The organism is Rhizobium sp. S163, from assembly GCF_030380805.1.
GTDB lineage: Bacteria > Pseudomonadota > Alphaproteobacteria > Rhizobiales > Rhizobiaceae > Rhizobium.
Window position 1 is genome coordinate 57,672 of record NZ_JAUDSA010000012.1, and the last position, 57,671, is coordinate 115,342.

The 57,671-nt window shown below is 62.1% G+C and carries 48 protein-coding genes (1 of these 48 only partly in view); 36 read left to right on the forward strand and 12 right to left on the reverse strand.

From position 1 onward, the window contains the following. The first annotated feature begins 438 nt into the window (after window positions 1-438). The 3 genes from QTL96_RS10255 to QTL96_RS10265 all read left to right on the forward strand — a co-directional run bounded on the left by QTL96_RS10255 (window position 439) and on the right by QTL96_RS10265 (window position 2,530). Window positions 439-777, forward strand: a complete 339-nt coding sequence (locus QTL96_RS10255) for a metalloregulator ArsR/SmtB family transcription factor (RefSeq protein ID WP_113012295.1) — start codon at window positions 439-441, stop codon at window positions 775-777. A gap of 219 nt (window positions 778-996) precedes the next feature. Continuing rightward, complete coding sequence (locus tag QTL96_RS10260; RefSeq protein WP_113168128.1) at window positions 997-1,827, forward strand: inositol monophosphatase family protein; 831 nt, start codon at window positions 997-999, stop codon at window positions 1,825-1,827. 82 nt (window positions 1,828-1,909) lie between these two features. Next, a complete protein-coding gene (locus QTL96_RS10265) occupies window positions 1,910-2,530 on the forward strand; it encodes a TetR/AcrR family transcriptional regulator (RefSeq protein ID WP_162735401.1) in 621 nt (206 codons plus the stop codon). Between the two features lie 4 nt (window positions 2,531-2,534). On the opposite strand, the gene QTL96_RS10270 is transcribed toward QTL96_RS10265, so the two are convergent. Further along, a complete protein-coding gene (locus tag QTL96_RS10270; protein WP_113168130.1) occupies window positions 2,535-3,860 on the reverse strand; it encodes a CapA family protein in 1,326 nt (441 codons plus the stop codon). A gap of 224 nt (window positions 3,861-4,084) precedes the next feature. Between QTL96_RS10270 and QTL96_RS10275 the strand changes: the two genes are divergently transcribed. The 16 genes from QTL96_RS10275 (at window position 4,085) to QTL96_RS10350 (ending at window position 23,567) form a co-directional block, all read left to right on the forward strand. Next, on the forward strand, window positions 4,085-5,059 hold the full coding sequence (locus tag QTL96_RS10275) for an NAD(P)-dependent oxidoreductase (RefSeq protein ID WP_289727681.1): 975 nt from the start codon (window positions 4,085-4,087) through the stop codon (window positions 5,057-5,059). A gap of 18 nt (window positions 5,060-5,077) precedes the next feature. Further along, window positions 5,078-5,578 carry a tripartite tricarboxylate transporter TctB family protein gene (locus QTL96_RS10280; protein WP_113168132.1) on the forward strand — a complete coding sequence of 167 codons (501 nt, stop codon included), beginning with the start codon at window positions 5,078-5,080 and terminating at the stop codon, window positions 5,576-5,578. Then, window positions 5,575-7,092, forward strand: a complete 1,518-nt coding sequence (locus QTL96_RS10285; protein WP_289727682.1) for a tripartite tricarboxylate transporter permease — start codon at window positions 5,575-5,577, stop codon at window positions 7,090-7,092. Before QTL96_RS10280 ends, QTL96_RS10285 begins: the two co-directional genes overlap by 4 nt. 20 nt (window positions 7,093-7,112) lie before the next feature. Further along, a complete protein-coding gene (locus QTL96_RS10290) occupies window positions 7,113-8,096 on the forward strand; it encodes a tripartite tricarboxylate transporter substrate binding protein (protein ID WP_289727683.1) in 984 nt (327 codons plus the stop codon). Window positions 8,097-8,136: 40 nt separating this feature from the next. Continuing rightward, complete coding sequence (locus QTL96_RS10295) at window positions 8,137-8,739, forward strand: DsbA family protein (protein ID WP_113168135.1); 603 nt, start codon at window positions 8,137-8,139, stop codon at window positions 8,737-8,739. Window positions 8,740-8,810: 71 nt separating this feature from the next. After that, window positions 8,811-10,190: an FAD-linked oxidase C-terminal domain-containing protein gene (locus QTL96_RS10300; RefSeq protein WP_113168136.1), complete on the forward strand. Its 1,380-nt coding sequence runs from the start codon at window positions 8,811-8,813 to the stop codon at window positions 10,188-10,190. 46 nt (window positions 10,191-10,236) lie between these two features. After that, window positions 10,237-12,582 carry a molybdopterin-dependent oxidoreductase gene (locus tag QTL96_RS10305; protein ID WP_113168137.1) on the forward strand — a complete coding sequence of 782 codons (2,346 nt, stop codon included), beginning with the start codon at window positions 10,237-10,239 and terminating at the stop codon, window positions 12,580-12,582. Window positions 12,583-12,944: 362 nt separating this feature from the next. Then, complete coding sequence (locus tag QTL96_RS10310) at window positions 12,945-14,594, forward strand: ABC transporter substrate-binding protein (protein WP_113168138.1); 1,650 nt, start codon at window positions 12,945-12,947, stop codon at window positions 14,592-14,594. 34 nt (window positions 14,595-14,628) lie between these two features. Beyond that, window positions 14,629-15,639, forward strand: a complete 1,011-nt coding sequence (locus QTL96_RS10315) for an ABC transporter permease (protein ID WP_289727684.1) — start codon at window positions 14,629-14,631, stop codon at window positions 15,637-15,639. Next, window positions 15,636-16,481, forward strand: a complete 846-nt coding sequence (locus QTL96_RS10320; RefSeq protein ID WP_113012308.1) for an ABC transporter permease — start codon at window positions 15,636-15,638, stop codon at window positions 16,479-16,481. The genes QTL96_RS10315 and QTL96_RS10320 overlap by 4 nt, the downstream gene beginning before the upstream one ends. Continuing rightward, window positions 16,460-18,184 (forward strand): ABC transporter ATP-binding protein, encoded by a 1,725-nt coding sequence (locus QTL96_RS10325; RefSeq protein ID WP_289727685.1) that lies wholly within the window; start codon window positions 16,460-16,462, stop codon window positions 18,182-18,184. The genes QTL96_RS10320 and QTL96_RS10325 overlap by 22 nt, the downstream gene beginning before the upstream one ends. Next, complete coding sequence (locus tag QTL96_RS10330) at window positions 18,181-19,263, forward strand: LLM class flavin-dependent oxidoreductase (RefSeq protein ID WP_289727686.1); 1,083 nt, start codon at window positions 18,181-18,183, stop codon at window positions 19,261-19,263. Before QTL96_RS10325 ends, QTL96_RS10330 begins: the two co-directional genes overlap by 4 nt. Window positions 19,264-19,420: 157 nt before the next feature. After that, a complete protein-coding gene (locus QTL96_RS10335) occupies window positions 19,421-20,521 on the forward strand; it encodes an LLM class flavin-dependent oxidoreductase (RefSeq protein WP_289727687.1) in 1,101 nt (366 codons plus the stop codon). Between the two features lie 109 nt (window positions 20,522-20,630). Further along, on the forward strand, window positions 20,631-21,812 hold the full coding sequence (locus QTL96_RS10340; RefSeq protein ID WP_289727688.1) for an acyl-CoA dehydrogenase family protein: 1,182 nt from the start codon (window positions 20,631-20,633) through the stop codon (window positions 21,810-21,812). 120 nt (window positions 21,813-21,932) lie between these two features. Then, complete coding sequence (msuE, locus tag QTL96_RS10345; protein WP_289727689.1) at window positions 21,933-22,493, forward strand: FMN reductase; 561 nt, start codon at window positions 21,933-21,935, stop codon at window positions 22,491-22,493. A gap of 69 nt (window positions 22,494-22,562) precedes the next feature. Further along, window positions 22,563-23,567 (forward strand): C-terminal binding protein, encoded by a 1,005-nt coding sequence (locus QTL96_RS10350; RefSeq protein ID WP_113168145.1) that lies wholly within the window; start codon window positions 22,563-22,565, stop codon window positions 23,565-23,567. A 28-nt stretch (window positions 23,568-23,595) separates the two neighbouring features. On the opposite strand, the gene QTL96_RS10355 is transcribed toward QTL96_RS10350, so the two are convergent. Then, the gene (locus QTL96_RS10355) at window positions 23,596-24,984 is read right to left on the reverse strand and encodes an FAD/NAD(P)-binding protein (protein ID WP_289727690.1); all 1,389 of its coding nucleotides are present in this window, start codon (window positions 24,982-24,984) and stop codon (window positions 23,596-23,598) included. Window positions 24,985-25,288: 304 nt separating this feature from the next. Here QTL96_RS10355 and QTL96_RS10360 point away from each other — a divergent pair, with 304 nt between their 5' ends. Then, entirely contained in the window at window positions 25,289-26,470 is a 1,182-nt protein-coding gene (locus QTL96_RS10360; protein ID WP_289727691.1) for an acyl-CoA dehydrogenase family protein, read from the forward strand. 132 nt (window positions 26,471-26,602) lie between these two features. On the opposite strand, the gene QTL96_RS10365 is transcribed toward QTL96_RS10360, so the two are convergent. Both QTL96_RS10365 and QTL96_RS10370 read right to left on the reverse strand, forming a co-directional pair. Continuing rightward, the gene (locus QTL96_RS10365) at window positions 26,603-26,905 is read right to left on the reverse strand and encodes a putative quinol monooxygenase (RefSeq protein WP_289727692.1); all 303 of its coding nucleotides are present in this window, start codon (window positions 26,903-26,905) and stop codon (window positions 26,603-26,605) included. A 9-nt stretch (window positions 26,906-26,914) separates the two neighbouring features. After that, the gene (locus QTL96_RS10370) at window positions 26,915-27,706 is read right to left on the reverse strand and encodes an SDR family oxidoreductase (protein WP_289727693.1); all 792 of its coding nucleotides are present in this window, start codon (window positions 27,704-27,706) and stop codon (window positions 26,915-26,917) included. 101 nt (window positions 27,707-27,807) lie between these two features. Between QTL96_RS10370 and QTL96_RS10375 the strand changes: the two genes are divergently transcribed. Then, window positions 27,808-28,734 carry a LysR substrate-binding domain-containing protein gene (locus tag QTL96_RS10375; protein ID WP_289727694.1) on the forward strand — a complete coding sequence of 309 codons (927 nt, stop codon included), beginning with the start codon at window positions 27,808-27,810 and terminating at the stop codon, window positions 28,732-28,734. A 121-nt stretch (window positions 28,735-28,855) separates the two neighbouring features. Here QTL96_RS10375 and QTL96_RS10380 read toward each other — a convergent pair whose 3' ends face one another. The 4 genes from QTL96_RS10380 to QTL96_RS10395 all read right to left on the reverse strand — a co-directional run bounded on the left by QTL96_RS10380 (window position 28,856) and on the right by QTL96_RS10395 (window position 32,652). Continuing rightward, entirely contained in the window at window positions 28,856-29,272 is a 417-nt protein-coding gene (locus QTL96_RS10380; protein WP_112819775.1) for an organic hydroperoxide resistance protein, read from the reverse strand. Between the two features lie 188 nt (window positions 29,273-29,460). Next, the gene (locus tag QTL96_RS10385) at window positions 29,461-30,777 is read right to left on the reverse strand and encodes an ATP-binding protein (RefSeq protein WP_112819777.1); all 1,317 of its coding nucleotides are present in this window, start codon (window positions 30,775-30,777) and stop codon (window positions 29,461-29,463) included. Next, on the reverse strand, window positions 30,774-31,514 hold the full coding sequence (locus tag QTL96_RS10390) for a response regulator (protein ID WP_112943234.1): 741 nt from the start codon (window positions 31,512-31,514) through the stop codon (window positions 30,774-30,776). The genes QTL96_RS10385 and QTL96_RS10390 overlap by 4 nt, the downstream gene beginning before the upstream one ends. A 97-nt stretch (window positions 31,515-31,611) precedes the next feature. Then, window positions 31,612-32,652 carry an alpha/beta hydrolase gene (locus QTL96_RS10395; protein WP_113012319.1) on the reverse strand — a complete coding sequence of 347 codons (1,041 nt, stop codon included), beginning with the start codon at window positions 32,650-32,652 and terminating at the stop codon, window positions 31,612-31,614. Between the two features lie 309 nt (window positions 32,653-32,961). Between QTL96_RS10395 and QTL96_RS10400 the strand changes: the two genes are divergently transcribed. From QTL96_RS10400 to QTL96_RS10410, 3 genes are all read left to right on the forward strand, one after another. Further along, window positions 32,962-34,734 (forward strand): cytochrome c biogenesis protein DipZ, encoded by a 1,773-nt coding sequence (locus QTL96_RS10400; protein WP_289727695.1) that lies wholly within the window; start codon window positions 32,962-32,964, stop codon window positions 34,732-34,734. A gap of 47 nt (window positions 34,735-34,781) precedes the next feature. Further along, a complete protein-coding gene (locus tag QTL96_RS10405; protein ID WP_289727696.1) occupies window positions 34,782-35,543 on the forward strand; it encodes an alpha/beta hydrolase in 762 nt (253 codons plus the stop codon). A gap of 216 nt (window positions 35,544-35,759) precedes the next feature. Then, window positions 35,760-37,226: an MFS transporter gene (locus QTL96_RS10410; RefSeq protein WP_289727697.1), complete on the forward strand. Its 1,467-nt coding sequence runs from the start codon at window positions 35,760-35,762 to the stop codon at window positions 37,224-37,226. A gap of 138 nt (window positions 37,227-37,364) precedes the next feature. Here QTL96_RS10410 and QTL96_RS10415 read toward each other — a convergent pair whose 3' ends face one another. Continuing rightward, entirely contained in the window at window positions 37,365-39,311 is a 1,947-nt protein-coding gene (locus QTL96_RS10415; protein ID WP_162735113.1) for a HAMP domain-containing methyl-accepting chemotaxis protein, read from the reverse strand. A 424-nt stretch (window positions 39,312-39,735) separates the two neighbouring features. Between QTL96_RS10415 and QTL96_RS10420 the strand changes: the two genes are divergently transcribed. From QTL96_RS10420 to QTL96_RS10475, 12 genes are all read left to right on the forward strand, one after another. After that, window positions 39,736-40,338 (forward strand): ANTAR domain-containing response regulator, encoded by a 603-nt coding sequence (locus QTL96_RS10420; protein WP_112943240.1) that lies wholly within the window; start codon window positions 39,736-39,738, stop codon window positions 40,336-40,338. Between the two features lie 55 nt (window positions 40,339-40,393). Continuing rightward, window positions 40,394-41,665 carry a CmpA/NrtA family ABC transporter substrate-binding protein gene (locus QTL96_RS10425; RefSeq protein WP_289727886.1) on the forward strand — a complete coding sequence of 424 codons (1,272 nt, stop codon included), beginning with the start codon at window positions 40,394-40,396 and terminating at the stop codon, window positions 41,663-41,665. Between the two features lie 360 nt (window positions 41,666-42,025). Then, window positions 42,026-43,324, forward strand: coding sequence for a CmpA/NrtA family ABC transporter substrate-binding protein (locus tag QTL96_RS10430; protein WP_289727698.1), 1,299 nt, complete (start codon window positions 42,026-42,028; stop codon window positions 43,322-43,324). A gap of 55 nt (window positions 43,325-43,379) precedes the next feature. After that, entirely contained in the window at window positions 43,380-44,273 is an 894-nt protein-coding gene (gene ntrB / locus QTL96_RS10435) for a nitrate ABC transporter permease (protein WP_112819797.1), read from the forward strand. Between the two features lie 11 nt (window positions 44,274-44,284). Next, window positions 44,285-45,082 carry an ABC transporter ATP-binding protein gene (locus tag QTL96_RS10440; protein WP_113168152.1) on the forward strand — a complete coding sequence of 266 codons (798 nt, stop codon included), beginning with the start codon at window positions 44,285-44,287 and terminating at the stop codon, window positions 45,080-45,082. A gap of 4 nt (window positions 45,083-45,086) precedes the next feature. Further along, window positions 45,087-47,549, forward strand: coding sequence for a nitrite reductase large subunit NirB (gene nirB / locus QTL96_RS10445; RefSeq protein ID WP_289727699.1), 2,463 nt, complete (start codon window positions 45,087-45,089; stop codon window positions 47,547-47,549). Between the two features lie 4 nt (window positions 47,550-47,553). After that, window positions 47,554-47,889: a nitrite reductase small subunit NirD gene (gene nirD, locus QTL96_RS10450; RefSeq protein ID WP_112943244.1), complete on the forward strand. Its 336-nt coding sequence runs from the start codon at window positions 47,554-47,556 to the stop codon at window positions 47,887-47,889. A gap of 52 nt (window positions 47,890-47,941) precedes the next feature. Then, entirely contained in the window at window positions 47,942-50,605 is a 2,664-nt protein-coding gene (locus QTL96_RS10455; RefSeq protein WP_289727700.1) for a nitrate reductase, read from the forward strand. Next, window positions 50,577-52,070 (forward strand): siroheme synthase CysG, encoded by a 1,494-nt coding sequence (gene cysG, locus QTL96_RS10460; RefSeq protein WP_289727701.1) that lies wholly within the window; start codon window positions 50,577-50,579, stop codon window positions 52,068-52,070. The genes QTL96_RS10455 and cysG overlap by 29 nt, the downstream gene beginning before the upstream one ends. A gap of 133 nt (window positions 52,071-52,203) precedes the next feature. Further along, entirely contained in the window at window positions 52,204-53,334 is a 1,131-nt protein-coding gene (locus QTL96_RS10465) for an ABC transporter substrate-binding protein (RefSeq protein ID WP_113168156.1), read from the forward strand. A 2-nt stretch (window positions 53,335-53,336) separates the two neighbouring features. Continuing rightward, window positions 53,337-54,401 carry an iron ABC transporter permease gene (locus QTL96_RS10470; RefSeq protein ID WP_162725051.1) on the forward strand — a complete coding sequence of 355 codons (1,065 nt, stop codon included), beginning with the start codon at window positions 53,337-53,339 and terminating at the stop codon, window positions 54,399-54,401. Beyond that, the gene (locus QTL96_RS10475) at window positions 54,395-55,147 is read left to right on the forward strand and encodes an ABC transporter ATP-binding protein (RefSeq protein ID WP_112943248.1); all 753 of its coding nucleotides are present in this window, start codon (window positions 54,395-54,397) and stop codon (window positions 55,145-55,147) included. The genes QTL96_RS10470 and QTL96_RS10475 overlap by 7 nt, the downstream gene beginning before the upstream one ends. A 14-nt stretch (window positions 55,148-55,161) precedes the next feature. On the opposite strand, the gene QTL96_RS10480 is transcribed toward QTL96_RS10475, so the two are convergent. The 3 genes in view from QTL96_RS10480 to cysT are tightly spaced (each overlapping or abutting the next) and all read right to left on the reverse strand, a layout consistent with a single transcriptional unit that may run on beyond the window. Beyond that, the gene (locus QTL96_RS10480) at window positions 55,162-56,196 is read right to left on the reverse strand and encodes a sulfate/molybdate ABC transporter ATP-binding protein (protein ID WP_289727702.1); all 1,035 of its coding nucleotides are present in this window, start codon (window positions 56,194-56,196) and stop codon (window positions 55,162-55,164) included. Continuing rightward, window positions 56,193-57,101: a sulfate ABC transporter permease subunit CysW gene (gene cysW / locus QTL96_RS10485; RefSeq protein WP_289727887.1), complete on the reverse strand. Its 909-nt coding sequence runs from the start codon at window positions 57,099-57,101 to the stop codon at window positions 56,193-56,195. The genes QTL96_RS10480 and cysW overlap by 4 nt, the downstream gene beginning before the upstream one ends. Then, window positions 57,101-57,671, reverse strand: partial view of a sulfate ABC transporter permease subunit CysT gene (cysT, locus tag QTL96_RS10490; protein WP_112943251.1) — the 3' portion only. 251 nt of this gene lie beyond the right edge of the window; 571 of the gene's 822 nt are visible here — the last part of the coding sequence; its start codon lies beyond the right edge, outside the window; the stop codon is at window positions 57,101-57,103. The genes cysW and cysT overlap by 1 nt, the downstream gene beginning before the upstream one ends.

Sequence of the window (57,671 nt, forward strand, 5' to 3'; positions counted from 1 at the left end):
TACTTTCGGTAGACGAACACGCGATTTTGACGGCGCACCAGCAACTCTCCAAACCATGCTTCGCAAGGACATCGACTGACGATGTGCACGCGATCGACATCCGTATTTCCAATTTTTCAGAGGGTTGGAGCGCAGTCGTTAACCGTCTTTTCAACACTGTGAACGATTGTGGCAGCGTAACTTCAACCGGGTGAACATGATGTCCACTACTCCATCACAGCATGGCCAGCCGCCCCATATGGCGGAAAATGCGCTGTTGCCGCCACGGCTTCGTTCCGCCGGCTTCCACATTGGCTTCCAATCCATTCATCCGTCGACCTTCGCGCGACTGCCGGCGGTATCGGGCTAGTCGTTCCATTTCGTGCTTAAACTTCCGGGAACGACGGAACGCGCGATATCGCGGACGACGGTTCCCGCCTATTTCATTGGGAAAATCATATGCAGGAAGACAATCGGAACCCGCAGGGCATTGCTGCTCTGGCGGAGCAGCTTGCGGTTCTCGGAAACGCCAACCGGCTCGCGATCCTGACCAATCTCGCCGAAGGCGAGATTCAGGTCAACGTGCTCGCCAAGAAACTCGGCCTCGGCCAATCGGCGCTCTCGCAACACCTCGCCATCCTGCGGGCCTGCGAATTTGTCTCGACGCGGCGCGCCTCGCAATCGGTGTTCTACTCGATACAGCCACGTTCGATCGCCGCAGCATTGGCGAGCGCCCGGGACTTGCTCATTGGCGCCGGTGGTGGTGAAGGGGAACGCGCGGTCCGACAGCGCCCGTAGGAGTGAGGTGCAGAGAGCGCGCTCCAGGCAACCTTCGGTGCGCGCAGGGCCACACGGCATTTGCCCCATCGCCTCCGGAGCAATTCGCACGCAATCCGGTTGGAGGTCTGGCCTCCGGCATCAACATCATGCCTGCAAAGCGCGGCGCACGTCACGAAATCGTCACGCGGCTCTGCCATGCGTTCCGGCTGTATTGTAGTTTCATTACCCGGGTTCCTAATGACATCCTCTCCCATAGCCGCGCGCCTTTCGCCAAACGCCTCCCCTCGCCTGATCACTCTCGCATCGACGGTGGTAAAGGCCGGCGAAACGGCCAGACGGTCGCTGCAGCGCCGGCGTATTAGCGATGTGGTGTCAAAGGGGCCGCGTGATTACCAGACGGAGATCGACGTTGCCGTCGAGCGGATCATCGTGGCGGACATGATCGCGGCATTCCCCACCTACTCGATCAAGGGCGAAGAGGATGTCGGCAACCGGGTGGTCGGAACGGATGCGCCGATCATCTACATCGACCCGATCGACGGGACGACCAACTTCGCCTGGGGTATCCCGCATTTCGGCATGACGATTGCGATCGCCGAAAGCGGACAGATCGTTGCTGGCGTGGTCTATGATCCGATGCTTGACGAGCTCTTCAGTGCCGAACTTGGTGGTGGCGCCTATCTCAACGGCGAGCGCATTTCCTGCATCGACAACTCCGATATCGAAAACGTCGTCGTGGGCGCCGGCCTGCCCGTTCCCGGTCAGGTCAAGGCGGTTTCAACGGACGTCTATTTCGACGCGCTGAAAAGATTGATGGGCAGCACAGCCGGCGTACGGCGAGCGGGCTCGGCGGCACTGTCGATCGCATATGTTGCAAGCGGCCGTCTGGACGGTTTCTTTGAAGATGGCTTGTCGCCACATGACTATGGGGCAGCTGCACTGTTGGTGAGCGAGGCCGGTGGCACAATCTCGGCCTTCAAGGGCGGCCCGGTGACGGCGAATGGGGATATCCTCGCTGCCAACACTGCGCTGCACCCTTGGCTCGTCAAAGGGTTTGAAGGCACGTGAGCCCGCTGCTGCTCTTCCGCCCCCGTTTTGCTATTGTACATTAGCCTCAACGCAACAGTAACAGGCCGCAATCGTCACGACCTTGGGTATTGACCACGCCAAGCGACAACTTCAAGAGTGCCTCCCTGAGATTCAATTCAAGCTGCGGGCTGCTCAAATGTCTTCCGAGGTCAAATCCAATCGCGATGATCTTCTTGCGCGCGTGGGTGACATTTTCTATGCCAACGGCACCTACCTTGTCGGCATGGCGGAACTGATCAAGCATCTCCGAACGACGAGAGTGACCTTCTATCGGCATTTCTCCAGCAAGGAAGACATGATCGTCGCCTATTTGCAGCAGCGCGATGCGGCGGTGCGCGACCAGCTTGCGCAGGTTGTGGGGGACCGAAAAGGAGCACAGGCGGCGCTCGATATCTTTTCGAACCTCGAGCAGAAGACCAGCGCAGAGAATTTCCGCGGCTGCGCTTTCTTCCTGGCAGCGATCGAAAACCCGCAATCCGCCAAAATCCAGAACGCGGCGCGCAGCCATAAGGATTTTCTGAAGAGCTTTTTCCTCAGCCTGATGCGGCAGCCCGACGAGGCCCTAGCCGAGCAGCTACTGCTCCTCTACGAGGGCGCGCTGGCAAGCTCGGCCCTCCGGCGTGGGGCCGGTGCGGCCGCGACCGCCAGGTCGATCGCGGCCCACCTCATGGCGGACGCCTGAAAGGTCAGACCGATAGCACGTCGATGAGGCCATCATCCTCATTGTAGCGGATCGTCGTGCCGTAGGCCTTGCTCATCTCCGCCATGTCGGCGGCGATTTCTCGCGCGAGCTCCACGGATGCGCAGGCCGGCAGGCCCCGTTCCGACGGCCGCCTTCTGTTGAGGTCGAGATCGAGGGCCACAAGGCGCACGCTCACATCGCCATCGACAATATCGAGCAGTGCGATGCAGGATTTCGAGAAGCGCGCATCGCCATAAAAGCCGATCGGCTCGCCAGCGGCATTGCGCGCACGTGACATGTGAAGATGCGACGGCAGCGCGTCCTTCGGGAAGCCGTAAGCCTCATACATCTCCGGTGTCATCTTCTGCATGCCGGCCTCGAACTCCATCAGCAAGCTGCCGAGTGAATAGAAGATCGGTTTGCCCTTGTAGAATTCAATGCCTCGCAGCATGTGCGGGCCATGGCCGATGACAGCCGTCGCACCGGCATCGATGGCGCGGCGGGCAAAATCCTCCAGGAACGGCGCCGGGCGCGGTGAATACCAGTTCTCTTCCGTCCCTTCATGCGCATGCAGGCTTAGCAGCACGATTTCCGCCCGGTTGGCAGCATCGCGGACGTTTTCGAGGATAGCGCTGGCATCCTTCTCGTTGGCGTAATAGCGGATATGCGCATTCGAGCCGCGCTCGAACTGCAGCGATCCTTCGAACACGGAGCCGAAAGGCAGGCGATCCGGCCCCGGGTCCGCCATCACCTCGACATTCATCACTTCCTTGCGGCCGCCGGCAATCCCGAGCATTTCATCGATGCGCCGCAGTTGTTGGAACTCGGTTTCCGGAAGCACATAGGCGCGGCCCCAGCGCAAAGGATTGAGTCCGGCGCGCGCCGGTATCCCGGTGCCCGCCGTGCTGGCGGCAAACTCGGTCGAGCGGGTGGTTCCCGTCGAGATCAGGGCGATGCGGCCATGGCTCGTGTCGAGGAAATGCGGCAGCCGCGCCTCTTCGAGGCTCCGGCCGATACCGCTGTGGATGATGCCGCGCTCCTCGCAGGCCTCGATCGTATCGATGACGCCCTGCGGGCCGAAATCGCCAGTGTGGTTATTGGCGAAGGAGAGCAGGTTGATGCCGATCGATGTCAGCTCGTCCACGGCCTCGATGCCGACGGCGGTCATGAAGCGGCGGGGCGCCGGCGCCGTGGTGCGGGCGGGGCAGATGAACTCCGCATTGACGAAGGCGGCATCGCATTCGCCGAGATATTCGAGCAGTTTTTCATCGAGGCGACCGGCGAGATTTCCGCCGGAAAACAGTGCGTCACCACCAGCAACAACACGCATGCAACATTCTCCTGATCCGCCGGACGTGCGCCGGCCCGACAAAAAACAACTTGACTACTGCAACCTGAGGCGAAGCCGTCCAGAAAATATTCCAAATTGCGGCCTGCAAATGGAAAACTGTTCCTTCGGCAAGAACCGATTCATGGCATAAGTAGCGTCGATAGAACGATCGTTCTACCATCTGGTTAGAACGATCAGTCGAATTGCGCAATGGGGCTTACATCATGTCATCAAAGACCGGCTGGACCGAAGACCGGCCGCCCGTTATCGCCTGCAACCTGGACGCCGACCAGGCCGAAAAGCTGAGCGCTCACATAAGCCGGCCGAAGGTGCTTACCTATTGCGATACGGCACAAGCATGGGATGTGCCGAAGGATGCAGACTTCCTCTTCACTTTCTTTCGCGGCTGGGCTGCAGCACCTCTCCAAAGGCCCGATGGCTGGCCGTTCAATCTGAAATGGGTGCAGATCGCCTCGGCAGGTATCGATGCATTTCCCGACTGGGTTTTCGAGGCTCCGCTGGTCACCACCGGCCGCGGCATCTCGGCCGAGGCGATCGCCGAATATGTCGTCGCAACTATCTTCGGCCATGAAAAGCAGATGTTCGACGGACTGCTTGCGCGCTCCGCCGACGAATGGACGAAGCGCACGCTCGGCCTCGTCTCAGGAAAATCGGTGGGCATCTATGGTTACGGCGCGATCGGCCGCCGGGCTGCTGAAAAGCTGAACGCGCTCGGCATGACGGTTTCCGCCGTCAAGCGCGAGGCGCCGCAGGAAGCCGGTAACGTCACCTTCTTCGCATCGCTCAACGAGATGGTCGGCTCGGTGGATCACCTCGTTTTGGCGGTGCCGCTAACGCAGGCCACCCGGCGTTCCGTCAACGCAGAGATTTTTGCCGCCGCCAAGCCCGGGTTGCATGTCATCAATATCTGCCGTGGCGAAGTGCTCGATGACGAGGCCCTTCTTGCGGCACTCGATAGCGGCCAGGTGTCGGCCGCAACGCTCGATGTGACCGCGCCCGAGCCGCTGCCTGCAGGTCACGTCTTCTACACCAATCCGAAAATTCGACTGACGCCGCATATCTCCTGGTCGTCGGAAGACAATATAGAGCGCATCGCCGCTAAGCTGCATGGCAATCTCGACCGCTATCTAGCTGGAGAGACGCTTACCGATGTCGTCATTGCCGGGCGCGGATACTGACGTCGCAGGCGGGGAGGAATGAGTTTGCAAATTGACACGACCAATGGCCGGCGCGACAACACGCATATCCCGCTCGGTATCTTCCTGATCGCGATCGGGCTCGGCGCCTTGTGGGTCGCGCGCGACTATGACACTGGCACCTTCACCAGCATGGGACCGGGCTTCTTCCCGAAGGGCATTTCGGGCTGCATGATCCTCATGGGCATTCTCGTCGTCCTGCTTCGCGGCAAGGATCTGCCTGAGGTGGAAGAGGACGGGCAAGAGGCGCCGACGGCAGTCGCTCGGTTGCGCATCATCGGCTTGGTCACCGCCTCCATCCTGGTGTTTGCCGCGACGCTGTCGCCGCTCGGCCTGCCGGTCGCGACCTTCTTTATGGTGACGATCGCCGGCTTCAGCCATCGCGGCTCGCAGCCGCTGACGATCCTTGCAACGGCAATCGTTCTCGCCGCATTCGCCACCGGGCTTTTTGCCTGGCTGCTCGGCCTGCAGATACCAGTGCTGCCGGAGGCCTTGCGATGATCGGCGGCGTGGATGTTTTCGGCGGTATCGCCCTTGGTCTCAGCGTCGCGCTGACGCCGACCAACATGTTCTTCTGCCTCGCCGGCTGCCTGATCGGCACGCTGGTGGGCGTTCTTCCGGGTCTCGGCCCAACGGCGACGATCGCCATACTCCTGCCGCTTACCTTCGGCCTGCCGCCGGAAACCGGCCTCATCACACTCGCGGGCATCTACTACGGCGCCCAGTATGGCGGCTCGACCACATCGATCCTGCTGCGCCTGCCGGGTGAAGCTTCATCGGTCGTGACGGCGCTCGACGGCCACGCGATGACACGCAACGGGCGCGGAGGCGCGGCGCTCACCGTTGCGGCTGTCGCCTCGTTTTTCGCCGGCACCATCGCCACCTTCTTCATGGCTGCCTTCGCCCCCATCCTTTCGGCCGCCGTGCTGAAATTCGGCGCACCTGAGTATTTCATGCTGATGTTCCTTGGGCTGATCACCTCCGTGGTGCTTGCGCAAGGATCGGTGCTACGCGCCATCGCCATGATCTTTCTCGGACTGCTGCTCGGCCTTGCCGGCACCGACATCAATTCGGGCCAGTATCGCTATGACTTCGGCTTTATGGAACTTTTGAACGGCGTTCCCTTCGTGCCGCTCGTTGTCGGTCTTTTCGGCGTCGCAGATATTCTGGTGACGCTGGAAAACGCGGTGCGGGACGAGAAGCCGCCGACGCTCAACCCGATCAGCAGCCTGTGGCCAACCCGCGAGGAAACCAAGCGTGCGACGCCCGCCACCATTCGCGGCACGCTGATCGGCCTGTTTCTCGGACTGCTTCCCGGCGGCGGCGCCCTGCTCTCGTCCTTTATGGCCTATACGGCGGAAAAGCGTGTTTCCAAGACACCGCAGAAGTTCGGCACCGGCATGGTCGAAGGCGTTGCGGCACCCGAGGCCGCCAACAATTCCGGCGCACAGACCGCCTTCCTGCCATTGTTGACGCTGGGCATTCCCTCCAACGCCATCATGGCGCTGATGGTCGGCGCGATGATGGTTCATGGAATCGTTCCGGGCCCTCGCATCATGACCAGCCAGCCGGAGTTGTTCTGGGGCCTGATCGCCAGCATGTGGGTCGGGAATCTGATGCTGCTGGTCATCAACCTGCCGCTCGTCGGCATCTGGGTGCAGCTCCTGAAGATCCGCTACCAGTTCCTGTTTCCGACCATTCTCACCGTCAGTATCGTCGGTATCTACGGCGTCGAGTTCACGACCTTCGACGTCTACCTGACCGCCATCTTCGGCGTGCTCGGATACTTCCTCAACAAGTGGCGCTGCGAACCCGCGCCGCTCATTCTCGCCTTCGTGCTCGGGCCGATGATGGAGGAATATTTCCGCCGTTCAATGCTGGTGGCGCGCGGCGACCTGATGATCTTCGTCAACCACCCGATCAGCCTCGCAATGCTTGTGGCCACGGCTTTGCTCCTGCTCAGCATCTGCTTCCCCTTTATCCAGAAATTCCGGCAAAAGGCGTTTGCCGAGTGACGCGCAAAGGATATCACGACATGACCTTCAACCCGACCCGCCGCGGCTTCCTCTCCGCTGCATCACTCCTCTCGGCAAGCGCGCTTTTCGGCCTTCCGGCCCTCGCCGAAGAGTTCCCGACGAAGAAGATCGATTACATCGTGCCCTATAATGCCGGCGGCATGAGCGACAACATCTCCCGCCTGCTCGGCGAGAAGCTGACGGCGCTGACCGGACAGCAGGTGATCAACGATTACAAGCCGGGCGCCGGCGGCGCGATCGGCGCGAGTTACTTCATGACCACGCCGGCCGACGGCTACACGCTGCTGCAATCCACCAACAGCTTCTACGGCATCATTCCGCTGGTGACCAAGGTTCAGTACAAGCCGCTCGACGATCTGGTTCCGCTGGTGCTGGTTGGCGATGCGCCGATGGTGATTGCGGTCAATCCCGCCGTTGCCGCCAACACGCTCGGTGAGCTCATCGCCTACGCAAAGGCCAATCCCGGCGCGCTGGCCTACGGCACGTCGGGCAAGGGTACCGTCGGCCATCTGAGCGGTGTCTGGCTTTCCAACAAGGGCGGTATCGAGCTGCTGCACATCCCCTATAACGGCGCGCCGGCGGCACTCCAGGCCGTACTCGCCAACGAAGCACAGATCTTCATCGGCCCGGAAGCCGCCGAGCATATCGCCTCCGGCACACTGAAGGGCATCGCGGTTCTCGGCGACACCCGCTGGCAGCAACTGCCTGACCTTCCCACCACGGCTGAAGCCGGTATTAGCGGCTGGGCGCCGCGCAGCTGGCACACAGTCTCTATCCAGGCGAAGGCTCCCGACGCGGTCAAGACCCGCCTCAACAGCCTGATCAACAGCATTCTTGAGCAGCCTGACGTGCGCCAGCGCGTGACGAGCTTCGGCCTCATCCCCGGTATCGAGACCCTCGAACAGGTTCGCCAGCGCGCAAAGGACGACAACGAGCAATTCGGCATCCTGATCCGCGACGCCGGTCTAGCACTCGCGCAGTAAATATCCGCCAACGGCGACAACACCATCCAGAGGACATCAAATGACAAAGACCATCGATTACTTCTTCGGCGTCGGCTCGCCCTGGGCCTTCATCGGCCTTGCTCCCTTTGCGGAACTCGCTGCGAAGCAGAATGCCGTGATCAAGCCCTATGTCATTCCCTTGATCGAGGACAATGGCGCGATCTACTCGCGCAATCGGCCGCAAGCCCGCCGCGCCTATTGGATGAAGGACCTGAAGCGTTGGGCGGCCCTGCGCGGCAAGGTTTTGAACTTCGAAAATCGCGGAGCACTCTCCGACCCGACGTCGGCCGGCTTCATGCTGATCGCCGCGATCGAGAACGGCCAAGACTGGCTGAAGCTCGCGAGCGCGCTACAGGAAGCCTTCTGGACCGGCGGCGAGGATATTGGCAACGCCGCCGTTCGGCGCGCGATCGCCGACGCGGCGGGCTTCGACGGCGCGGCATTGGATGAACAGGGTGCGAGCGAGGCCGTCCAATCGGTCTGGAAGGCCAATTACGAAACCGCCAAGGCAGGCGGTGTCTTCGGCCTGCCGACCTACCGCTACGAGGACGAGCTCTACTGGGGACAAGACAGCCTTCCCTTCCTCGAGCGTCACCTCAAGGGCGAAAAGCTGGTCGCCTGACCTGATACCAGGCCGGGCTTCGTAACGGGGCCCGGCTTGTTTGTTTCGAGACTATTTCCGCGGAGTTGATCATGTCCCCCACCCTTCCGCCGTCGCTCGGCGAAACACTGCTGCAGCTTTTCGGCGACCGCTTCTCGACGGCGCAGGCGCTTCGCGAACAGCACGGACGGGGCGAATCCCACCACACGCCGGCGATCCCGGATGCCGTGGTGTTTGCTGAGAGCACGGAAGAAGTGGCGCAAACCGTTCGGCTTTGCGCAGCAGAGGGCGTGCCAGTCATCGCGTTCGGGGCCGGAACGTCGCTTGAGGGTCATCTAACGGCAGTGCGCGGCGGCGTTTCGATCGATCTCTCGCGCATGGCCAATATCTCCCGCGTCAGCGCGGATGATCTCGATTGCGCGGTCGAGGCCGGCGTCACCCGCGAACAACTGAACACCCATCTGCGCGACATTGGACTTTTCTTCCCAATCGATCCCGGCGCCAATGCCTCGATCGGCGGCATGGCCGCGACACGCGCGTCCGGCACCAATGCGGTGCGCTACGGCACGATGCGCGAGAACGTGCTGTCGCTGACCGTCGTGCTTCCCAACGGCCAGATCATCCGCACCGGCGGCCGGGCCCGCAAATCGTCTGCGGGCTATGACCTGACGCGGCTCTTCGTCGGCTCCGAGGGCACGCTCGGCATCATCACAGAAGTGACGCTGCGGCTCTACGGCATTCCCGAAACCATCTCGGCCGCACTCTGCTCATTCGAGACCGTCGAGCAGGCGGTCGCCGCCGCGATCGCGGTGGTGCAGCTCGGCATACCCGTCGCCCGCATGGAACTCATGGACCGTGGACTGATCCAGGCGGTGAACGCCTATTCCAGCCTCTCGCTCAAGATCAAGGACACGCTGGCCTTCGAGTTTCACGGCTCGCCCGCCAGCGTTCAAGAACAGGTCGAGATGGTCGCGGCCATCGTCAAGGACAGTGGCGGCCGGGATTTCGAGTGGGCCAACGCGCCCGAGGATCGCAACCGCCTCTGGAAGGCGCGCCACAACGCGTTTTACGCCGTCGTGTCGCAGCGCCCGAACGCCAAAGGCTGGTCGTCCGATGTCTGCGTGCCGGTGTCGGAACTCAGCGGCTGCATCGTCAAGACGCGCGAACTGCTCAAGAGCTGCAGCGTGCCCGCCGCCATTCTCGGCCATGTGGGAGATGGCAACTATCACGTCGTCTTCGCGGTCGATCCGGACAACCGCTCCGAACTCGAGGAGGTCGCGACAATCAACAAAAAAATGGTCCGATACGCAATTTCCGTTGGCGGAACGTCGACCGGTGAACACGGTGTCGGCTCAGGCAAGATCGCTTATATGCGCGAGGAACACGGCGATGCCGTCGACCTGATGGCCGTCATCAAGAGCGCCATCGATCCCCAGAACATCATGAACCCCGGAAAGATCCTTCCGCAGTAAGTTAAGCATTTTCCTCAACCGGCCGCGATGGCGAGGGCGTTTCAACATGAATGCGTTTAAACCTCACAGCTCTCACTGGGGCGCGTTTTCCGGCCGAATGGCCGATGGCCGGCTAGAGATAAAGCCTCATCCTGATGATCCGCATCCGTCGCCGCTGCTGGGCAATCTGGCAGCGATTGCCGATAGTCCGGTGCGCATCAGGCGGCCGGCAGTCCGCCGGGGCTGGCTTGAGGGCAGGCCCGGCCACGCGCAAAGGCGTGGTGCCGACGATTATGTCGAAGTCAGCTGGTCGGAGGCGGCGGATCTCGTCGCAGCGGAATTGACGCGGGTTTACGAAAGCTTTGGCCCAAGCGCCGTCTTCGGCGGTTCCTACGGGTGGGCGAGCGCCGGCCGTTTCCATCATGCCCAGAGCCAGATCCATCGCTTCCTCAACGTGCTCGGCGGCTACGTGCGTTCCGTGAACACCTACAGTTCCGGTGCGGCGATGGTGATCATCCCGCACGTGCTCGGCCCCTATGACAGCTTCGATCGCAAGAGCGTCACCTGGGATGCGATCGAGCGTAGCAGCGAGCTGGTCGTCGCCTTCGGCGGCATGGCGATCAAGAACGCCGATGTGCACGGCGGCGGCATCAGTAACCATGTCGTGCTGCCGAAACTGAAAGGAGCAAGCGCCCGCGGTGCGCGTTTCGTGCTGGTCAGCCCCTTGGCCGATGACTTTCCAGCCGAGGTGAATGCCGAGTGGATGCCTGTCGTTCCCGGCACCGACGTGGCCTTGATGCTGGGCCTCGCCCATGTGCTTGCCAGCGAAAGCCTGCACGATTCCCAGTTTCTCGACCGCTATACCGTCGGATACGACCGCTTCGAAGACTATCTCCTCGGCCGCGCGGACGGCACGCCGAAGACAGCGGAATGGGCTGCGTCGATCTGTGGCCTTGGCGCTAGCGCAATCCAAGACCTCGCGCGCGCCATGGCGCGGTCCAGGACATTGATCACCGTCAGCCATTCGCTGCAACGCGCCGACTTCGGCGAGCAACCGGTGTGGATGGGGATCGTGCTTGCGGCCATGCTCGGGCAGATCGGGCTGGATGGTTGCGGCTATTCCTATTCGCTCGGCGCCCTCGGCAATATCGGCAAGAAGCTTCTCGCCGTGCCGCTGCCGACGCTCAACCAGTTCAAGAACCCGGTGCCAGATTTCATTCCCTGCGCGCGGATCGCGGACATGCTGCTCGGCCCCGGCGAAGCGTTTCACTATAACGGCCAGGCTCTTCGCTATCCCGATATCCGCCTTGTCTACTGGGCGGGCGGCAATCCGTTTCATCATCATCAGGATATCAACCGGCTGCGCGCAGCGTTCCGGCGGCCGGAGACGATCATCGTGCATGAATCGGCCTGGACCTCGACGGCCCGACATGCCGACATCGTGCTGCCGGCAACCACGACGCTCGAGCGCGACGACATCGGCGCTGCGGATCGCGACCAGCTGATGATCGCGATGAAGCGCCTGATCGAGCCGGTCGACGAAGCCAGGGACGACTACGAGATTTTTGCCGAGATCGCCCAGCGGCTCGGCAAGTTCGAGCTTTTCACAGAAAACCGCACGAGCCGCGAATGGCTTGCATTTCTGTTCGAGACGACGCGCCACGCGCTCGCCGCCGGCGGCCACGAGGCGCCGGATTTCGAGACATTCTGGGAGCGGGGCGAGTTGCGCCTCCCAATCAAGCCGGATGATGGCGGCCCGGCGAACGGGTTCCGGCATGATCCGGACGCCTCTCCGCTGCAGACGCCGTCGGGAAAGATCGAGATCTTCTCCGAGAGGGTCGCGCGCTTCGGCTACGACGATTGCGGCGGCCATCCGCAATGGTATCCGCCAGATTCAAGAGGAGAGGCCGGGGACGAAACCCGCTACCCCCTGCACCTGATCTGCAATCAGCCCTACCAGCGCCTGCACAGCCAGCTGGATTACGGCGCCTTCAGCCGCTCGACGAAGATCGACGGTCGCGAACCGATCCGGATCAATCCCGCCGATGCGGCCGCGCGCGGGATTTCGGACGGCGATATCGTCAGGCTGTTCAACGAGCGCGGCAGTTGCCTTGCCGCCGCCATCCTCAGCGACGACGTGCGGCCGGGCGTGATGCAGCTGGCAACGGGCGCATGGTTCGAGCCCGCCGATCCTGAAGCGGAAACCACCATGTGCATTCACGGAAACCCCAATATCCTGACGCGCGACATCGGTACGTCGGAGCTCGCGCAGGGCTCGACCGGGCAGATCACGCGGGTTGAACTTGAGCGCTTCACCGGCCCGTTACCGCCGGTGCGGATCTTCGAGCCGATGCGCTTCGTGGCGCGCGAAGACGATGCCTCAATCAGGGCCGCGCTCAACAATCGGGCGTGAGGTCCGCTCTTGGAAAACGCCCTGAAACACCAATCCATACAGCATCCGAAATACCGGCAAATTAATCTACTAAGTCCATAGAAAAAGAATAACTAGTCTTTCTCCAGCGGGATGCGCTGCTAGGCTGTCCGTCATGAACTTAGAGCCGAAACGAGGGAGCTTTTAATGACCGACACAAAGACCAGAACGCACGGTCCGCGCGCGATGTGCTCCACCATGCCGGCCCGATAACACCGGGCTTTCCGCCCGCGCCTATCGCCCACGCACCCTTACAAGTCGCGGCACTCAGCCGAGGCCTCGCGCCCGCGCGTCTCCGCGACCCGACGCATCACCAAGATATCACTCCATCATCTGGATCACCCATGACCGAACGTTCCTCCTTGCTTTCCCTCTCCCGACGCCGTCTGTTGATCACCACATCCGTGGCCGCAGGTGCGGCACTCGTTGCCTCGGCAACTCGTTTCGCGCAGGCCGCCGACGCTCCGCGCGAGGGTGGCGACATCACCTTTCTGATCGATTCCCTCGGCGACACCTGGATCCCGAACAACAGCGCGATCTCCAGCTTTCAGGGCCATATCTGGGGCCACGTCACCGACAAGCTGCTCTACGTCGACCAGGAGGGCAAGGTCAGCCCTTGGCTGGTGGAGCGCTGGGAGCAGAATGACAAGGCCACCGAATTCACGCTTCATCTGAAGAGCGGCGTGACCTTCTCGGACGGAGCGCCGCTCGATGCGGCAGGCGTCGTCGCCAACCTCGATATCTGGTATGCGGGCCGCAAGAACGAAGGCATCAATCCGATCGGCCTCTTCCCCAAGACCTACGATCATGCCGAGGCCGTCGATACCAGCACGGTGAAGGTCTTCTTCAAAAAGCCGACGCTCGGCTTCATACCGACGCTCGGCTATCACGGATCGATCCTGATCTCTCCCAAGAGCATCGCGCTGCCGGCAGCTGAGCAGGCCGACCTCAGCAAGACGGCCGGCAGCGGCCCGTTTGTGGTGGAAAGCTGGAAAGAGGGCGACCACGTCACGCTGGTCAAGCGCAAGGACTACAACTGGGGACCGGAAGCCGTCGGCCACACCGGCCCCGCTTTCCTCGATTCCATCACCTACAAGCTGGTGTCGGAGCCATCCCTCAGGGTCGCCTCTGTCCAATCCGGCCAGGCCGATATCGCCTACAACGCCTCTCCCCAAGAGCTGAAGTCGCTGAAGGACGAAGGTTTCACCATCGCCACGCCGCGCTATCTCGGCTTCGTCAATGGCTGGGCGGTCAACACCAAGCTGGCACCCTATGACGACGTCAAGGTTCGCCAGGCCCTGCAGGCCGGCATCAACCGCCAGGAAATCATCGACACCGTCTATACGCCGGACTGGAAGCTGGCAACGTCCTTCATCCAGAGCAACGTGCCCGGCGCAACCGACCACAGCGATCAGTTGAGCTACGACCCTGAGAAGGCCGAAAAGCTGCTCGACGAAGCCGGTTGGGCAAAAGGCGCCGACGGCATTCGCAGCAAGGACGGCAAGCCGCTGGTGCTGACCATCCACTCCAACCCCTACCTCGCCACCTCCAAGTCGGTCGACGAGCTGATCGCCCAGCAACTCGGCAAGATCGGCTGGAAGGTTGCGATCCGGGCCTATGACGTCGTGACCTTCGGCGAAAAGGTGAAGTTCGGCGGCGCAGCCGTCCCGACCTACGAGGTGACGCGCAGCTTCATCGACGCCGGCACGGTGGCCAGTATCCTGACGAACGCGAACAACGGCGAGAACTGGTTCGCGCTCGACGACCGTGACGCGAAGCTCAACGACCTGCGCGACAAGATCGCCGGCGCCGGTTCCATCGACGAGCGCAAGCCGCTCCTCGACGACCTGCAGCAATATGTTCTTGACCAGGGCTATTTCATCCCGCGCACGCAGATCGTCCAGCGCATCTACGTGCAGTCGCCCAAGCTGAAGGGCGAGGTCTACAACGGCGTCGCCTATGCCAGCTACTACACGGCCTCGCTCGTCGGCTGACGAGCGATACACCTGAAACATGTGAGGCATCGGCATGAACAATGTCTACCTAACCTACGCCGCAAAACGGCTCGGCCAGGCTGCCGTCGTCATCCTGCTGGCCTATGTGTTCACCTTCGTAGTCGTCAGCATCCTGCCTGGCGACCCGATCACCAGCGTCTTGCGCAACCCGCAAAACGGCTTCAGCGAAGAAGAAATCGCCGAGATCATCGCCGCGCAGGGCCTGGACAAACCTGTCATCGTGCAGCTGTGGAACGCGCTTTCCGGCTTCCTGACTGGCGATCTCGGTATATCGATGCGCTCCAACAGGCCGGTCGTCACCCTGATCAGCGAGGTGCTGCCCTCGACGCTCATCCTGGCAGCCGCCGGCCTTGCGGTCGCATTGGTGATCGCCACGGCGGTCGCCTACGGCACCCGCTTCGTGCCCAAGCGGCTCGGACAGGGGCTGTTGCGCGGCTTTCCGTCGCTCTTTCTATCCGTACCAAATTTCGTCATCGGTCTGGTGCTGATCCACGTCTTCGGTTTCCAGCTCGGCCTCTTCAGGGTGATCAACCCCGACAGCGCGTGGGCGACCTTCTTTGCCGCCGTCGCACTTGGCATTCCCGTCTCCGCGCAGATCGCCGAAGTTCTGATCGCCAATCTCGACAAGGAAGCCGAGCAGGAATACGCAGCCGTTGCCCGCAGCCGGGGCATCGGTCAGATGCGCCTATTCGTCCGGCATCTCCTCAAGCCCGCCTCGCTGCCCGTCGTCACGGTCGTCGCGCTGACCATCGGCGAGTTGCTTGGCGGCTCGCTGATCACCGAGACCGTGTTCGGACGCACCGGCGTCGGCAGCCTTGTGCAGCGATCGGTGAGCACGCAGGACTTGCCGGTTCTGCAGGCGATCGTCTCGCTCGGCGCCGTCGTCTTCGTGCTCGTCAATCTGATTGCCGATCTCCTCTACCCGCTGCTCGATCCTCGCGTGAAACTCCTCGGGACCGCGAAGCGTCGCCCGACAACGGCCGATGACAGCGCGCTCGACACGACAACGGCGGTGCATCCATGAGCCTCGTATCCAACCTCTCCCTCTCGAACGCAGGCTCCGGCCGGCTCGCCGCTCTGCGCCTCCCTGCCACCGTCCTGCTGTCATTGGCGATCATCGCGATCGTTGTCGGATGGTCGATCGTGCCGCAGCTATTCACCAGCCATAGCCCTGTTGTCGGCGTTCCCGCCGACAAACTGCTGGGCCCGAGCTTCGCGCATTGGTTCGGCACGGATCATCTCGGCCGCGATGTCTATGCCCGCGTCGTCTTCGGCACCGCATCGTCGGTCTCCAGCGCGCTCGTCGCCGTCGTCATCGGCGTAGTGGCCGGCGGGTTAATCGGGCTGGTCGCCGGCTTTCTCGGCGGATGGGTCGATATCGTTTTCGCACGTCTGGTCGACGTACTGCTCTCCATTCCCAAGTTTCTGCTGGCGGTCATCGTGGTGACGGCCATCGGCTTCGAGACGATCAACGCCGCCATCGCGACCGGCGTCTCGGCTGTCGCCTTCTTCGCGCGCGTCACGCGCTCGGAGGTCATCAAGACCCGGCAGTCGACCTTCGTCGAGGCCTCGTTCCTGTCGGGCGGTTCGCGCTGGTACATCCTCTTGCGCCATGTGCTCCCGAACGCCTCGCGCTCGGTATTGCCGCTCGCCGTGCTGCAATTCGGTGAGTCGATCCTCGTCATCGCCAGCCTTGCCTTCCTTGGCTACGGCGACCCGCCGCCAGCCTCCGATTGGGGCCTGCTGATCTCGATCGGCAAGGATTATCTCAAATGGCCCTGGCTCGTTTATGCACCCGCTTTCGTCACGATCGCGACCGTCCTCTCTGTGAACAGGATCAGCCGATGGCTTCGCAAAACAGACTGAACACCGCGTTCATCACCCACCAGGATGCCGTTGTCGCGACCAGCGCGGCACCGCTCCTGTCCGTCGAAAATCTCTCGGTGTCCTATGGACGCCAGGAGGTGGTTCATGGCGTCGATTTCGAACTCGGACAAGGCAAGAGCCTCGCGCTAATTGGCGAATCCGGATCGGGCAAATCGACGATCGCGCGCGCCGTGTTGCGGCTGCTGCCGAGTGGCGGCGCGGCAAACGGGAAGATCATGTTCGGCGGCAAGGACATACTGGCGCAATCCGAGCGTCAGTTCCGGCCGCTTCGCGGACGCAAGATCGGCTTTGTGCCGCAGGATCCGGGCAACGCGCTCAATCCCGTTCGCACCATCGGCGCGCAGGCAATGGAGGCGGCGGCGCTCACCGACGAGCCCAATGCGGCGATCCGCAAGGCGCTCATCCTTGAAACCTTCGCGCAGGTCGGGCTCGACAATCCTGCGCGCGTCTACGAATCCTACCCGCACCAGCTTTCCGGCGGCATGCTGCAGCGAGTGCTGATCGGCCTCGCCGTGCTGCCCCGCCCCACGCTTCTCGTCGCCGACGAGCCGACCTCGGCGCTCGACGTCACCATCCAGAAACGGATCCTCGACCTGCTGTCGCACCTGCAGCACGAGCTCGACATCAGCCTTCTCCTCATCACCCACGACCTGGCGATAGCCGCCGAGCGCGCGGATGCGCTGGTCGTGCTGAAGAACGGCACCGTGCAGGAAGTCGGCCGGACACCGACGGTCTTCGCCGCGCCGGCATCCGACTATGCCCGCAAGCTGCATGCCGATGTTCCGGCGCTCAACCCGAACCGCTACGCCAGACTTCGCGATCCTGGCCTCGCTCTTCTCAAGGACCGTAGCCGGGCGCCGAAGATCACCGTCGGCGGCGTGACGAAGCGGTTCACGGTCGACGGCAAGACGCTGACGGCGGTGGACGACATCTCCTTTGAGGTCCCCGCTGGAACCACTCATGCGCTGGTCGGCGAATCCGGTTCCGGCAAGACAACCACCATCCGCCTGCTGCTTGGACTGGAAGAACCCGACAGCGGCGCGATCACCGTCGCCGGCGAAACGGTGACCGGCCAAAGCCGAACCGCGTTGCGCTCCGTGTGGCGCCACCTGCAGCTCGTCTACCAGAACCCGTTCACGTCGCTCGACCCGAGCTGGAAGGTCGAACACCTCGTTCGCGAGCCGCTCGACAGGTTCAAGATCGGCACGCCTCGGGAGCGCGACCTTCGCGTTCGCGAGGCCATGGCCGATGTCGGGCTCGGCGAGCATCTGCTGGGTCGCAAGCCGGGCGCGCTGTCCGGCGGCCAGCGCCAGCGCGTGGCAATTGCCAGGTCGTTGGTGCTCAGACCCGATGTCATCGTGCTCGACGAACCTACCTCCGCACTCGATGTCAGCGTCCAGGCCGATATCGTCGAGGTGCTGCTGTTGCTGCAGGCAAAACTCGGCCTGACCTATGTGTTCGTCTCGCACGATCTGGCCCTGGTCCGCCAGCTCGCGCACTCCGTCTCGGTCATGCGCCAGGGCCGCATCGTCGAGCATGGAACGGTCGCTGAGATCTTCGGGGCGCCGAAGGATCCCTACACCGCGTCCCTGCTGGAATCGATCCCCGCGGGGATCGCCGAAGCCGCCCCCGCGCCGAGCGGCAAGCTCCGGCCAGTCAAGCGTCAGGAGCAAATCGCATGACCATCGCCGCATCCGTCGACACCGTGCCGGTGGGCTTCCGGCCGAAGCAACGACTGGGTTTCAATACCCGCGTGTCGTTCAGTGACGACACCGGCCCGGCGCAAGGCCTGAGGGATGGTATCGAACTATTCAGGCAGGCCGAGGCGCTCGGCTACCAATCGGGCTGGGCCTATCAGCGGCACTTCGACCACTATCTGTCCTCGCCACTTCCCTTCTTCGCCGCCGCCGGCCAGCACACCAGCCGCATCACGCTGGGATCAGCGGTGATCCCGCTGCGCTATCAGGACCCGATCCTCCTTGCCGAAGCCGCCGGCACCACCGATCTCCTGATCGGCGGACGGCTGGAGCTCGCGATATCGACCGGCGCGACTGCGGCCTTCGACGCCGTGTTCGGGACCACCGACACCGATGCGCGCACGGAAGCCAAGCGCCGCCAGGCCCGGTTTCTCGCGGCGATCTCAGGTGAGGTCCTTCATACCGTGACCGAGCCCGGCCAGGGTGCCCCTGAAGGCGCCGAACTGCGGGTGACGCCGCACAGCCCGACGTTGCGCGCGCGTATCCGCCAGGGCTCGGCGAGCCTGAGCTCGGCCACACAGGCGGCGGAGCTCGGCATCGGCCTGATCTCGGGAACCGTGCTGCACGACCTCGACGAGGGCGAGACCTTCGGCCAGTACCAGGCCCGGATCATCGAAGCCTACCGGTCGACCTGGCGCAGGCTCTGGAAAGCCGAACCGCCTCCGGTCGCCGTCGCAGCCTCGATCCTTGTCGGCACGAGCGCCGCCCTCCGCGAGAAATACGCCGCCTACGATCTCGAACGGCGAACCAAAGGCATTGCCGCATCGCGCCCCAACGGCGCGCTCGCGCCGCCCACGCAATCCGCCGATCTCAGGATCTCACCGGTGTTTCAAGGCTCGCCCGACGAGGTGATCGACGCAGTATTCAACGACCCGGGCCTTGCGGCCGCCGACGAAGTGGTGCTGTTCCTGCCGCCCGCCTTCGACCTCAGCGACAACGTCAGGCTGTTGAGCGACCTTTCCCGCACGGTTGCGCCAGCGCTTGGCTGGACGCCCGGTTTCTAGCCTCAGGCAGAGCAGACATCGCGACCATGGCCTTCACTCAAAGCCGCACGGCAGCAAAATATTCTATGTTTTCTATAGAAATAGAAATGCCTCTCTTCATTATCAATTCGCCACTGCGTAACGTCCAAGCACTCGCCGCCACCATCAAGGAGCTCTCATGACCGCGGAATTCATCAGCGTAAGCTTTCCAAACGCGTCGAACGACCTGAACCCGCTGCCGGATGCTCCCGTCGACCCGCTTTTTTTGGAACGCTACGCACGCGCCCTTGACGACTACGGCTTCAACTACACGCTCATTCCCTACTCCTCGTCCTCCTTCGATCCCTTCACGCTCGGCGCCACGGTGCTGGCGCATACCAAGAACATCAAGATCATCGTCGCGCTGAGGCCGAACACGGTCTACCCGACCGTGGCGGCAAAATCGCTCGCGACGCTCGACCAGCTGAGCGGCGGCCGCGTGGTCGTCCACTTCATTGCCGGCGGCAGCGACGACGAACAGGCCCGCGAAGGCGACTTCCTCAACAAGGAGGAGCGCTATGAGCGCCAGGAAGAATATATCCGCATCCTGCGCCTCGCCTGGACATCGAAGGAGCCCTTCGACTTTGACGGGAAATACTATCAGTTCAAGCAATTCCGCAGCGCCGTTCGCCCCACCAATGGTCTCATCCCGATCTCGCTCGGCGGCTCGTCGGACGCGGCCTATCGCATCGGCGGCTCGCTCTGCGATATCTTCGGGCTCTGGGGCGAGCCGCTCAAGGAAACGAAGCAACAGATCGAGCGGATCTACGCGGAAGCCGCGAAGGCCGGCCGCACGGATCGTCCGCGCATCTGGGTCACCTTCCGCCCGATCGTCGCCGAGACCGACGAACTCGCCTGGGAGAAAGCTCACAAGGTTCTCGATCAGTTGACCGCCAACCGCCAGAAAGGCCTGGCGCGCGCGCCGATCAACGCCGCACCGCCAGCCAACGTGGGCTCGCAGCGCCTGCTCGATATCGCAGCTCGCGGCGACGTGCATGACCGCGCGCTCTGGTATCCGACGGTGACCGCCACCAACGCAAGCGGCGCGACCACCGCGCTCGTGGGTTCGCCGCGCACCATCGCGGATTCGATCCTAGACTATATCGACCTCGGCGCCGACCTGATCTCCATCCGAGGCTATGACAATTTCAACGACGCGGTCGACTACGGGCGCTACATCCTGCCGCTGGTGCGCGAGGGCATCCGCGAACGGGATAACGCCAAGAAGAACGCCGCATGATGCATGCAGTCCGGCCGCAGCGCCGGACCGTAGCTCTCTCTCAGCGTCCGCCTGAAAAGCATCCTCACGAGATATTGAGGATGCTCCCCGACAGCCAGAAGGCCTCAGCATGCCCTATAGCCAGATCGCCCTTGATGACACTGTTCGGCTCCTTGCGGAAGCCGCACCCGAAGCCGATCAGACAGGCCAGTTTCCCTGGGCCGGCATCCGCGTTGTCCACCAAGCAGGCTTACTCGAGAGTACGGTTTCCAACCGCTACGGCGGCAAGGGCGGTACGCTGAGCGATGCTGCCCATATCCTCGCGGCCCTCGGCCGGGGCGATCCATCGGTGGCGCTGATCAGCGCCATGACAATCTTCAACCATCTCGGCCAGGCGACCAAGAGCCACTGGCCTGACGATCTCTATCGGCGCCTGCTGGCCGAGGCGAAGGAGCGTCCGCTGCTCCTCAATGCCGCGCGCGTCGAGCCGGAACTGGGCTCACCCGCCCGTGGCGGTCTTCCCGCCACCGTGGCGCGCCGCACGCCAAACGGCTGGTCGATCACCGGCCGCAAGCGTTTTGTGACGGGCGCGCATGGCCTCAGCCATTTCCTCGTCTGGGCGCATACGGACGAACTTTCTGCCCGCGTCGGGACATTCGTCGTGCCGAACGGCCTGCCGGGGATCCGCGTCATCGAGAACTGGAAGAGCCTCGGCATGCGCGCGACGGGCTCGCATGACGTCGAATATGTCGATGTCGAGGTCCCCGCGGAAAACGCGCTGGAATTGGTTGACCCCTCGGTCGCCCAGCAGGACAATCGCGCGCACGCCGCGATGAACCTTGCGCTGACCGCGATCTACCTCGGCGCCGCGGAAGCCGCGCAATCGGCATTCACCCGCTTCGCCCATGAACGCATTCCCTCCAACCTCGGCCACCCGATCGCGCGGACGGAGAGGTTCGTCACGCTTTCGGGCGAAATCGACCTTCTCGTTTCCGGCGCCCGCGAGATCATCTTCAGCGCGCTCGCATCGACGGATGGTGCTGCCGAAAGACTGATCCGGGCCCGCCTGATCGCCGGCCGCCAGTTGCGTGAGGCGGTGCAGCTCGCTGTGCGCGGCCTTGGAAACCCCGGCCTCAATGCCGATCTCGGCATCGAGCGGCATTTCAGGGACGTTCAGTCGGTGCTGGTGCATGCGCCGCAGGAGGACACGTCGATCTTGATGCTGGGCCGCGCCGCCTATCAGAAATGGAACGCCGAGGAGGCCGCTCGCATCGAGCGCTCCCCGGTCATACCGGTGCTCAAGACGGCATAGCGAGAAGGCCGCACGGCATCTCGATATCCTCTTGCACCTGAAACATCTGTATGTGCGAACCGGCCTTTCAGACCAGTCGCACCCCTCGAATAAGCGGGAAGGCCCGTGAAAGGAACTTTGATGAGCAACGATCTTATTGTCGGCTTCTCGGGCAATATCACCCGCCCCTCCAGCACCAAGCGCTTCGTTGAAAGCGTGACGGCGTCGCTCGCCGAGCGTGCGGGTCTCGATCATGTAGTGTTCGATGTCGAGGATTTCGGCCCGGCGCTGGCGACTGCACGCTCGATCGCCGACCTCGATACGAAAGCCCAGACGGTGATCCGCACGATCATCGAGGCAGACGCCCTCGTGATCGGCTCACCGACCTACAAGGGAAGCTATACCGGCCTGTTCAAGCATGTGATCGACCTGCTCGATCCGGCCGATCTGCGCGGCAAGCCGATCATTCTGACCGCAACCGGCGGCGGCGACCGGCACGCGTTGATGGTCGAGCATCAGCTCCGCCCGCTATTCGCCTTCTTCGAGGCGTTTGTCGTTCCGACCGCCGTCTATGCGTCGAGCCGGGATTTCACCGACGGCGCCCCCTCGCCCGCGATCACTGGCCGCGTTGAACAGGCGCTGATCCAAGCCACCGCGCTGGTGCGCAGCCGCTCCGCCCCCTCGGCAATCGCCGCGGAATAGTCGAGCGTTACCGCATCTGGCGATGCGCTTCTTCGAGATATCAAGGCAGAGCCAGAGGCGGGACTAGGCATGGCGGGACATAGGAAATACGTGGTCGGCATCACCGACCACATGTTCGGCACGCCTGACCTCGAAGCGAAACTGTTCGGCGACGCGGTCGAGATCGACTACTTCGCGACCACCGATGAAACGGCGTTTTCGCCGGAGCGCCTTGCCCGCCTGGACGCGCTGATGGTCTGGGGCGCGCGGCTCGGGGCCGGGAGCATCGCCCATCTGGCGCGCTGCAAGGGCGTGGTGCGCTATGGCGTCGGCTATGAGAAGATCGATCTTCCGGCGCTTTCGGCAGCCGGCATCCCGTTTGCGAACAATCCCGATTACGGCACCGAGGAAGTAGCCGACCACGCCGTCGCGATGATGCTCTCGCTGCACCGTCGGCTCTGGGAACACGATGCCCGCGCTCGCGGCTACACGTCCGGCTGGCAAGTTCACAGCCTGAAACCGCTACCGCGCTCCAACCGTGCGACAGTCGGCGTCATCGGCGTCGGGCGGATCGGCACGGCGGTCGTCAATCGCCTCAAGCCGTTCGGCTTCCGCATCCTGGGCTACGATCCCGGCCAGCCGCGCGGCCATGAAAAGGCGATCGGCTACGAGCGCTTCGACCGGATGGACGAACTCCTTGCCGAGGCCGATATCGTGACAATTCACTGCCCTGTTAACGCCGAGACGCGCGGTTTTCTGGACGCGGAGACGCTGTCGCGGCTGAAGCCTGGGGCGATCCTCGTCAACACTGCGCGCGGCGAGCTGCTCGATGATCTCGACGCGCTTGAGACCGCGCTGCGAACCCGCCATCTGGCGGCAGCTGCGATCGATACGCTGGCCGAGGAGCCGCCACAAAACCATTCGCTTCTTTCGGCCTGGCGCAACAGGGAAGATTGGCTCGCGGGGCGTCTGGTGATCACCCCGCACAACGCCTTCTACTCCGATCACGCCGCAATCGAGATGCGCCACAACGCGGCGGTGACGGTGAAGATCCTGCTGGAGCAAGGGCATCTTAGAAATCGGGTAGAGGCTTGACGCTTCTTGGTTGGGAAGAGCGCGGGCTCTATTCATCCGCCCTTCTTTGATCGGCAAGCGAGATCTCATCGATCCAGTTGTCGAGCGCGGCAGCGGCGGCATGCCCTTGGGTAACGATCTCGGGCACCAGGTCGATATCCGGCAGACTGCCCAGGCCGAGCGGGCCCATGGCAAACAACCCATGAAAGCGCTGCGGTCCCGAGGCCGCGCGGCCGCAGCGATCGACGAGAATACCAAGATCGACCTCGTCACGTTTTGCAAGGCCGGCGCGCAACACAGAGCGATAGAGCGGAGAATCAAGATCCGTTGGCCGCGACCGGCAATCGACAGCCCTGCTGGCATAAAGCACCTCAGGGCCAGCCGGTCCTGAAAAAAGCACCCCATTCGTCGCGATGCGTTCGACCTTGCCCTTGCGCAGAGTGATAGCACCATCTGCGATGGCCTGATGAAGTCGCTCAAAATGCTCAGGCGGCAGACGGTTACGATGGCTATCATATATTGCGCGCACATGGCGCTTGAAGCGGCCTCGCTCCTCCTCGCTCAGCTCTTGCCACAGATCATGAGCCCGCAGCCTGAAGCCATTCATGATGCCCTGCCAGCCAGTTCCATCGGCATTGGCAGCCTCCGCCGCCCGACGCAGGTGCCTGAAGGCACCGCGAAGCGTGCGGGGAAATGGCTCATCGGACACGATCGGCACCACGGCCGAGCGGGCATGTGATTGCGGCAGGAAACCTGAAGCCGATATCAACGTTACGTGTCCTGCCTGACCGTCTGCCAACAGGCGAAGGCCCCGATCGACCGCACGGACACCGGCACCGATCACGACGACATTATCACCACCGGGGTCTACCTGCCCTCCCGTCGGATTCTCACGCAACCCATAGCCCGTAGCGAGAAAGACCGCATCGAAACGGGCGCTCTGCCGGTCGCCAAACGAAAGCGAAAATCCCAGTTCCCCGCTATGATCCAAGCTCGTCACGATCTCGGGACAGATCTGCACGACGACGTCGGTCCTATTTTGCAGCACTTCGGAGAAGCGCTGATGCACATACAGGGAAAACAGCTCCCCAGGCACGAAAGATTGATCCAGTCCCGCCCCCTCATCGTCGGCGCCATCTCCAAGCGTCTGCTCGGCCTCGAGCCATCTACTGAAGTCGTCGCGAACCACCGGATCGACGGACAGGTCGCGAACCCGGCTGTTGAGTAACGTCGTTGCCGATTGGCTTACGCCCCTGCTGAGATCAACCGTCTGTTGCGGGTCATACATGACAAGATGGAATGGCCTTTTGACCGTCCTCAGCAGCGCAATGGCCGTCAAAATGCCGGTGAAGCCGCGGCCGACGATCGCGACCTTGAACAGCGAACGTGTCTGCAGATTTCGCGTTTGTCTCGAAAAACTGGAGGGGAGCTGTGTCATGCGTCAGTTCCTTTCCTGCATTGGTCCGGCAGCATACACCGGCAAATTTACTCGGATCGGGCTAGGGCATATCGTCTACCAAAAGCATAGAAATTATGATTGTGAAGGCAAGCTCTTTTTGAGAGGCCGCGATTGGGGCAAATGCGGCAACGGGCGCAGGGCGGCTTCCCAGTCCTTAGCGACGCACAATCAGCGACGCCAAAGAAATGACTTTTCTCGCCTCGGATAGTTTATGGATTTAATGTTCTTTTCTTTCGCTCGCCGATCTTTCATCCATAGTGATCTCAGCCTGGGAGAGCACGAGATGGACAGAATACCTCATGCAACGGGTCGAATTAGCCAGCTGACTGCCCGACTGGCAAGCGAAGAAGAAGCGATCGCAACAGCAAACCAGTTCGCCTGCCGCTATCGGGAAATGGCGTCGGCGTCCGATAAGTGTCGGCATCCGAGCGGCAGTGAATCCGACGCGCTATCGCAATCCGGCCTGCTAGCAATTACCGTTCCTCCGGAATATGGCGGCATCGATATATCCAACGCGGTTCTCGCGAAGATCACCTCGATCCTTTCGCAAGCTGATGCGCGGATTGGCCGGATCGTGGAGAACCATTTTTACATTCTTGAGACGCTGAGAACCGACGGGACGCAGGAACAGAAGCGCTACTTCTTCGCACGTGCCCTTGCCGGTGACAGGTTCGCCAGTGTCCCGTCGGAGCGCGGTTCAAAGACCCCCGCCAATGAAGATATCACAATTACCCGAGATGGGTTGGGCTATCGCGTCAACGGTTGCGGAGGCGAGATCGCAAGCGCGGCGTTTGCGGATTGGATTGCTATCGTCGCGCTGAACGAAGAGGACAGGTTGACCATTGCGTTTGTCCAACATGGAACAGAAGAAACGGGCACTGCAAGCGGCGCGGCGGTTTTGGACCATGTCTACATCCATGCGGACGCCGTCGTCGCGCACTACAAGAGTTTTGAGCGGCCAACGACGTTGGGCGCATTGGGTCAGGTCCTTGAGGCTAGCGTCGATCTCGGTATCGCTCGAAGGAGCTTCTCGCAGGTCATCGAGAGCACCAAAATGCACTCCCGATCATCGGTTCATGGCGGCACCCATGAGAGTTCGGGAGACGCTCGGTCCATCACCCGCATCGGAGCGCTGGCGGTCCGGCTGGAGGCCGTAACTGCCCTGATCGAGAGCGCAGGCCTGAAGGTCGATATCGCACAGATCGAGACGACCGAGGAAAACGTGACGGCTGCCGCGCTGGCTGCGGGCGCCGCCAAAATTCTCACGTCGGAGATTGCCATAGACGCCGCTGAAGCCCTGGTCGAACTCGCCGCAGCGTCCGCCGCCGATGCCGGCCTCACTCGGCTCCGTCAGGAGACCGGCATCCGCGCACAGCTAGATCCCGCGCACAGAAGATATCACGCCGCCCTCGGCCAATATCATCTCAACGGCATCACACCGCCGAGCAGCGGTTTGGGCCTATAGAGTGACGTGACGATAGACTGACATCGGGCAAGAGAATGCTCTTTGTCCTGCTATCGCGTGCCTCCTGCTCCTGAGCGCCGCACAATTGCGCGGCGCTGTGGGTTTGTGGCCCTGCATGCTGGGCAACCGACTTCAGCCGGCAACCTTGGTCATTCGGTGAAGCGCGAAATCAGCGAAGTAGTCGCCAGCGCCAAGCGACTGGAAACGCCGCATCGCGGCGCCCTGCATATGAGCGCGCCACGTTTCTTCGCTCTCCCAGCTCTCCACAAAAATGCGAACGCGTCCGTCATCGAGCGACTGGTGCAGTTCGTATCTTAGGCAGCCGTCCTCGACCAACGTCTCGGCAACAAGCTTTTCCTGGGCTTCACCAAGAAGCGCCTCCTTGCCCGCTTTGGCGGTGGTGATGGCGATAATGGTCAATGGTTCGTTGGCCATCGATCGTCCTCAGGCGATGGTGTTCACGAGGCCGCCTTCGGCACGCAGCGCAGCGCCGTTCGTGGCCGATGAGCGAGGGCTGGCGAGATAGGCGACGAGGTTGGCCACCTCTTCGGCATCCACCATGCGCTGCAGGATCGAAGCGGTACGCGCGGTTGCGAAGAATTCGGCCTCGATTTGCTTGATCGGTGCAGACGGATCGCTGGCCTGGCTGCGCAGAAACGCCTCGATGCCTTCTGAACGCGTCGGCCCCGGCAGGACCGAGTTGACCGTGACGTTGGTGCCGCGCGTCAGCTGCGCCAATCCGCGCGAGATCGACAGCTGGGCAGTTTTGGTCGTTGCGTAGTGGATCATGTCTTGCGGAATGGCGAGGCCGGATTCGCTCGAGATGAAGATGATACGCCCCCAGTTGCGCTCCAGCATGCCGGGAAGATATGCCCGCGACAGACGTACACCGCTCATGACGTTGACGTCGAAGAGGTGGCTCCAATCGGCGTCGGTGATATCACCGAAGGCCTTGCTCTCGTAGATGCCGAGATTGTTGACAAGAATATCGACCGCAGGCGCCGCCTTGGCGATGATTTGAGCACCTTCGGCGCTGCTGGCATCGGCGAGCAATCCGCTCACGTCCGATTTGCCGGTTGCCCTAATGGCGGCGACCGCCGCGTCGAGCTTGGCGCCGTCGCGCCCGGTGATGATGACGCGCGCACCTTCCGCCGCGAGAGCACGGGCGATTTCAAGACCGATGCCGGCGGTGGCGCCGGTCACGAGTGCGGACTTTCCGGTAAGTTGCAGGTCCATTGCGGGGCTCCATGTGTTGTGTTGGTGAACACAATCTATGACTTCGCCGCCGAATGAACTATTGCTTTACGAGAACATGCACCTGTGAACAAGGATCATCAATGCCACGCGTCCTGATGGAGCGCTCCGGTGAAATGGAAGTGTTTGCGCGCGTTGTGCGCGATGGCGGCTTCTCCGCCGCTGCCCGCAATCTCGATCTCACTCCATCGGCGGTCAGCAAGTTGATCGCGCGTCTGGAGGCCCGGCTCGGCACGCGGCTCCTGTTGCGCACGACCCGCGCCTTGACCCTGACCGAGGAAGGCGAAGCCTATCACCATGCAGCGCTGAAAATTCTGCAGGAGCTTGACGATGCGGATCAGGAGGCCGCGGGCGGTGCGATGAGGGGGCGGCTCAGGATCAATGCGACCATTCCCTTCGGTACGATGTTCGTGGTGCCGGCCATACCGGATTTCATTGCCCGCAATCCCGATCTGATCGTCGATCTCAGCCTGACCGACAGCATCGTCGACATGGTGGCCGAACAGACCGACGTCGCCATCCGGATGGGCAATCTGCCAGACAGCGGATTGATCGCCCGCAAACTGGGACAAAGCCGACGCGTGGTCTGTGCCGCGCCAAGCTATCTCGAACGGCGCGGATATCCGGCAACGCCGGGGGATCTCGAACAGCACGACTGCCTGACATTCAATTTCCGGCGCGCGCGACCGTCATGGCCGTTTCGCGTTGCGGGACGCGAGGTCGGCCAGCCGGTAAAGGGCAGTATCGTGGTCAACAACGGCGAGACGATGAAACAGATGGTGCTCGCGGGCGCTGGCATCGCCCGCATTGGTCTGTTTCATGTGGCGGACGACATCAGGTCCGGACGCCTGGTGCCGCTGCTCGAGGAACACAATCCAGGAGACCTGGAATTGGTTCACGCGGTCTACGTGGGCGGCGGCCCGCTGCCCCACCGCGTCCGGGCCTTTATAGAGCACATGGTCGTCACCCTGGCCGGTTCGCCTCTGCTCCATGGAGAGGCGAACCGATGACCACAGCAAGGGGGGATGGCTCGTTCGACATGACATCGTAGATACAGGGCGATGCGAGGACCGCCGCGATCATGACCGCAAAGACAGCTATCTTCATTGTAATGTCTCCCTTGCCGTCCACTTAGACCAATGTCAGCTCGACGGCGATATTGCCGCGCGTTGCCTTCGAATAGGGGCATGTCTGGTGCGCATCGTCGACAATCGCGCGGGCGAGTTCGGGATCGATTCCCGGCAGGCTGATCGCCAGACGCGCTTGCAGGAAATAGGCGCCGTCGGTGGTTCCGAGATCAACCTCCGCGTTGACCGCCGTCTCGGCCGGAAGCCTGAGCTGGCGCTTGCCGGCGGCCTTGGTCATCGCGCCGATGAAGCAAGCCGACCAGCCGGCCGCAAACAGCTGCTCGGGATTCGTGCCCGGCTTGCCGCTGCCGGGAGGCGACAGGCGAATGTCGAGCTGTGCGTCGTCGCTGCGGGCAAATCCTTCGCGGCCGCCTGTGGTGTGGGTCTTGCCGGTGTAGAGAACGGTATCGATCTTGGTCATGGAACACTCCTTATGTTGCGTCGCCTTTTTTCATCGCTTGGGCGACGTTGGCTGACAGGGAGTTTTTTGATGCATCCGCGTATCCGGCATGTTTCGGAAAATGCCGGAAGTGTATCAGAACGTACGCAGCGGCTTCGCAGACATTCAGCCTTACAAAAAGCGCCCGATGATCGGCGAAGCGATCGGTTTTAGCGGAGCCGGATCTCCGCCGCCAGGCCGCCGTCCGTGCGGTTGTAGAGCCGAACCGAGCCGCCGATCGTTCCGGCAAGCTGCTGGGCGATCGCCAGTCCAAGCCCTGTCCCGCCTGTGTCGCGGTTGCGCGACGTCTCGACACGGAAGAAGGGCTGCATGGCGCTCTCAAGCATATCGTCGGGGATGCCCGGCCCGCGATCCAAAATGGTGACGACGACATCGCCCTCTCCGCTCCGCTCGACAGCGATGTCGGCGCTGCCAGCGAACTTGATGGCATTGTCGATAAAGTTCGTGAGAATTCGTCGCAGAGCATGCGGCTTCGTCGACACTGTACCTTGAACGACGCCGAGCACGGTTACGGCCTTTCCCGTATCCTGATAGTCGTAGGCAATGCTGTCGATGAAGGAAGAGAGATCAATGCGCGAACTCTTTTCGCCATTGCCATGCGAGCTTCTCGCATAGGCTATGCCGTCCTGCACCAGTCGCTCAATTTCGCGCAGGTCGTTGACGAGCTTGTCTCTCTCCGGCGTGTCGTCGGCCATATCGGCGCGCAGCCTCATGCGTGTGATGGGCGTCTGCAGGTCGTGCGAGATCGCCGCGAGGATCTGTACGCGCTCCTCCAGATAATGCCCGATACGGTCGCGCATCGCGTTGAAGGCGCGGGCAGCGTGCGCGACTTCGCTCGGCCCCCGCTCGCTCATCGGCTCGCCCTTTTGGGCCGGATCAAGCGTATCGGCGGCGGCGGCAAGCGCGCTTAGCGGGCGGATGGCCAGGCGCACGGCAAACCAGGTGCATATGACGAGAAGCGCCATCTGCGCGGCGAAGACATAGGGAAGCCATTCGGCCAGCGGCATGACGCCACGCGGCGTGACGTCAATCGTCAGCGGCGCACCATCAGACAACGTCAGATGGGCCTGGAGTCTCTTGCCGTCACCTGGGATGGATTCGACCTTGAGGGGAAACTTGCGACCCGCCGCTTCCTCTACCCGTTCCGCGATCTCGGCGCCCCGGCCGGACATGTCGGAAACGCCAGGCAAGCCGGGACCAAGAACGAGGCGATAATTGCCGCGGCTAAGGCGATCGACCCAATCGGCCCGCTCATTGGCAGGCAGACGGTCGATAACGGCGATCGAGGTCGCGAGATCGCTTTCCAGCGTGCCCAGCATGACGGCCTTGGCCGACATATAGCGTTCGGCAAACAGGATGCTGAACGACAGGCCATAGGCGATTGCCAGACCGGCAAACAGGATGAGAAAGAGCCGGGAGCGCAACGAGCCCGGCCACCAGCCGATGCGAGCGCGCGCCTCGCTCATGTCCTCGGCTCCGATATTTCAACCGGAACGGAGAAGACATAGCCTTCGGCGCGCACCGTCTTGATATAAGTCGGCTCGCGCGCATCGTCGCCCAGCCGCTGGCGCACGCGGCTCACCAGAAGATCGATCGAGCGGTCGAACAGCTCCGCATCGCGGCCCTGCGTGAGATTGAGCAGCTGGTCGCGGTTGAGGACGCGTTGAGGGTGATCGATGAAGACCCGGAGCAGCCGGTATTCGGCGCCGCTCAAGGCGATCTCTGTCCCCTCCTTGTCGAGCAGATGGCGGCCGACGGTATCGAGACGCCAGTCGCCAAAGGACAAGAGCTGACCGGCCTCGGTGATTTGGAGATTGGGCGGCAGCATGCGCGTCCGGCGCAACACCGCCTTGATGCGCGCCAGAAGCTCACGTGCTGCGAAGGGCTTCGGCAGATAGTCGTCTGCGCCCATCTCAAGGCCGATAATCCGGTCCATTTCGTCGTCGCGCGCCGTTAGCATCAAAACGGGTATGGCCTTGTGCTTTCCGGCCCTGAGTTCGCGACACAGCACCAAACCGTCGTCACCCGGCATCATCACGTCGAGCACGATCAGATCGACGGAGTTGCCTTCCAGAAAGCTGCGCATCTGGCGGCCATCGGCTGCGACGGTCGTGCGCAAGCCATTCTTCTTCAGGTAGCTCGATACGAGCTCGCGAATCTCACGATCGTCATCCACGATCAAAATATGGTCGATGTGCTCCATGTCTCGTCTTTCACACGATTCGCGGCCTTAAAGTCAGCTATTAGTTTCGCGTCGGCCACCGCGAGTAAAGGAGATTTCTCGCAGGTGGCCGATCGCTTTAGAACGAGGCCACGTCAATCACAGCCTTGGCAAACGCCTCGGGTGCTTCCTGCGGCAGATTGTGCCCGATGCCACCGGTTACGTTGCGATGCTCGTAATGGCCGGAGAACTTGGCCTTATAGGCGGACGGGTCGGGATGAGGCGCGCCATTGGCGTCACCTTCCATGGTGATAGCAGGCACGGTGATGACGGGCCCCATGGCCAGCTTCTTTTCATAGGCATCATACTTCGCTTCGCCTTCGACGATGCCGAGACGCCAGCGATAGTTATGGATGGTAATGTCGACGTGGTCGGGATTGTCGAATGCGGGAGCCGAACGGTCGAAGGTCGCGTCGTCGAACTTCCAGGTGGGGGACGCAGTTTGCCAGATCAGCCGCGCGAAATCGCGGGTATTGGCCGCATAGCCGGCGCGGCCACGCTCGGTGGCGAAATAAAACTGATACCACCAGGCAAGTTCGGCCTTGGGCGCGAGCGGCTTTTTGTTGATCTCCTGACTGCCGATCAGATAGCCGCTCACCGAAACCAGCGCCTTGCAACGCTCCGGCCAGAGGACTGCCATGATGTCGGCGGTACGCGCCCCCCAATCGTAGCCTGCCACAATCGCGCTCTCGATCTTGAGCGCATCCATCAGCGCGATCATGTCTGCTGCAAGCGCGGACTGCTGGCCGTTACGTGGCGTATCCTTGGAGAGGAATGTGGTGGTGCCGTAGCCGCGAAGGTAAGGGACGATGACGCGGTATCCAGCCTTGGCGAGGATCGGCGCGACGTCGACATAGCTGTAGATATCGTAAGGCCAGCCATGCAGGAGCAGAACGGCCGGACCGTTTGCCGGGCCGGCCTCGGCGTAGCCGATATCAAGCACACCTGCGTTGATCTGCTTCAGCGCTTCGAACGACTGGTGCCCACCAACCTTCTTTGCGGACGAGGTGGCCGCGGTCTGCGCGTTTGCCAGCGTTGTGGCGCCGAATTCGACGGCGGCGACGGTCATTGCGGCGATGCCGAAGAAGCGGCGGCGATCGAGGTTGATTAAATTGGTCATGGATCTCTCTCCTGTCCGTGCTGACTATGCTCACGATAAAGCCGGCGCCGTGTATCCCCGATGTGTCGCCGGCGGACCGTTATTGAATGCGACTGTAGCGGCGGCCCGTCTGGATACATTGCGATACAGTCGCCAAGCCCTTCCGCCGCCGATTGTTTCGCTCTGTAGCTCGGCCCGCGATCGCTACAGTTAGACACACTTCTCCTAGAGGCCAGACACATCCCGGATACGTCGTCACAACAGATTGCTGTCACTGCTGATCGAACCAGTGTCCGTTCAGCATCGCACCTGGTTTCAAAGGAAACGACGATGACGCTTCTTATCATTGCCTATCTCGGAGGGGCGCTGACCATTCTCAGCCCCTGCATCCTGCCCATTCTCCCCTTCGTCTTCGCTCGCGCCGGCCAGCCGTTTGTCCGCAGCACATTGCCGATGCTGATCGGCATGGCCGCCACCTTCGCGGTTGTGGCGTCGCTTGCGGCGGTGGGTGGCAGCTGGGCGATCCACGCCAATGAATACGGTCGGCTCACGGCACTCACTCTGCTCGCCGTCTTCGGCGTTAGCCTGCTCTCGCCGCGTGTCGCAAGCACGATCACGCAGCCGGTCGTGCATTTCGGCAACCGGCTGGTGAAGGCCTCGGGCAAGCCGGGCGCAGCGCCGACGGCATTGAGCTCGCTGATCCTTGGTATCGCGACCGGTCTCTTGTGGGCACCTTGCGCAGGTCCGATCCTCGGGCTCGTTCTGACGGGTGCAGCACTTCAGGGCGCAAATCTCGAAACGACCTTGCTGCTCAGCGCTTACGCAGCCGGTGCCGCGACCTCGCTTGCCGTTGCATTGCTTATCGGAGGCAAGGTGTTTGCCGGCATGAAGCAGTCGCTCGGTGTCAGCGAGCGCGTTCGCCAAATTCTAGGCGCAGCCGTTCTTGCTGGCGTCGCCGCAATCGCGCTCGGTGCCGATACCGGACTGCTTGCACGGCTCTCCTACGCCAGCACCACCTCCTTCGAACAGGCAGTCCTCGACCGCTTCAACGCAAAGCGCGATCTGCCCGCTCCCACCGAGGTCGCCAGCAACGGTGCAATGACCGCCGCCGCCGGCAATCTGGCGTTTCAGGCCAACCTGCCGATCGAAGGTATTGCGCCATCGCTTGACGGTGCCGTGGAGTGGCTGAACTCGCCACCGCTGAGTGCCGAACAGCTCCGCGGCAAGGTCGTTCTTGTCGATTTCTGGACCTACTCCTGCATCAACTGCATCCGCACCACGCCGTTCGTTCGCGCCTGGGCCGAGAAGTACAAGGATCAGGGCCTCGTCGTGATCGGCGTGCACGCCCCGGAGTTCGCCTTCGAGAAGAAGATCGACAATGTACGCAAGGCCGTCGCCGACGCCAAGATCTCCTACCCCGTCGCGATCGACAACGACTACAAGATCTGGCGCGCCTTCGAGAACAACTATTGGCCCGCCCACTACCTGATCGATGCCAAGGGCCAGATCCGCTACCACCACTTCGGTGAAGGCAATTATCGCCAGACTGAGCAGGCGATCCAGGACTTGATCCACGAAACCGGCAGCGCGAAAGTGGCCGCCAGCACGGTAACTCCGAATGCCAAGGGCGCGGGAGCAAGCCCGGACCTGAAGGATATTCGTTCCGGCGAGACCTACATCGGCTACGAGCAGGCCACCAACTTCGCCTCGCCGGAGGGTCTGCACGAAGACGCCAACAGAACCTACTCGGTCGGCGATCTTAGCCTCAACGAATGGGGGCTGTCGGGCGCATGGACGATCGGCCGCGAGCAGGCAACGCTCGAGCAGACGGATGGCGGCATTGCCTACCGGTTCAGTGCCCGTGATCTCCACCTTGTCCTCGGTCCGGATGCATCGGGAAAGCCTGTGCGCTTCCAGGTGACGATCGACGGAAAGGCGCCTGGTGTCGACCACGGGGCGGATACCGACGCCGATGGCAACGGCACGGTGACGTCAACCAGGCTCTATCAACTCGTCCGCCAGGCGGGCGACGTCGAGGCGCACAACTTCCAGATCCGCTTTCTCGATCCCGGCGTCGAAGCCTACGCCTTCACCTTCGGCTGAACCTACCCCTACCCGATCTTAAACATCGATCCAAAGGAGACTAACTCATGAACCGCCGTATTATCGCCACCCTCGCCCTTGCATTCGCCACCAGCGTTGTCGCCTACGCGGCCGAGGCCGCCGAGGTGAAGAACATCGTCATCGTCCACGGCGCGCTTGCCGATGGTTCCGGATGGCGCAAGGCAACCGATATCCTGGAGAATCGCGGCTTCAACGTCACGATCGTGCAGGAGCCGATCACCTCGCTTGCCGATGACGTTGCCGCGACCAACCGCGTGCTCGACCTCCAGGACGGCCCGACGCTGCTCGTCGGCCACAGCTATGGCGGCATGGTCATCACCGAGGCCGGTCGCAACGCACATGTCGCGGGCCTCGTCTATGTGGCGGCCTTCCAGCCGGACAAGGGCGAAAGCCTGCTGTCGCTGGCAAGCTCCAAGCCGGCTGGCGGCATGAACATCCGCGAGACGAAGGACGGGCAATATCTTTACCTTGACCCCGCTGCCTTCGCCAACGACTTCGCCGCCGACTTGCCGAAGAGCGAAGCTGCGTTCCTGGCAAAATCACAGGTCTTCGCGGCAAAGCAGGCCTTTGCCGCGAAGATCGGCGATGATCCGGCCTGGAAGTCGAAGAAGAGCTGGTCCGTGGTTGCGACAGACGACCGCTCGATCATTCCCGAGCTCGAGCGTGACATGGCAAAGCGCGCGGGAAGTACGGTGACGGAGATCAAGGCAAGCCACGCGGTCTTCGCCTCTCAGCCGGACAAGGTCGCGGCCGTGATCGAAGCCGCCGCACACGCGGCTTTGAGGTAATCTCCAGGTCTTAGTCAGTCATCCGGACGCGAAAGACGATGGAGGGGAGCGCTACGACAACACGCTCCCCTCTCCCGTTCATCTAACCACTCACGACAAGTTCACAGCCAAATCCCCTTGACGCGGCGGCTGCGAGGAATAGTAAGGGCACTACCCAATAACCGTCGGCGCCGCGCGCTTCTTCGCCTACGCCGACGTTTGCCTCGAAAGCCTCCTATGACACAAAGAACTTCGCACCGCGGACTGGTCGTTGTCGCGATCATGGCAAGCATGGCGATGATCGCCATCGAAGCGACGATCGTCTCGACGGCAATGCCGCAGATCGCAGCCCAGCTCGGCCAAATCAATCTCTACTCCTGGGTCTTTTCGTCCTTCCTTCTGACACAGACCGCGACGACCGTGATCTTCGGCAAGCTCGCCGATATCTACGGCCGCAAGCCGATGCTGCTGGTCGGCATCGCGCTGTTTATGCTGGCATCCATACTCGCCGGTTTCGCGTGGTCGATGCCTTCGATGATCGCGTTTCGCCTGCTGCAGGGGATCGGTGCCGGCGCCCTTCAACCAGTCGCGATGACCGTGGTGGCCGATCTTTTCCCGGGCAATCAGCGTGGCAAGGTCCAGGGATATCTGGCAAGCGTCTGGGCGCTGTCTGCCGTCGTCGGGCCGCTTCTTGGAAGTATCATCATTCACAACCTACCATGGGCCTGGATCTTCTGGATCAACATACCCGTGGGTCTTCTGGCGGCGCTGTGCTTCATTTTGTTCCTGCATGAAGAAAAGCGTCCGCGTGTCGTCTCCATTGACGTTGTCGGTGCCGCGCTCTTCGCAGTGTCGATTTCCGCGCTGATGATCGCGCTCACCGAGGTGGAGAACGGCCTCTCCAGCTATACCATTGCAGCCTTCGTCATCTTTCTATTCGCCATGGTCGCCTTCATCTGGCAGGAGCGCCGCGCAGAAGCGCCGATGGTCGCCCCCGATTTATGGCTCAGACGCCCGATCGCCTTCGCCAACTTGGCAGTTTTCTTCGCCAGCATGTCGATCATGGGTCTCACAACTTTTCTGCCGATGTACGTGCAAACGGTGCTCGACCGCTCGCCGCTTGTCGCCGGCTTCGCCTTGACCATGTTGCTTCTTGGCTGGCCCTGTGGCGCAACGATCGCATCACGTCAGTTCTCCCGCTTCGGTCTGCGACCGATCATGATCGTCGGGAGCCTGTTCATACCAGTCGGAACCTGCTTGCTCGTGCTATTGGCGCCGTCGAGTTCCCCGGTGCTTGCTGCTGCCGGCTCCCTGATCATGGGCTTTGGAATGGGCTTGATGAACATTGGCGCCCTCATCCTCACGCAGGAGAGCGTCGGCGCGTCCGATCGCGGTAGCGCTACTGCTTCCAACGTGTTTTCGCGCAATCTCGGCAGCACGCTTGGCGCCGCGGTCCTAGGTGCGGTTTTGACCTATGGTCTGGCGCACGCCAACAATGGGCAGGCGATCACGCCTGAGCAATTGCGGGCTTTGCTAAACGGTTCCGGCACGGTGCTTGGCGGCGGCGATGAGATCCGCCTGGCATTGCAACAGGCGCTGCACGCGACTTTCATGGTGATGATGCTTATTGCCGTCCTGATCGTGCCGGCATGCCTGCTGGTACCACAGCAGCAAGCACCGCAAGCTGAACCGAAGCGCGCCTGATTACCGACCACGCAAGACCGTCATTTCGGCGTGGTTGCTCAGCGCCTTTTCCGGCCAGCACACGATTGTTGGATCGGCCACTTCGCTGGCCGATTCAAGTTTTTCGCGACGTCTTGCTGCATTAGGGCGACAGCGTGATCAGAATTCTTCCCAGTCATTTTGCGCTGCGGCGACAGAGGCGTTCCCGCTCCTGAAGCTGGACGTCAAGCGCTGGGTCAAAGCCCGCGCCGGCGACGCCACGGGCCGCGAAGCTTCGGTCACGGAACCAAGCGACGCCTGTATGGGTCGGCGGCTGTGCTGATCAAGTGTGAACTGACCGAGCAATGTGTTCAGCGCACTGGCCTCCTTCGCCAGGCTGTGGCTGGCCGCATTCGTCTCTTCAACCATGGCTGCGTTCTGCTGCGTGCCCTGGTCCATGGTGTTGACCGCGGTGTTGATCTCCTGAATGCCTGTTGACTGCTCGCGCGCCGCTTCGACGATGGCCCTGACGTGCCTGGTGATCTCGGTCACCTCCGCTTCGATCTGCACGAGCGCCGTACCGGTTTCACCAACGAGATTGACGCCGGTGTTGACCTGGTTCTCGGAGGTCGTGATCAGGAGTTTGATCTCCTTGGCGGCCTTGGCAGATCGCTGCGCAAGTTCACGAACCTCCTGTGCGACGACTGCGAAACCCTTGCCGGCCTCGCCCGCGCGCGCCGCTTCAACACCTGCGTTCAGCGCAAGCAGGTTGGTCTGGAACGCGATATCATCGATTACGCCGATAATGTTGCTGATTTCGCTCGACGACTTGGCGATCTCGTTCATGGCGGCAACGGCATTGCGAACGACGCCGCCCGACTTCTCGGCGCCAGAGCGTGTGCGCTCGACAAGCACGCTTGCCTCTTCCGCCCGCTTGGTGGAATCGCGCACGGTCGTGGTGATCTGTTCCAGTGCCGCAGCAGTCTCTTCCAGCGACGCGGCCTGCTGTTCGGTGCGGCGAGCGAGATCGTCGGCGGCAGAGCGAATTTCGGCGGCACCGGAATTGATCACGCCCGCGTTCTTGCCCACCTCCTGAAGTGCTGCCTGCAACTTGTCGAGCGACACGTTGTAGCTGTTGCGAAGCGCATCAAGGTGATCCACGAACGGCTCGGAAATGCGGTACGAGACGTCACCGTTGGCAAGGCGGCTCAGACCAAGTGCAAGTGCTTCGACGGCCTGCCTGGTGTTGGCTGCATCCTGCTCCTTGGCGGCCTCGCGTGCACGACGCTCCTGTTCCGAAAGCGAACGTCCTTCATCTGCCTCGCGTTCAAGGCGCGAGCGCTCCAGTGCATTGTCGCGGAATACGGCAACGGCAGCAGCCATCTGGCCAACCTCGTCCTTGCGATCCAGCCCGGGCGTCTCGCTTGCCGTGTCACCAGCTGCCAGTGCCTTCATGCGTTCCCGCAGGTGATCGATCGGCACTGTTATGCCGCGCGCGGCAACGAAGAGGCCGAGAAAGACGATCGCGACCAGCGCGACACCCAGTGCCGACAGACCGGTTACGATCGTGTGGTTTGTCGTCGCCTGGAGATCAGCCGTGCCCTCTTCCATCATCTTGATCAGCTGGTCATTGCCACCGGCAAACAATGGGAGAATAGCCGTCAACCGAGTGCCGGCTTCGCGCATGACCACAACGGCTTCGTCGCGTTTTCCCGCTTTGACCAGAGTGATGGCTTGCTGTGCGAGTTCATCGAATGCAGAGATCGCGGTCAACATCTTCGCGGCAGGCTCTGCGCGCGATTCCACCAGACGACCGGTCGTTGCGACGCGCTCCTTCATCAAGACGAGATTGTCATTATAGATCTTGATCGATGATGCGAATTCCGGCGACGCGGGATCGTTGATCATCATCAGCCCTAGCTGGAAGCCAAGCTGCAACAGTCCACCAGTGGCTCGGGCATTGAGGGTCGCAGCCATGCTCTCGTGCGACAGGAAGCTCGCGTAGCGGCTGTCGGCATTTTTGAACTGCATGCTGACATAGGCAAGTCCGGCGATGGCGGTGACACCCATCAAGGCAATCACGGCGACAATTTTCGTGCGAATTCTAGTGTTTTGGAGAAGACTCATTGGGAGGCCTGAGGGGACGCCGGCATCGCCGTCTGTCATCGAAGCGCACAAAGCCGCGATACCGCAGCCGAGGCGTGACATAAGCATTTGCCGTTAGACGAAGGATCATGGCAGCGAAACTCCCACCCTCATGGCGAATAGCTCCTCCCAGACTGCCGATGCAAATTTGTCGTCCCTTTAGCTTACGAAAGCTTTAAAGATTTCATCTTTTTACGGTAACGCCCCGGCGTGACACGGGACGGGACCTGGCTGTGGCGCATGACGACTGCGGCAATGCGCAACACTGGGCAGTGCTTGATGGCCGCAGCCTCGAGACTGAATGCCTATATTTTGCGCAATTCAATATTTGCTTGATTTTTCGGCCGATCTCACGCATTCCAGACCAGCAAGATTGACACCCTCGTGAACGGAATGCTGACTGCCAGTGGCAACGCCTCAACCTGCCAAGCCCAGCCTCAATGTGCTGGTTATCGATGAGAACAGCATTCGGGCCTCCATCATCGAACTGGGGCTGCGCGAGGCCGGATATCAGCGAGTGACGGTCGTCGACGACATGAATGGTCTGGCGCGGCGCATCGAGGAGGTTAATCCCGATGTCATCGTCATCGATATCGAAAACCCTAATCGCGACATGCTTGAGAGCATCTTTCAGATTTCCCGGGCCGTGGCACGTCCAATCGCCATGTTCGTCGACAAGTCCGATGAGGATTCCATCATTGCCGCAGTTGATGCCGGTGTGTCCGCCTATATCGTTGACGGCCTGAAAAAGGAGCGGGTGAAGCCGATCCTCGAGATGGCCGTCAGCCGTTTCAACGCCTTCAACCGCCTGCAGCGCGAGCTGGCGGACGCGAAGTCGGCGCTTGAGGAGCGCAAGGTTATCGATCGCGCTAAGGGCATCCTGATGAAGATGCGCGGCCTGTCGGAAGACGAGGCCTTCGTGCTTCTGCGCCAGACCGCCATGAACGAGAAGAAGAAGATTGCCGATATCGCCCAAAGCGTCATCACGGCCGCCGGGCTATTGATGTGAGTGTTGGCGCCTATCATATGCTTGATGTCCGGAGGAAACCGGGATGGACAAGATCATGACCGACAATGCCAGCAGCGGCAGCCTTGCCGCACCGACAAGCACGGCGACCGAAGGCTCGAGAACGCTGCGCGCCGGCTTCATCCCACTTGTCGATGCCTCGGTCCTGATCGCAGCCGCGGAATTTGGCTTTGCCGCCAAGGAGGGGTTGACGCTCGACCTCGTCAAGGACGTTTCCTGGGCCAACGTCCGCGACCGCCTGGCGTTTCGCCAATTCGATATCGCCCATATGCTGTCGCCCATGCCGGTCGCCTCGGCGCTGGCGCTCGGCTCCAACCCGTCGCCGACGATCACACCCTTCTCGCTCGGGCGCGGAGGCAATGCGATCACCTTGTCGACGGCGCTCTTCGAACGGATGCAGCAGGCGGCGGGGCTTTCCGAAACACCGACCGCGCTCGAAAGCGCGCAGGCGCTGGCAATGGTCGTGCGCGAGATGAATACGGACGGCGAGCCGATGCCGACGCTGGGCATGACCTATCCCTTTTCCTCGCACAATTACGAATTCCGCTATTGGCTCGCGGCCGGCGGCATCGATCCCGACAATGACGTGCGGCTGGTCGTGGTCCCGCCACCGCTGACTTCGGACGCGCTTGCCGCCGGCGCCATCGATGGCTTCTGCGTCGGTGCGCCATGGAACATGATCGCCTCCGAGCGCGGCGTTGGGCGAATTGTCGCCGCCAAGCAAGATATCTGGCCGTCAGCGCCGGAAAAGGTGATCGGCATGCGTCCGGACTGGGCGGAGGCCCATCGCGACACCGTTTCCAGGCTAATCGTTGCGCTTGATGCCGCCGCCCGCTGGTGCGACCGCGTCGAAAACCACGATGCGCTGGCGCAGGCGCTCGCCGACCCGCGTTACATAGCCGCCCCGGTCGAGATAATCCGCCATGTGCTGGCCGGCGAGTTCAGCCTTGACGCCAAGGGCAATCGTCGCGTGATCGATGATTATTTCCTTTTTCACGGCCGCTTTGCCAACTATCCCCGCCCCAGCCAGGCGCTCTGGATCTACAGCCAGATGGTGCGCTGGGGGCAGGCCGAGATGTCGCTGAACAATGCCAGGGCAGCGGCCTCCGCGTTTCGTCCCGATCTCTACCGGGCGGCACTCGGCCCGGATAGCGCCCCTGCCGATGCCGACATCCGCATCGAGGGAGGCATAGACGGAGACCGGTTTATGGACGGTCACGTCTTCGATCCGTCGCGGTTCGCCGACTACGTTTCGGGCTTCGCGGTCCGTAGCGTTCAATCGCCACCGAAGGGCCCGGACGACCACTGATTGTTTGTTGCTGTGCACAAATAGCTTGCACACCGGAATGCCGTCACGATGGCATTCGCACAAAACATTGCCATCAGAAAATCGAGACGAAAAATTGAGCAGATAAGCATCTGCCGATTTTATGCTTTATTTTCAATTGCATAAAATCGCACTTTAGAACTGGCACACCGTTTGCTTTGCTTAAACCGCACCGGTCAACGGCGATCGGGGCGAGATGAGCGCGCGATAAGCGCTCGCAAAAGACATCGACGTCGCAAGGCCTTTGTAGTCCGGGATCCTCCCTCCCGATGACGCATCCGCCGAGCGGCGTTTTTTTATTCCCCAAACTCCGGCCAGCACCAAGCAGAGGGAACCTGCGCAATGAGCAAGATAATCACGACCGGCATCACACGTCGCGGCATATTGAAGACCGCGGCAACCGCAGCCCTGATCACGGCGGTGCGTAGCGCCTTCCCGTCAGGCGCCTTCGCCGCCGGTGCAGGCCCCGAGGTGACGGGCGCCAAGCTCGGCTTCATCGCGCTCACCGATGCCGCGCCGCTCGTTGTCGCGCAGGAGAAAGGCCTGTTCGCCAAGCATGGCATGCCCGATGTCGAGGTCGCCAAGCAGGCGTCCTGGGGTGCCACGCGTGACAACCTTGTTCTCGGCGGAGCCGCCAACGGCATCGACGGCGCGCACATCCTCTCGCCGCTCCCCTATCTCATGCACACCGGCAAGGTGACGCAGAACAATCTGCCGGTGCCGATGACCATTCTCGCGCGGCTCAACTACGACAGCCAGGGCATCTCGGTCGCCAAGGAATATGCCGATACAGGCGTGCAGCTGGACGCCTCAAAGCTGAAGGCCGCTTTCGACAAGAAGAAGGCCGAGGGCAAGGAGGTTAAGGCGGCCATGACCTTCCCCGGCGGCACGCACGACCTGTGGATCCGTTACTGGCTCGCCGCCGGCGGCATCGATCCGGACAAGGATGTATCCACGATCGTGGTACCGCCGCCGCAGATGGTGGCGAACATGAAGGTCGGCAACATGGACGTCTTCTGTGTCGGCGAGCCCTGGAACGAACAGTTGGTCAACCAGGGTATCGGCTTCACGGCGGCAACGACCGGGGAACTCTGGAAGGGGCACCCGGAAAAGGCGCTCGGCATGCGGTCGGATTGGGTCGAGAAGAACCCGAATGCCGCCAAGGCGCTGCTGATGGCCGTGATGGAAGCCCAGCAATGGTGCGACAGCATGGAAAATAAGGAAGAGATGTCGGCGCTGCTCGGCAAGCGCCAGTGGTTCAACGTGCCGCCGAAGGACGTGCTCGGCCGCCTCAAGGGCGACATCAACTACGGCAACGGCCGCGTCGCCACCGGCACCGATCTCTACATGAAGTTCTGGGCCGGCGGCGTTTCCTATCCCTTCAAGAGCCATGACAGATGGTTCCTCGCCGAGAATATTCGCTGGGGCAAGTTCGCGCCGGATACCGACATCAAGAAGCTGGTTGACGAGGTCAACCGCGAGGACATCTGGCGCGCCGCGGCCAAGGACCTCGGCGTCGCCGCCGCCGACATCCCGGCATCGTCCTCGCGCGGCAAGGAAACCTTCTTCGACGGCAAGGTCTTCGATCCCGAAAACCCCTCCGACTATCTCGACAGCCTGACGATCAAGGTCGCGTCCTGATCCGTGCCGCCGGCGTGGACCGCGCCGGCTCTTCCATCGCGCAGAGGAGCGTAGAATGCCCGCTTTGGCCAAGAAACAAACAATCGCGACATCGGCAACCGCAACGAACACCGCAACTATCCTGCCGCTCGCAAGGCGCCCGGCGGCAAAGATCAACATCACGAAAATCGCGGCCGTGCTTGCCCGTAACGTCCTGCCGCCGCTCGTCGTGCTCGCCATCCTGCTTGGCGTGTGGCAGGTGCTCTGTTCGTCGCCAACGGCCTCGCTGCCCTCCCCACATCAGGTGTGGCAGGAGAGCTTCGACCTGATCGCTTACCCCTTCTTCAACTATGGCTCGCAGGATATCGGGCTTGGCTGGCGCGTGCTGATCTCGCTGCAGCGCGTGGCTTACGGCTTCGGCTTGGCCGCAGTCGTCGGCGTGATTGTCGGCGCCGTCATCGGCCAGTCGGTCTGGGCGATGCGCGGCCTAGATCCGATCTTTCAGGTGCTGCGCACGGTGCCACCCCTTGCCTGGCTGCCGCTCTCTCTCGCCGCTTTCCAGAACGCCAACCCTTCGGCGATCTTCGTGATCTTCATCACCTCGATCTGGCCCGTCATCATCAACACCGCCGTCGGTGTGCGCAACATCCCGCAGGACTACCGCAACGTCGCTCAGGTGCTGCGGCTGAACCAGATCGAGTTCTTCTTCAAGATCATGCTGCCTTCGGCCGCCCCATACATCTTCACCGGCCTTCGCATCGGTGTCGGCCTCTCCTGGCTAGCGATCGTCGCTGCCGAAATGCTCACCGGCGGCGTCGGCATCGGGTTCTTCATCTGGGATGCGTGGAACTCGTCCCGCCTGCCCGACATCATCGTCGCGCTTGCCTACATCGGCGTCGTCGGCTTCGCGCTCGACAAGCTGGTGGCGGCAGTCGGCAAGCTGATCACCCGCGGCGCTTCGGCCAATTGAAGGGAACGACCATGACCGCCTATCTCAAGCTCGACCATATCGACAAGCATTTCGACCGGGCCGGCGTGCGCGCCGAGGTGCTCAAGGGCATCAACCTGACCATCTCCAAACGTGAGTTCGTCTCGATCATCGGCCATTCCGGCTGCGGCAAGTCCACCCTGCTTAACCTCATCGCCGGCTTGACGCCCGTGTCCTCAGGTGCCGTGCTGCTCGAAAACCGCGAGGTGAATGCTCCCGGCCCCGAGCGCGCCGTCGTCTTCCAAAACCACAGCCTGCTTCCCTGGCTCACCGTCTACGAAAACGTCAATCTCGCCGTCTCCAAGGTATTCAGCAACTCCAAGAGCAAGGCCGAGCGCCACGACTGGGTGATGACAAACCTCGATCTCGTGCAGATGGCCCACGCCAAGGACAAGCGTCCCTCCGAGATATCCGGCGGCATGAAGCAGCGTGTCGGCATCGCCCGGGCGCTCTCCATGGAGCCTAAAATCCTGCTGCTCGACGAGCCATTCGGCGCGCTCGACGCGCTGACGCGCGCCCATCTGCAGGATGCAGTCATGGAGATCCATGCTCGCCTTGGCAACACGATGGTGATGATCACCCACGACGTTGACGAGGCCGTTCTGCTTTCGGACCGCATCGTGATGATGACCAACGGTCCGGCAGCCAAGATCGGCGAAGTCCTCGACGTGCCGATCGCGCGCCCGCGCAACCGCATCGAGCTTGCCTCCGACCGAACCTACCTCAAATGCCGCGAAGCCGTGCTGAAGTTCCTCTACGAACGCCACCGCTTTGTCGAAGCCGCGGAGTAACCCCATGTCAGAAACGCGCATCGAAAAACTCGTGATCATCGGCAACGGCATGGCGCCCGGGCGCATGCTCGAGCACTTATTCGAAAAGGCGCCGGGCCAATATCAGGTCACGATCTTCAACGCCGAGCCGCGCGTCAATTATGACCGCATTATGCTGTCGCCGGTTCTATCTGGTGAAAAGAGCTACGAGCAGATCGTCATCCATGGCGACGGCTGGTACATCGATCACGGCATAACGCTCTACAAGGGCCACAAGATCGTCGCCATCGATCGCGATGCAAAGACGGTGACCTCGGACCACGGCGTGACGGAGAGTTATGACAAGCTGGTGATCGCCACCGGCTCCGTACCCTTCATCATCCCCGTCCCCGGCAAGGACCTGCCAGGGGTCATCACCTATCGCGATCTCGACGACGTGCAGGCCATGCTTCTGGCGGCGCAATCACGCGAGAAAGCGATCGTTATCGGCGGCGGCCTGCTTGGTCTGGAGGCGGCTGCTGGTCTCGCGCAGCGCGGTATGGATGTGACCGTGCTGCATGTGATGCCAACGCTGATGGAGCGCCAGCTCGACCCCGCCGCCGGCTATCTACTGCAGAAGGCCGTCGAGGAACGCGGCATCAAGGTCATCACGAAGGCCAACACCAAGGCGATTATCGGCAACGGCAAGGTCGAGGGGATAGAGCTCGACGATGGTCGCATCATTCCGGCAAGCCTTATCGTCATGGCCGTCGGCATCCGCCCGAATTTTGGCTTGGCGAAAGAGGCCGGCCTTGCGGTCAATCGCGGCATCGTCGTCGATGACGGCATGCGCACGTCGGATGGCGATATTCTCTCGCTCGGCGAATGCGCCGAGGTCGGCGGCATGGTTTATGGCCTCGTCGCGCCGCTCTATGAGATGGCCCGCATCGCCGCCTCGCACCTCGCGGGCGATACCTCGCCGGCCTTCGTCCATTCGGACACACCCACAAAACTGAAAGTCACCGGCATCGATCTCTATTCGCTTGGCGACTTCGCCGACGGCGACGACCGCGAGGAGATCGTGCTGCGCGATGCCACCGCCGGCGTCTACAAGCGCCTGGTGCTGAAGGACAACCGTATCATCGGCACTGTTCTTTACGGCGAGACGGCCGATGGCGCATGGTTCAACGATCTGAAGAAGAAGCAGACCGACATCACCGAGATGCGCGACACGCTGATCTTCGGACAGGCTTACCAGGGAGGATCGCCGCTGGACCCTATGGCGGCCGTTGCAGCCTTGCCGGATGATGCGGAAATCTGCGGCTGCAACGGCGTATGCAAAGGGAAAATCACCTCGACCATATCGGCCAAGGGGCTGACGTCGCTCGACGACGTCCGCGCCCACACCAAGGCGTCCGCCTCCTGCGGTTCCTGCACCGGGCTGGTCGAACAGCTGATGTCGCTGACGCTCGGCGACAGCTACAACCCGGCCGCCGTGACGCCGATGTGTACCTGCACCGAACTCGGCCATGACGACGTGCGCCGCCTGATCAAGGCCAAGGGTTTGAAAACGATCCCCGCCGTCATGCAGGAGCTCGAATGGAAGACCTCCTGCGGCTGCGCCAAGTGTCGCCCGGCGCTTAATTACTACCTCGTCTGCGATTGGCCGGACGAATACGCCGATGACTACCAGTCGCGCTACATCAACGAGCGCGTCCACGCCAACATTCAAAAGGACGGCACATATTCGGTGGTCCCGCGCATGTGGGGCGGCGTGACGAACGCAAACGAATTGCGCGCCATCGCCGATGTCGTCGACAAGTTCGAGATCCCAATGGTGAAGGTCACCGGCGGCCAGCGCATCGACCTGCTTGGGATCGAGAAGGAAGACCTGCCGGCGGTCTGGGCCGATCTCGGCAAGGCCGGATTCGTTTCCGGACAGGCCTATGCGAAGGGCCTGCGAACGGTGAAGACCTGTGTCGGGTCAGATTGGTGCCGCTTCGGCACGCAGGATTCCACCGGCCTCGGCATCCGCATCGAGAAGTTCATGTGGGGCTCCTGGACGCCGGCCAAGCTTAAGCTCGCCGTTTCCGGCTGCCCGCGCAACTGCGCGGAAGCGACATGCAAAGATATCGGCGTCATCTGCGTGGATAGTGGCTTCGAGATCCACTTCGCGGGCGCTGCCGGTCTCGACATCAAGGGCACCGAGGTTCTCGGCCTGGTGAAGACCGAGGACGAGGCGCTGGAGCACATCGTGGCGCTGACGCAGATGTACCGCGAGCAGGCCCGCTATCTCGAGCGCATCTACAAATGGGCAAAGCGCGTCGGGCTGGAGGAAATCCGCCGCCAGATCATCGGCGATGCCGACAAGCGCAAGGCCTATTACGACCGCTTCGTCTTCTCGCAGACATTCGCTCAGGTCGATCCCTGGTCGGAGCGCGTCTCCGGCAAAGACAAGCACGAATTCAAACCGATGGCGACGATCGGCTTCCCCCAGGCAGCGGAGTGAGGCGATGGATATGAACTGGATCTCGATTGGCGACATCTCCGACATTCCGCTGCGTGGCGCGCGCTGCGTGAAAACCCCTCAGGGCAAGATCGCCGTTTTCCGCACGGCGGAGAACGAAGTCTTCGCGATCGAAGACCACTGCCCGCACAAGGGCGGGCCGCTGTCGCAGGGGATCGTGCATGCCAAGGCGGTCACCTGCCCCTTGCACAATTGGGTGATCTCGCTGGAAACCGGCAAGGCTCTGGGGGCGGATGAGGGTGAGGTGCGGACCATTCCCGTGAGGAACGAGAATGGGACGCTGTTTATCGCGTTCGAGAGCTTGATGATGGCGGCGGAGTGATTGGCTCATGGTGGAAATGGCACCCCCCTCGACACCCGGAGAGGGCACCCCCATGCCCAGTGAAACCAAAACCACCTGTCCCTATTGCGGCGTCGGCTGCGGTGTCATCGCAACGGTCGGCGATGATGGCGCAGTCTCCGTCAAAGGCGATCCCGACCATCCGGCGAACTTCGGACGCCTGTGCTCCAAGGGGTCCGCGCTCGCCGAAACCATCGATCTAGACGGACGCTTGCTCTATCCCGAAATCGCCGACCAACGAACGGATTGGGACACCGCCCTTGATCTCGTCGCCGACCGCTTCTCAAAAACGATTGCCGAACACGGGCCGGATTCCGTGGCACTTTACGTTTCCGGCCAGCTGCTCACAGAAGACTATTACGTCGCCAACAAGCTGATGAAGGGCTTCATCGGCTCCGGCAATATCGACACCAACTCCCGCCTTTGCATGTCGTCCTCCGTAGCCGGCCATCGACGCGCTTTCGGCTCCGATACGGTTCCCGGCGTCTACGAAGATCTCGAACTGGCCGACCTCGTCATCCTCACCGGCTCCAATCTTGCCTGGTGTCATCCTGTCATCTATCAACGTATTGCGGCAGCCAAGGCAGTGCGCCCGGGCATGAAGGTCGTGGTCATCGACCCGCGCCGAACAATGACATCTGACATCGCCGACCTGCATCTGGCCATTCGTCCCGATAGCGACGTTGCGCTGTTCACGGGCCTTTTCGCGCACGTCATTTCGGCCGGCGCAATCGATGAGAACTATGTGGCGGAGCATACCAGCGGCTTCAACGAAGCCTTCGCAAAGGCCTCGATGCTTTCGTCCAGCGATGCATTGGAGCAGACCGGCCTGCCGGCCATGCAGCTGCGCGAATTCTACCGCCTGTTTACGGCGACCGAGAAAGTCGTCACATGCTACAGCCAGGGTGTCAACCAATCCTCATCCGGCACCGACAAGGTCAATGCAATCATAAACTGTCATCTTGCCACCGGCCGCATTGGCCGGCCTGGCATGGGACCCTTCTCTCTCACCGGTCAGCCGAACGCCATGGGCGGTCGCGAGGTCGGCGGCCTCGCCAATATGCTTGCCGCCCATATGGCGATCGAAAACGCCGATGACCGCGATCGGGTCCAGCGCTTCTGGCAGTCATCTGTCATCGCGCAAAAGCCCGGCCTGAAAGCGGTCGACATGTTCAGTGCTGTCGCGGACGGGCGCATCAAGGCGCTTTGGATCATGGCGACCAACCCAGTGGTCTCCATGCCCGACGCCGATGCCGTCGAAAGAGCGATCAAAGCCTGCCCCTTCGTCGTCGTCTCCGATATCCTGCGCGACACCGACACCACGCGCCATGCCCATGTCCTCTTGCCCTCCCTCGGCTGGGGCGAGAAAAACGGCACGGTCACTAACTCCGAACGCCGCATCTCGCGCCAGCGCGATTTCCTCGACACGCCTGGCGAGGCCCGCGCCGACTGGTGGCAGTTGACCGACGTCGGACGCCGCATGGGCTTTGACGGCTTTGGCTACGGCTCGCCGGCGGACATCTTTGCCGAGCACGCGGCCCTCTCCGCGTTCGAAAATGACGGCAGCCGGGATTTCGACATCGGATCCTATGCGGGGATCGATGAGCAAAGTTACCGCCTGATGTCGCCATTCCAATGGCCTGCCAAGCGGGGAATTGCCCCCATAATCGGTAGCAGCAAGCGCTTCTTCGCCGATGGACACTTCTACCATCCTGATGGACGCGCGCGTTTTATCCCCGTCGAGCCCACCATCTGCGATCGAACCAATCCCGAATTTCCCTTCACGCTCAACACCGGCCGCATTCGCGACCAGTGGCACACGATGACGCGGACGGGCAAAAGCGCCCGGCTTTCGTCGCACATCGCCGAGCCCTTCGCCGAACTGCATCCGCGCGACGCGATCGAGATCGGCGTCGGCAATGCCACGCTGGTCGAGTTCGAAAGCCCTCACGGCAAGGCAATCGTGCGAGCGCTGATCACCGAGCGGCAGGCTCGCGGCAGCATCTTCGCGCCCATGCACTGGAACGATCAGTTCGCTGCCAAAGCCCGGATCGATGCCGTCGTCGCGCCGATCACCGATCCGGTATCCGGCCAGCCGGCCTCGAAGAACGTTGCGGTCACGGCAGGGCCTTTCACCGTTGTATCCTATGGCTTCGCCGTTTCGGCAGCCAAGCCTGAGGGACTTGATACCCGATATTGGGCGCTGGCGAAGGCCGACGGCGGCTGGCGGCTCGAATTGGCTGTCGATCAACAGGTGGATGATTGGTCGCTCTGGTGTCGCCGAACATTTGCCATTGCCGAGGAGATAGAGCCGCTTGGCTACGTGGATCGGCAATCCGGGGACGTCAGACTTGCCTTCTTTGAAGGCGACCGGCTTCTCGCCGCCCTCTTCATCGCCCGGCAACCGGTTGCCGTCGCGCGCAACTGGGCAATCGCGCAACTCGTCGCGTCGCACGACCAACCGCGCAAGCGCTTCGCGCTGGTCGCCGGTCGCCCTGGCGCCGACATGCCGGATCCCGGCGCCACCGTTTGCTCTTGCCTCGGCGTCGGCGTCAACCAGATCATCGCCGCTGTGGTGGGCGGTTGCCATAGCGTCGAGGCGGTCGGCGCGCAAACCAAGGCCGGAACCAATTGCGGCTCCTGCCGCGCGGAAATCAGGGGGATCATCGATGGATGTCTTGCAGCAGCGGCGGAATGACAGCCCGGCCCGCATGGAGCCGCTCTCCAAACTTCCGGTCTTCTGGGCGCTGGAAGGCAGGCGCGTCGTGGTGGCGGGCGGCACGGATGCGGCAGCATGGAAGGCCGAGTTGCTGGCAGCCTGCGGGGCTTGTGTCGAGATATTCGCCGAAGACCTCAGTGACGCATGCGCCGCTCTCGCCGCACACAAGCCGGAGCATCCATCCGCAAGCGTCTACCACCACCAGCGCGAATGGCGGGAAGCGGACCTCGAACACGCCGCTCTGGCGATCGGCGATTGCGAAGATGGCGACGAAGCCCAGCGCTTCTTCGACGCCGCGCGCGCGACGGGGGTCCCCGTCAACGTCATCGACAAGCCGGATTACTGCCAGTTTCAGTTCGGCTCGATCGTAAACCGCTCGCCGGTCGTCGTCGCCATTTCGACGGATGGCGCAGCCCCGATCCTCGCCCAGGCGATCCGTCGCCGGATCGAAACCTTGCTACCGCAGGCGCTGAAGGGTTGGGCGGGATTGGCGCAGGCGTTGCGAGATCAGATTAACGAACGGCTGGCGCCGGGGCCCTTGCGCCGCGCGTTCTGGGAGAAATTCGTCGATCGCGCCTTCTCGAGTTCGGATACGCCGGAGGAGGTCGTCGGCGGGCTGCTTCTTAAGGAAGCCGAGAGGCTTCGCGGAGCGCCCGCCCTCACATTTCAAGGCCGGGTTACGCTTGTCGGCGCCGGTCCCGGAGACGCAGAACTGCTGACACTGAAGGCGGTGCGGGCCTTGCAGGCAGCCGATGTGATCCTGTTCGATGATCTGGTCTCCACTGAGGTGCTGGAGCTTGCCCGCCGGGAGGCAAAGCGCATGCTCGTCGGCAAGCGCGGCGGCCGCACAAGCTGCAGCCAGGAAGATATCAACGACATGATGGTCAAGCTCGCCAAGGCGGGCAAGCGCGTCGTCCGTCTGAAATCCGGCGATCCGATGATCTTCGGCCGCGCCGGCGAGGAGATCGCGCATCTGGACCGAGAGGGTATCCCCGTCGATGTCGTCCCCGGCATCACGTCGGCAAGCGCGATGGCGTCCCGTCTCGGCATTTCGCTCACCCACCGCGATCACGCCCAATCCGTGCGCTTCATCACCGGCCACTCCCGCCATGGCGGCCTGCCGGAGGATGTGAGTTGGGCAAGCGTCGCCGATCCGCGTACCACCACCGTGTTTTACATGGGCGGCAGGACGGCGACGTTGATTGCCGAGCGGCTTATCGCAGAAGGGCTTTCGCCTTCGACGCCGGTTATCGTCATGAGCGATGTCAGCCGGGTCACGCAGCGTGACTGGCGCGGTTCGCTTGAGGAACTCCGCGAGGGCATTGCCATCATCGGTTACGATCGGCCGGTGCTGATCGCCGTCGGATCGGCACTCGCGGCACGTGAAATGGCGAACCAGAATGGCAATCAGCAGAAGCTGGACCTGCAACGTGAGGCCTGCTGATCAAGCGCCTTCGAAGATGGTTGCAGAGATTGACACCGGAGGACGCTCAATTTCAGGCTAGCCGCGAGATGTAACTTGACTAATAAACTCATAAAATAATAAACGGGGTCAATTCCAAGGGAGTGACCCAAAAATGCGCCTCGCTGGCAAAATCCACGCACTAGCAGCAGCCCTCTTCATGTCGACCGCCCTGCCGGCCCTGGCCGATACCGTCACCATCAAGGATGTGACAGGGCGAAGCGTCGAGGTGAACACGCCCGTAAAGCACATGATTCTCGGCGAAGGCCGGCAGATCTACTTCCTCGCCGCGCTCGACAAGGAGAACCCTTTCGAACACGTCGTCGGTTGGCGCGACGATCTACCGAAGGCGGATCCAGAATCCTATGACGCCTATCTAGCCAAGTATCCCGAAATCGCCAAGCTGCCGACATTCGGTGGCATGAAGGATGGCACTTTCGATATCGAGCAGGCCGTGGCGCTGAAGCCCGACGTCATCTTGATGAACATCGACGCCAAGACAGCGACGGAAGAAGCAGGCTATATCGAAAAGCTCGGCAAGGTCGGCATTCCCCTCGTCTACGTGGATTTCCGCGAGAAGCCGATGGAAAACACCGAGCCAAGCATGCGCGTCATGGGCCAGTTGATGGGCAAGGAGGCGGTCGCCGAAGATTTCATCAAGTTCCGCGCCGACAGCATCAAGCGCGTGACAGATGTGATCGAGAAGAACAATCCGAAGAAGCCTGTGGTCTTCGTGGAACGTGCCGGCGGCTATTCTGATGATTGCTGCATGTCTTTCGGCAACGAGAACTTCGGCAAGATGGTCGAAATCGCCGGCGGCATCAACATGGCGAAGGATATCATCCCCGGCACATTCGGAACGGTCAATCCCGAGCAGGTCATCGCCTCCAACCCGGATCAGATCATCGTGACCGGCGGCAATTGGGATAAATACGTCCCGGGCGGCGCCTGGGTTGGTGTCGGTTACGGCGCGGATCTCAAGGAAGCCCGCCGCAAGCTTGAGGCTCTGACAAAGCGTCCGGCCTTCACCGGCGTCAAGGCCGTTGCCGACGGCAATGTGCATGCCATCTGGCATCAGTTCTACAACAACCCCTACCAGTTCGTCGCGATACAGGAGATGGCGAAGTGGCTGCATCCCGATCTCTTCACAGACCTCGATCCTGAAGCGACTTTCAAGGAACTTCACGCCCGCTTCCTGCCGCTGGATTACAAGCAGGGTTACTTCGTCTCTCTGAAGGAGATGTGAGAATGGCTGTGAGTGCCATCGAGACATCGGCAACGGGGCGCGTGCAATATCGCGCCCTTGCTTTGCGCCGCATCCTGATCCTGCTTGCGCTCACTATCGCGCTATGTGTCAGCATCGCGCTCGATATGGCGCTCGGTCCGGCCAACTATTCGCTATCGGACGTGCTTGCAGCACTTGCTAATCCGAGTGCGGTGGCCGCGCAACTTCGGGTGATCATCTGGGATATCCGCATGCCGATCGCCCTGATGGCGGTCACGGTCGGGGCATCGCTGTCGGTTGCCGGCGCGCAGATGCAGACCATCCTCTCAAACCCACTCGCAAGCCCGTTCACGTTGGGAATCTCGGCCGCGGCGAGTTTCGGCGCGGCGCTCGCGCTGGTCGGCGGCGTCTCGCTGTTTCCCGGCGCCATCCAGTACATGGTGCCGCTCAACGCCTTCCTGATGGCGATGGCCGCGGCGCTCTTCATTCATTTCGCCTCGACAATGCGAGGTGTGAGCGTCGAGACCATCGTGCTGCTCGGCATCGCGCTGGTCTTCACCTTCAACGCAGCCTTGTCGCTGCTCGAGTATCTGGCCTCCGAGCAGGCGCTCGCAGCGGTGGTGTTCTGGACCATGGGCAGTCTGACCAAGGCGACATGGCCGAAGGTCTGGTTCACGGCGAGCATCCTCGTAGTGACCGTCCCCTTGTTCATGAAGGATGCCTGGGCACTGACCGCACTACGGCTCGGCGACGACAAGGCGGCCAGCATGGGCGTCAATGTGCGGCGCCTGCGGCTGCAGACAATGATGATTGTCAGCCTGCTCGCCGCCATCCCCGTTTCTTTTGTCGGCACGATCGGCTTCGTTGGGCTGGTCGGTCCGCATATCGCGCGCATGGTCGTCGGCGAGGATCAGCGCTTCTTCTTGCCGGGGGCCGTTATCTGCGGCGCGCTTCTTCTGTCCGTAACATCGGTGGTGAGCAAAATGCTCATTCCAGGCGCCATCCTGCCGATCGGCGTGATCACGGCGCTGGTGGGCGTGCCGTTCTTCTTCGTCCTCATTTTTAGCAACAGGAGACGCGCATGGTAGCGCTCGCGCTAAAAGGTGTCGGCGCGACCTATGGTCGGGTCAAGGTGCTCCAGGATGTCGGGATCGACGATCTTCGCGGCGGCAGCGTGACCGCGATCATCGGGCCCAACGCGGCCGGCAAGTCCACGCTCTTCAAGCGCATCGCCTCGCTGATCAAGGGGCCGGGGCTGGTCGAGCTTTCCGATACTGAGGCCGGTCCCCGAACGATCTGTTACATGCCGCAGGACACCGGCGCCAATGCGGTTCTGACAGTCTACGAGTCGGTCTTGCTGTCGGCAAAGCAGGGCAGCGGTTGGAGGGTTGCCGACGAGGAGCTGGCGGCAATCGACCGGCTCTTGAAGGCGCTGCGCATCGACGAACTCGCGTTTCGTGGGCTTGGCGAACTTTCCGGCGGCCAGCGCCAGCTGGTCTCGCTTGCCCAGGCGCTCATTCGCAATCCGGAAGTCCTGCTCATGGACGAGCCGACCTCGGCGCTCGATCTCCACCGGCAGGTAGAGGTTCTGGACTTCATCTCCGCCACCGCCAAGCGCGATGGCATGATCATCCTCATCGCGCTTCACGATTTAAATCACGCGCTGCGCTATTGCGAGAACACCGTCGTCATCAGCAACGGCAAGATGGCGGCGAGCGGCAAGACCAGCGACGTGATCACCAAGACCATGCTGCGCGATATCTACAAGATCGACGCTCGGATCGAACACTGCTCGCAGGGAACGCCGCTGGTCATCGTCGACGGCGCGATCTGATCGGTTAGCTCTGTCTAGACTGCAGCCTTCGCTGCGCCAAAGACCTTGGCGCGACGGACGGTGACGAAACCGCGGTCACCCGCCTTGACGGCACGCTCGGGCTCGACATCGAATTCGAGCTGAGCGCCACTTTCAGTGCTCGCCAGAATGCGGCGACCATCCGGCCGGTCGAGCACACGGTCGACGCTGGCGCCGATGCCGGGACCGTCCCCTGACCAATCGAGATCGGCCGGGCGCGCATAGATCTCGCCGGTGCCATCGGCAATACCGGGTGCCGCGACCGAAGCGCCACCGGTATAGGCGACGCCGGAGCGGATTTCGGCCGGCAACACGTTGGCATCACCCAGAAACTTCATCACGAAGGCCGATTGCGGATCACGGCAGACCTGCTCGGGCGTGCCCTCCTGAACGATCTTGCCGTCTTTCAGGATGACGACGCGGTCTGCAAGATCGAGCGCCTCTTCCTGGTCGTGGGTCACGAAGATGGTGGTGATGCCGAGCTCGTGGTGGATCTCGCGCAGCCAGCGGCGCAGGTCGTGACGCACATTGGCGTCAAGCGCACCGAACGGCTCGTCCAGAAGCAGCACTTTCGGATCGACCGAGAGCGCACGGGCCAGCGCCACGCGCTGGCGTTGACCGCCCGATATCTGCGCCGGGAACCGGTCGCCCAGCCCCTCAAGCCGCACGAGGCGGAGCAGTTCGGTGACGCGCGCTACGATCGCGGCCTTGTCGCGCTCGACCTTCGACACCTTCATGCCGAAGGCAATGTTTTCGGCGACCGTCATGTGCGGGAAAAGCGCATAGTGCTGGAAGACGAAGCCGACGCCGCGATCGCGCACCGGAATGTCGGTCGCATCCTGATCGCCGAAGAATATCTGGCCGCCATCCGAATATTCGAGGCCGGCGACCATGCGCAGGATCGTGGTCTTGCCGGAACCCGATGGCCCCAGCAACGCGAGAAGTTCGCCGCTGCGAATATCCAGCGAGACGTCGCGCACGGCGCGGAACGTGTCGAAGGTTTTGACGACGTGGTCGAGGCGGATCTTCATGAGTTTATCTCTGCTGGCTGGGCAACGAGGACAGGACGCGCGGCGGGCTTGGCGCTGCTGGAGCGGCGGCCGGCTCCCTGGCGCTCGAGCGCCACCTTGGCGATGATGGTGAAGATGGCGATAACCGCCAGGATCGAGGCGGCGGCGAAGGCGCCGGTTGCCTGATAATCGTGATAAAGCAGCTCAATGTGCAGCGGCAGCGTATTCGTCTGGCCGCGGATATTGCCCGAGACCACCGAGACGGCGCCGAACTCGCCCATCACGCGCGCATTGCAAAGCACCACACCGTAGAGCATCGCCCATTTGATATTCGGCAGCGTGACCGAGAAGAACGTGCGCCAACCGGACGCACCGAGTGACGTCGCCGCTTCTTCGAGATCGCGCCCTTGCGCCTGCATCAGCGGTATGAGTTCGCGCGCGACGAATGGCGCGGTCACGAACATCGAGGCGAGCACGATGCCTGGGATCGCGAACAGGATCTTGATGTCATAGGCCTCAAGCGTCGGCCCGAAGATGCCCTGCAGCCCGTAGACGAAGAGATAGGCAACGCCGGCGACGATGGGCGATACGGAGAACGGCACCTCGATCAGCACGAGCAGGAAGCGCTTGCCCCAGAAATCGAATTTGGTGATCGACCATGCGGCCGCGACGCCGAACGCCGTGTTGATGGGCACCGCGATCAGCGCGGTCAGCACCGTCAGCATGATCGCATGCAGCGTATCGGGATGACTGATTGTGGCGCTGTAGACCTGCCAGCCCTTGGCGAAGGCTTCGACGCCGATGATGACGAGCGGCGCCAGGATGAGGAACGCGCCGATGATCAGCACAAGGCTGATCAAGGTGCGCCTGACGATCGGCTGATCGCCGACGCGCGGCGGTTTGCGGCGGGTGGGAATGCTCATGATCAGTTCCTCACCGTATATCGCAGCGCCCGCGCCTGCATCCAGTTGGTCAGCGCCAGCATGACGAAGGCCGTCAGCAACAGGACGGAGGCGATCGCCGCGGCCGCCTGATAGTCGTACTCCTCGAGCCGGATGAAGACGAGAAGTGCGGTGATCTCCGTGGACATCGGCTGGTTGCCGGCGATGAAGATGATGGCGCCAAATTCGCCGAGCGAGCGGGCGAAGGACAAGGACACGCCGGCGAGCAGCGCCGGCGTCAACAGCGGCAGCATGACCTTGCGGAAGATCGTCCAGTCCGAACCACCCAGCGACTGCGCAGCCTCTTCGTAAGCGGGGTCGAGATCTTCCAGAACCGGCTGCACGGTACGGACGATGAAAGGAAGGCTGGTAAAGCACATGGCGACCATGATGCCGATCGGCGTATAGGCAACCTTGATGCCGATGCCTTCAAGCACGGATCCGAACCAGCCGTTCGCCGCAAACAGCGTTGTCAACGCGATACCGGCCACTGCGGTCGGCAGTGCGAATGGCAGATCGACCATCGCATCGACAAGCCGCCAGCCGGGAAAGCGA

Excerpts from the sequence above, each read along its gene's own strand:
- QTL96_RS10455 (WP_289727700.1), top strand. The coding sequence starts at position 47,942 with ATGCCCAGTGAAACCAAAACCACCTGTCCCTATTGCGGCGTCGGCTGC.
- QTL96_RS10425 (WP_289727886.1), top strand. The coding sequence starts at position 40,394 with ATGACCGACAATGCCAGCAGCGGCAGCCTTGCCGCACCGACAAGCACG.
- QTL96_RS10295 (WP_113168135.1), top strand. The coding sequence starts at position 8,137 with ATGACAAAGACCATCGATTACTTCTTCGGCGTCGGCTCGCCCTGGGCC.
- QTL96_RS10350 (WP_113168145.1), top strand. The coding sequence starts at position 22,563 with ATGGCGGGACATAGGAAATACGTGGTCGGCATCACCGACCACATGTTC.
- QTL96_RS10335 (WP_289727687.1), top strand. The coding sequence starts at position 19,421 with ATGACCGCGGAATTCATCAGCGTAAGCTTTCCAAACGCGTCGAACGAC.
- QTL96_RS10325 (WP_289727685.1), top strand. The coding sequence starts at position 16,460 with ATGGCTTCGCAAAACAGACTGAACACCGCGTTCATCACCCACCAGGAT.
- QTL96_RS10430 (WP_289727698.1), top strand. The coding sequence starts at position 42,026 with ATGAGCAAGATAATCACGACCGGCATCACACGTCGCGGCATATTGAAG.
- QTL96_RS10305 (WP_113168137.1), top strand. The coding sequence starts at position 10,237 with ATGAATGCGTTTAAACCTCACAGCTCTCACTGGGGCGCGTTTTCCGGC.
- QTL96_RS10275 (WP_289727681.1), top strand. The coding sequence starts at position 4,085 with ATGTCATCAAAGACCGGCTGGACCGAAGACCGGCCGCCCGTTATCGCC.
- QTL96_RS10255 (WP_113012295.1), top strand. The coding sequence starts at position 439 with ATGCAGGAAGACAATCGGAACCCGCAGGGCATTGCTGCTCTGGCGGAG.
- QTL96_RS10260 (WP_113168128.1), top strand. The coding sequence starts at position 997 with ATGACATCCTCTCCCATAGCCGCGCGCCTTTCGCCAAACGCCTCCCCT.
- QTL96_RS10355 (WP_289727690.1), bottom strand. The coding sequence starts at position 24,984 with ATGACACAGCTCCCCTCCAGTTTTTCGAGACAAACGCGAAATCTGCAG.
- QTL96_RS10320 (WP_113012308.1), top strand. The coding sequence starts at position 15,636 with ATGAGCCTCGTATCCAACCTCTCCCTCTCGAACGCAGGCTCCGGCCGG.
- msuE (WP_289727689.1), top strand. The coding sequence starts at position 21,933 with ATGAGCAACGATCTTATTGTCGGCTTCTCGGGCAATATCACCCGCCCC.
- QTL96_RS10270 (WP_113168130.1), bottom strand. The coding sequence starts at position 3,860 with ATGCGTGTTGTTGCTGGTGGTGACGCACTGTTTTCCGGCGGAAATCTC.
- nirB (WP_289727699.1), top strand. The coding sequence starts at position 45,087 with ATGTCAGAAACGCGCATCGAAAAACTCGTGATCATCGGCAACGGCATG.
- QTL96_RS10300 (WP_113168136.1), top strand. The coding sequence starts at position 8,811 with ATGTCCCCCACCCTTCCGCCGTCGCTCGGCGAAACACTGCTGCAGCTT.
- QTL96_RS10390 (WP_112943234.1), bottom strand. The coding sequence starts at position 31,514 with ATGGAGCACATCGACCATATTTTGATCGTGGATGACGATCGTGAGATT.
- QTL96_RS10315 (WP_289727684.1), top strand. The coding sequence starts at position 14,629 with ATGAACAATGTCTACCTAACCTACGCCGCAAAACGGCTCGGCCAGGCT.
- QTL96_RS10470 (WP_162725051.1), top strand. The coding sequence starts at position 53,337 with ATGGCTGTGAGTGCCATCGAGACATCGGCAACGGGGCGCGTGCAATAT.
- QTL96_RS10340 (WP_289727688.1), top strand. The coding sequence starts at position 20,631 with ATGCCCTATAGCCAGATCGCCCTTGATGACACTGTTCGGCTCCTTGCG.
- QTL96_RS10415 (WP_162735113.1), bottom strand. The coding sequence starts at position 39,311 with ATGAGTCTTCTCCAAAACACTAGAATTCGCACGAAAATTGTCGCCGTG.
- QTL96_RS10400 (WP_289727695.1), top strand. The coding sequence starts at position 32,962 with ATGACGCTTCTTATCATTGCCTATCTCGGAGGGGCGCTGACCATTCTC.
- QTL96_RS10405 (WP_289727696.1), top strand. The coding sequence starts at position 34,782 with ATGAACCGCCGTATTATCGCCACCCTCGCCCTTGCATTCGCCACCAGC.
- QTL96_RS10375 (WP_289727694.1), top strand. The coding sequence starts at position 27,808 with ATGCCACGCGTCCTGATGGAGCGCTCCGGTGAAATGGAAGTGTTTGCG.
- QTL96_RS10290 (WP_289727683.1), top strand. The coding sequence starts at position 7,113 with ATGACCTTCAACCCGACCCGCCGCGGCTTCCTCTCCGCTGCATCACTC.
- QTL96_RS10475 (WP_112943248.1), top strand. The coding sequence starts at position 54,395 with ATGGTAGCGCTCGCGCTAAAAGGTGTCGGCGCGACCTATGGTCGGGTC.
- QTL96_RS10370 (WP_289727693.1), bottom strand. The coding sequence starts at position 27,706 with ATGGACCTGCAACTTACCGGAAAGTCCGCACTCGTGACCGGCGCCACC.
- QTL96_RS10385 (WP_112819777.1), bottom strand. The coding sequence starts at position 30,777 with ATGAGCGAGGCGCGCGCTCGCATCGGCTGGTGGCCGGGCTCGTTGCGC.
- QTL96_RS10480 (WP_289727702.1), bottom strand. The coding sequence starts at position 56,196 with ATGAAGATCCGCCTCGACCACGTCGTCAAAACCTTCGACACGTTCCGC.
- QTL96_RS10395 (WP_113012319.1), bottom strand. The coding sequence starts at position 32,652 with ATGACCAATTTAATCAACCTCGATCGCCGCCGCTTCTTCGGCATCGCC.
- QTL96_RS10410 (WP_289727697.1), top strand. The coding sequence starts at position 35,760 with ATGACACAAAGAACTTCGCACCGCGGACTGGTCGTTGTCGCGATCATG.
- nirD (WP_112943244.1), top strand. The coding sequence starts at position 47,554 with ATGGATATGAACTGGATCTCGATTGGCGACATCTCCGACATTCCGCTG.
- QTL96_RS10360 (WP_289727691.1), top strand. The coding sequence starts at position 25,289 with ATGGACAGAATACCTCATGCAACGGGTCGAATTAGCCAGCTGACTGCC.
- QTL96_RS10440 (WP_113168152.1), top strand. The coding sequence starts at position 44,285 with ATGACCGCCTATCTCAAGCTCGACCATATCGACAAGCATTTCGACCGG.
- ntrB (WP_112819797.1), top strand. The coding sequence starts at position 43,380 with ATGCCCGCTTTGGCCAAGAAACAAACAATCGCGACATCGGCAACCGCA.
- QTL96_RS10310 (WP_113168138.1), top strand. The coding sequence starts at position 12,945 with ATGACCGAACGTTCCTCCTTGCTTTCCCTCTCCCGACGCCGTCTGTTG.
- QTL96_RS10365 (WP_289727692.1), bottom strand. The coding sequence starts at position 26,905 with ATGGCCAACGAACCATTGACCATTATCGCCATCACCACCGCCAAAGCG.
- QTL96_RS10330 (WP_289727686.1), top strand. The coding sequence starts at position 18,181 with ATGACCATCGCCGCATCCGTCGACACCGTGCCGGTGGGCTTCCGGCCG.
- QTL96_RS10280 (WP_113168132.1), top strand. The coding sequence starts at position 5,078 with ATGAGTTTGCAAATTGACACGACCAATGGCCGGCGCGACAACACGCAT.
- cysG (WP_289727701.1), top strand. The coding sequence starts at position 50,577 with ATGGATGTCTTGCAGCAGCGGCGGAATGACAGCCCGGCCCGCATGGAG.
- QTL96_RS10285 (WP_289727682.1), top strand. The coding sequence starts at position 5,575 with ATGATCGGCGGCGTGGATGTTTTCGGCGGTATCGCCCTTGGTCTCAGC.
- QTL96_RS10465 (WP_113168156.1), top strand. The coding sequence starts at position 52,204 with ATGCGCCTCGCTGGCAAAATCCACGCACTAGCAGCAGCCCTCTTCATG.
- QTL96_RS10380 (WP_112819775.1), bottom strand. The coding sequence starts at position 29,272 with ATGACCAAGATCGATACCGTTCTCTACACCGGCAAGACCCACACCACA.